The sequence below is a fragment of the Rhizobium aureum genome (genome assembly GCF_030182495.1).
Taxonomy (GTDB): Bacteria; Pseudomonadota; Alphaproteobacteria; order Rhizobiales; family Rhizobiaceae; genus Rhizobium; species Rhizobium tropici_C.
Window position 1 is genome coordinate 1 of record NZ_JAQJCI010000017.1, and the last position, 56,394, is coordinate 56,394.

The following is a 56,394-nucleotide window of genomic DNA, read 5'->3' on the forward strand; positions in this document are numbered from 1 at the left end:
GGTCGGGCATCAGATGACCCTCCTCGATCTGGCAGCCTTTCTGCTGTGCCAGCCGACGCAAGAGTTCTCCCAACTCACGCCGCACGTCCCCGTAAAGTCTTTTCGTGCGGTATTTGCTGCCAAAAACAATGTGATACTTGCAGTCCCACGTCGCATGCGAGAGCGTTTGCTCATCCATAAAACCTCCTTGTTCGAAGTCTGGGCCACCCCAGCGGTTCAAGCAGGAGGTCTCTCAACTACCGTGTAGAACTCGTCCAGTCCTCCACCGTAGGTGGAGGTTTATTTATCGATATAAGAAAAAGGGCGGCCTCGACGGGCCGCCCTTTGCGTATTTCCTGATCGAACCGAAGCTCAGATCTGGGCAGTGCGTGCCTTTGAGGTCGCATCGAGCGCCTTCAGCGTTGCCGCGTCGCGATCGTAGACATCGTTGAAATACTGGATGACACCGTCCTTGTTCGGCCAGGCGGTGAAGTAGGCGATGTAGATCGGGAATTTCTGCGGCACGGGAACGGCCTTGTTCTGGCCGGTCGCGATCTGCTTGGCAACGTCATCGACCGTGGTGTTCAGCACGGCCGCTGCCATCGCGCGCGGGTCGGCAAGGCGGACACAGCCATGACTGAGTGCACGCATATCCTTCTTGAAGAAGCTCTTCTGCGGCGTATCGTGCATATAGATCGCATGCGAATTCGGGAAAAGGATCTTCAGCTCGCCCAGCGCGTTGTCGCTGCTCGGCGGCTGGCGAACCGAGATGCTCTTGGTCGAACCGTACCAGTCGACGCTCGATGACGCGACGGCGCGGCCGCCGACTTCGACTTGATAGCCCATACGATCGAGATAGTTCGGATCGGAACGCAGCTTCGGCAGCATCTCGTTGATGATGATCGACTGCGGAACACCCCAGAAAGGATTGAACTCGACCGTCTGCACCTGATTTTCGAAGAAGAAGGTCTGGTGCTGCTTGCTGCCGACGACGACGCGCATCGACAGCTGTTCCTGGTTATTGTTGTGGTAATAGACCATGAACGCCGGCTGGTTGATGAAGACGTAGCGCGGTCCGAGTTCGGCCGGCAGCCAACGCAGCTGCTCCATGGCAACGACCAGCTTCTGGATCTTCGTATCGTTGTTCTCTCCAACCATCGCCCGGACGGAGGATGGACCGATCACGCCGTCAGCTGTCAGCCCTTTTTCCCTCTGAAAGTCTTCAACCAGCGACACGAGCTCTGGCGTGTAATCAGGCGTACCCAGATAGGCGGCGAAAAGATCGGCATGGGCAGTCTTCAGTGACTCCGATCCGCGATGCTCGATCGCCTTGACGATATTGGCCATTTCCGGCGAATTGCCGCCCGGCTTCAGGATACCAGTCAGGGAAATGGAAATGTGGCTGCCGTCCGCTCCCGATTCGGCGCGCAGCTTTGCAAGCTCCGTCTTCAACAACTGGAACTGCTGGTTGGACGGGCTACGGCTGTTGAGATAGGCGGCAGCATCGGGGCTGGCGCGCAATACATCGAGCATAGCCGCCAGGTTGACGTCCTTGCGCTTGAAGTCGTGATAGCCGGAGATCTTGTTCGGGTCGAGACGACCGCGAACCGTATCCTGGACGAACATCAGCACCTTGCTGGAGAGCGTGAGCTCGAACTGCATGAGAGCCCGATCACGCAGCACCGGATCGGCATTCGCGGCATTGTCGCCGGGCAGCGTCACCGCATAGTCGGCGGGATCAAGGCCGACGGAACCGGCGTCGGCAAGAACCGCCATCGCGGCCTTCGCCTTGTCGCTGACACCGTGATCAGCAACCCAGAGAAGCGGTTTGCTCTGATCGGCATAATAGGATTCGATCGCCTTGGCGATATCATTCGTCGCCATGACGCGCGCATCGGAAAGATACCGACGCTGCGAAATCTCGGTATCGACCGCTGCCGGCGTCGGGGAGGCATCGGCGACCGCGCCCGTTACCATCGGGTCGGCAAAATGCGTGGTCGAAACCAGACGCATCGCATCTGCCTTGTAGGTATAGTATTTCGGCCCATCGACCGTCGGCAACGGCTGTTTTACCCGCGGAGGCTGATCGGGATCCAGCGTCTGCATCGGATTGACGGGAACCGGCGCCGAAACCTGCGTGCTCTGCTGGCGCCCCTGGCCGCCACGGATGAAATCCATGAGGGTCATCGCGTTCGCGGAGGTTACGCCGATGGAGGAAAGGCAACAGGAAAGAGCCAGGACGGATGCTGTGGCTTTGGTGGCAAGTTTCATTCTCTAATCGGGTCCCTGTATCGTGCGGTAACTTCGAGCCTGGCGGGCTGTTTTCAACTCGGCCGCGATGTCTAAAGACATCGTATACCCACTAGAATGAAAACGGCGAGACCCGCCTTTCGTTCAATGCCTCAACTTCGCTTTACGAAGCAGCGGCGTTTTCCGTGGTTCAGTTCACACAAAATTATGAAATTATTGGTTAATCTTTTATTGAAATTTCCCGGGCTTTTTAAGCGTCGGAAAATGCAATCCTGCGAATATATGGAGAGCGTGTTAAAAAGGGCACGCCGGCGCACGAGAAAAACATGACTAAACAGGTCATGAAATAGTGCTTTGATATTTTCATAGGCGCCGTTCGGGCCTATATGGCTGCTATCTGTCTCAATGGAAAGCAGGACCAGTAACATGACGTCCACCCGCACAGAAACCGATACCTTCGGCCCGATCGAGGTTGCCAGCGACCGCTATTGGGGCGCGCAGGCGCAGCGCTCACTCGGTAATTTCAAGATCGGCTGGGAAAAGCAGCCGCTGTCGGTCGTCCGCGCGCTCGGCATCGTCAAGCAGGCGGCGGCGCGCGCCAACATGGAACTCGGCCAGCTCGATCCGACGCTCGGCAAGACCATTGTCGCCGCCGCGCAGGAAGTCATCGACGGCAAGCTCAACGATCATTTTCCACTGGTCGTCTGGCAGACCGGGTCGGGCACGCAGTCGAACATGAATGCCAATGAGGTGATTTCAAACCGTGCGATCGAAATGCTCGGCGGCGTCATGGGCTCGAAGAAGCCGGTGCATCCGAACGATCACGTCAATATGAGCCAGTCGTCCAACGACACCTATCCGACGGCCATGCACATCGCCTGCGCCGAGCAGATCGTCCATCACCTGCTGCCGGCGCTCAGACACCTGCATGAGGCCCTGGAAAAGAAGGTCGCCGACTTCGCCCATATCATCAAGATCGGCCGCACCCACACGCAGGATGCAACGCCGCTGACGCTCGGCCAGGAGTTTTCCGGCTATGCCGCGCAGGTCGCCTCCTCCATCAAGCGCATCGAGCTGACACTGCCGGGTCTTTGCGAACTCGCCCAGGGCGGCACGGCGGTGGGAACCGGCCTCAATGCGCCGATCGGCTTTGCCGAGAAGGTTGCTGACGAGATCGCCAAAATCACCGGCCTGCCCTTCGTTACCGCTCCGAACAAGTTCGAGGCGCTGGCAGCCCATGATTCGATGGTCTTCAGCCACGGCGCTATCAATGCGGCGGCAGCCGCGCTCTTCAAGATCGCCAACGACATCCGCCTGCTTGGCTCCGGCCCGCGCTCCGGTCTCGGCGAACTGGCGCTGCCGGAAAACGAGCCAGGTTCGTCGATCATGCCGGGCAAGGTCAACCCGACCCAGTGCGAGGCGCTGACGCAGGTTTGCATCCACATCTTCGGCAACAACGCCGCCCTCACCTTTGCCGGCAGCCAGGGCCATTTCGAGCTCAACGTCTATAATCCGATGATGGCCTACAACTTCCTGCAGTCAGTGCAGTTGCTCGGCGACGCAGCCGTCTCCTTCACCGACAATTGCGTCGTCGGCATCGAGGCGCGCGAGGACAACATCAAGGCCGGTCTCGAACGTTCGCTGATGCTGGTAACGGCGCTCGCCCCGAAGATCGGCTACGATAACGCAGCCAAGATCGCCAAGACGGCGCATAAGAACGGCACGACCCTGAAGGAAGAGGCGCTGGCAAGCGGACTGGTTTCCTCGGAAGAGTACGACGCTATCGTCCAGCCAGAGACGATGATCGGGCCAAAGTGATATCACTGGACGGTGATCGTCCGGGCATGTTCTCCAATGTTGCAGCCGTGTGCATGGCCCCTCACCCCGCATCGCGGGGAGAGGGAGTTGATCATGCGACATCAGCAGCCTTATTAATAGGTGCCGCAAACACAGAATAGGTCCCCTCTCCCCGCGATGCGGGGAGAGGACTAGGGTGAGGGGCCGGGCACACGGCTTGGCCATCGGAAGACCCACCTGACCTGAGTATGTCCAATCAACGAACCCCACTTTGAAGTTTCGACTTATCAGCCAAACAATTGCTTTTGCCTCAAGCGGGATTTAGATCGTTTCCAAACATCTTCCCCGCCCACCCGGCTTGAAAGGTTTCCTACATGGCTGACGATCTGTTTCCCCTCGGTGACGACACGACCCCCTATCGCAAGATTTCCGGCGATTATGTTTCCGTCGACACCTTCAAAGGCCAGGAAGTCCTGACCGTCGACCCCGAGGGCATCCGCTTGCTGGCTGAAACCGCTTTTGCCGACATCAACCACCTGTTGCGCCCCGGCCACCTGAAGCAGCTCGCCTCGATCCTCGAAGATCCCGAGGCTACCGATAACGACCGCTTCGTCGCTTATGATCTGCTGAAGAATGCCAATATTGCCGCCGGCGGCGTGCTTCCGATGTGCCAGGACACGGGCACCGCCATCATCATGGGCAAGAAAGGCCGCCGCGTCTGGACCGAGGGCGGCGACAGCGCAGCGCTCGCCAAGGGCGTGCTCGATGCCTACGAGAAGAAGAACCTGCGCTATTCGCAGCTCGCGCCGATCAAGATGTTCGAGGAAAAGAACACCAAGAACAATCTGCCGGCGCAAATCGATATCTATGAGGAAGGCACCGACGCCTACGAATTCCTCTTCGTCGCAAAAGGCGGCGGTTCGGCCAACAAGACCTTCCTCTATCAGGGCACGCCGTCGCTGCTCACCCATGACCGCATGCTGGATTTCCTGAAAGAGAAGATCCTGACGCTCGGCACGGCAGCCTGCCCGCCCTACCATCTCGCCATCGTCATCGGCGGCACCTCGGCCGAGATGAACCTGAAGACGGTCAAGCTCGCCTCGACGCGATATCTCGACTGTCTTCCCACGGAAGGCTCCGAAAGCGGACACGCCTTCCGGGATATCGAAATGGAAAAGGAAATCCATAAGCTGACGCAGAGCCTCGGCGTCGGCGCCCAGTTCGGCGGCAAGTATTTCTGCCATGATGTCCGCGTCATCCGCCTGCCCCGCCATGGCGCCTCGTTGCCGATCGGCCTTGGCGTTTCCTGCTCCGCCGACCGCCAGGCCAAGGGCAAGATCACGCGCGACGGCATCTTCATCGAGCAACTCGAGACCGATCCCTCCAAATACATGCCTGAGATCGACGAGGCGAAGCTTTCCGAATCGGTGGTCCGCGTCGACCTCAACCGGCCGATGGCGGATATTCTGGCCGAACTGTCGCAGCATCCTGTCAAAACGCGCCTCTCGCTCACCGGCACGATCATCGTGGCGCGCGACCTGGCGCATGCCAATATCCGCGAGCGCCTGGAAAAGGGCCAGGGCATGCCGGACTACCTCAAGAACCACCCGGTCTATTACGCCGGCCCGGCCAAGACGCCCGCCGGCTACGCCTCCGGTTCCTTCGGCCCGACGACGGCCGGTCGCATGGACAGCTATGTCGACCAGTTCCAGTCCTTCGGCGGCTCCATGGTGATGCTCGCCAAGGGCAACCGCTCGCGCGCCGTACGCGAAGCCTGCAAGACGCATGGCGGTTTCTATCTCGGCTCGATCGGCGGTCCGGCCGCCCGCCTCGCTCAGGATTGCATCAAAAAGGTCGAAGTTCTGGAGTATCCCGAACTTGGCATGGAAGCCGTCTGGAAGATCGAGGTGGAGGATTTCCCGGCCTTCATCGTCATCGACGACAAGGGCAACGACTTCTTCCAGGAACTCAACCTGGGGTAAATATTCCGGCTCATTATTGCCCGACTCGGACGAAGGCGCTGACAGCGCCTTCGTATGTAAAAACATACTTTAATTGTAATACTTTTGAATAAAACTTTACGGGCCGACAATTTCTCATTATCAAGACCTTAATATTTTTTCAAAGATTCTTTGTATAAGTAAAAAAGGGATTTAACCAATACATGTTACGGAGCTCACGATGAGTACGGCGATTGCGCCAAAGGCGCATAATCCCGACGTGGCGGGGCAGATTACCTATGCCATGCGATCCATGGGCATCGCACCTATTCCGCGTAATTACGAGCTTTTCTATGAAGCCTATATCGGCTCCAATCCCGCTCTCACGCGTGCATTGGCGGCACTCGGCAGCAGCGCCACCCAGGAGGAACTGGATGCGATCGGAGCCAAGTATTTTCCGCATCACGCGAGCCGTGTTTTCGATGACGCACATGCCCGCCTGACCATCGGGCTCGATACGGTCCTGCGCGCATTGCGGCAGGAGCAGGCTACGCTTCAGAGCTACAACCGCCTGCTCGGCGAAACCTATGACAACATAAGCTCGAGAAGCCACAACAGCGCCGAACTGCTGCGGGGCGCTATCGACATGCTGACGGCTGCGACCGGCGATACCATGGCGCAGGGCGAAAAAACGGTGGAGAACGTCGTCCAGCGCAGCCAGGAAATGGATCAGGTTCGCAAGGAGCTGGATGAATACAAGCGCATTGCCAATACCGATGCACTGACCCGCCTTGCCAATCGGCGCGCTTTCGAGGATCGCCTGGCCTCCATCTTCGACAATCGACTGACAAGGCCCACCACGGCGCTGGTGCTGGCCGATATCGATCATTTCAAGCGGATCAACGATACGTTCGGCCACCCGGTCGGTGACAAGATCCTTGCGACCGTCGCATCTGTCATCCGCGCCAGGGCCCGGCGTGACATTTTCGTGGCCCGCGTCGGCGGCGAGGAATTCGCCCTCATTCTGGAAGCCACCACTATCGAGGAAGTCGCCACGGTCTGCGAACGGATCCGCCATACTCTCGAGACGACGCCGTTCAAAAATTCACGAACACGCGTCGATTACGGTCCGATTACGCTATCGCTCGGCGCCTGCATGGCCTCTGAAGCTGTCGATTCCGGTGAACTATACAACAAGGCCGATCTGGCGCTCTATTGTGCCAAGAATGGCGGCCGCAACTGCTGCAGCATCTATCAGGAAGGCATGCAGAAGGACTTCACCAAAAGTTGGCTCATCTACAAGAATTAGAAGCGCAGCCAACCGACCGCCGGCCCTGCCTTCCCATACAGGCCGGCGGCTTTGCTTACCAAGGGCGTCTTGGGCTCACAAGAGCGTCTTGTTACCAGAGTGTCTTGGCAGCCCTCGCCGGCGCTTCGCGATCATAGGTTTCCTGATCGAAATCGTCTTTCGCCGCCTTGAGCATCATGCCCGGGCTCGGCAGGCTGGATGGATCGGCGAACCGCTCCGCATTCCACAGCTCGGCCCGCATCACCGCTCGCGCGCACTGGAAATACACTTCCTCGATCGCGATCACGACGACGCAGCGCGGATGCTTGCCGTCCATCTCGAAGCTGTCCAGCAGGGCCGGCTCGACGGAGACCACCGCTCGGCCGTTGAGGCGCATCGTCGTATTCGATCCTGGAACCAGAAACATCAACGCGATGCGCGGGTCGCGCACGATATTCGCAAGTGAATCGACGCGATTGTTGCCGCGCCAATCCGGCAGATGCAGCGTCTTTTCGTCGACAACGCGAACGACGCCGCCCTGGTCACCGCGCGGTGAACAATCGAGCCCTTCCGGCCCCACCGTTGCCAGTGCCATGAAGGGAGAGGCTTCGATCATCTGGCGATAGAGCGGCGTCAGCACCTTCGTCACCTTGGTGATCGACGCCTCGCCCGCCTCACCATAGAGCTCCTTTAGTTCCTCGACTGACGTGACGATATGCATGCTGCCTCGCGTTTTTCCAGCGACTTGCCCAAAGTCCGCGCGACGCAAGTTCTGCTAGAAGGAGCGACGATGCGGGGTTCGGTAAAACGATAGCACCGTATCGTCTTCGTTTTCGAGCGGATTTTCCGTATTCGCGGTTTCCGACAAAAAAGCGTCGATCGCCTCAAACACCGGAGCGGCGGCGACAATACGGCGATGCCCAAAGCCGTTGGCCCATAACAGACGCACATGCGGCCCTTGTGCAGCATAGGCGCGTGCATGTTCGGCACTCACCTCCTTGTCGTCCTCGGCGTGAATGACGAGGACCGGCCGGCCTGGATCGAGCATGCCGCGCTTCTGGTCGTAGGAGGCAAGCGTCCTGCCCGTCACACGGCGAACTTCGTCCTCCAAGGCAGCTTGTGCCGCAGGCCCGAGCCTCATCAGGCGTCCGAAATCCTTGAATAGCCATCCCATGGCGCTCGGCGCGCCGATCAAGACCAATTTGCCGGGATCAACCGCGTCGACATCAGGCAGAAAGCCCGCGCAGGCCAGCGCTAGCGATGCGCCGCCGAAGGAGTGCCCAATGGCGGCGTCGAAGCCGCCGAAGCGGGCAAACGCTGCGGCAATGGCGGAAACGGCCAAACGCACGTTCAGGAACCGCCCGCCCGAGCGGCCGTGGCCTGGAAGATCGAGCGAGACGACTTCCGCTCCGCTTTCCGCAAGAAATACCGTCAGTTCAGACATATATTCGCTGCTGGAGCCCCAACCATGAACCACGAGATAGCGCTTTCGCGGGCCTTTCGCTCCGCCGTTGAAGCGATAGGCCATTGCGCGGCCACCTGGGAACGGCAGCATCACCTGCTCCGCCGTCAGAAGGCGTTCCCGGCCCTCCATATGGGTTGCCCTGGCCTTGGCGCCGCGCGGACGGCACGAGGGCGTCAGGCAGAAAAGCCGGAACGCGGCTTTGCCGGCAAGCTGCGGCGATAGCCTTCCGAGGCCGGACAGACCCGACCGGGTGACCTTGAGCGCAAAGGATGGCATAGTGGGAATCCGATAATGTTCAACTATGAACAATAAAGTACAGCGATGAACAAAAATCAACCCCTTCCCTGGGACCATCCGCGTTTTCGAAGCTGGGTCGCCGTGGCGCGCGCCTGCCAATTGATGCAGCAATCGCTCACACGAGCCCTGGCCCATCTCGACATCAAGCCGCCGCATCTGGACATCCTCGTCAACCTGTTTCGTTTCGAAGGGATTTCGCAGCAGGAACTTGCCCGCAAGCTGCTGGTCGGCCGCTCCAATATGAGCATGCTTCTGCCGCAGATGGAAAATCGCGGGCTGATCGAACGCCGGGGCGACAAGCACGACAAGCGCGTGCTGCGCCTCTATCTGACCGAGGAGGGGCGGCGCATCACGGAAGAAGCGATGACCATACAGACCGCCCTCATCGATCGGACGCTCTCAGACGCGCCGATCGAACAATGCGAGGCAATTGCGGTGCATATGGAGAGGATAATCGGCCTCCTGATGCAGGAGGAACGGCAACCGCTGGAGCTCGCCGGCGATCAATGATCGCCGGCCGATCGTGCCGAGGGCACAACCCGGTTCAGAGACGCAAATTCCCATATCGCCACGACGATAAGCACGGCCGTGGCGAGAATGCCAAGCTGGTAGACCACGACCATCGGCAGGGTGAAAAGCAGCAGCACCAATCCGACGATACCCGCTATATGCGACAGTGGCGGCCGGCCTGTGGTCGCCCCCTTGAACCATAGATTTCCGATCAGAAACACCGCCGGGCCGCCGAGGATGGCGGCCGCAACATGCATATCGGCCTGTTCATGCGGATGCGCGAACAGGAATTCGTCGCCGACGACGCTGAGGATGATGCCGCCAAGGATGAGAATATGCGCATAGGTAAAGGCCTCGCGCGCCAGCCTGCCCGGCGCATCGTCATGCTCGATACGGTGGGACGCCCGTTCATGCCCGAATTGGAAGTAGATCCACCATAGGGCAACGGTGCCGACGAAAGCAGTGATGAACACCGCCACGATCAGGGGCGTGACCGGCTGCTCGGCAAAGGTCTTGCCGGCCTGCAGCACCGCCTCACCGAGGCAGATGATGATGAACAGCGCGCAACGCTCCGCCAGATGCGCGCCAGATACGTCCCAATCCTCGGTCGTCGACTTGCCGAGACCGGGTACCCGAAATCCGAGCGCAGGCGCTGAATACTCGATAATGAGGGCAACCAGCCAAAATATGACCCGTGGTTCGCCTTCCAGCAGGGCGCCTGATATCCAGAAGATGCCGGACAGGACGAGCCAGCTGGTGATGCGCAGGAAATTGCGATGATTGGCCTGGCTGACATTCTTCAGAGCATAAGCGGTGAACAATGACCGGCCGACCTGCATGAAGACATAGGCGCCGGCAAAATAGATGGCCTTTTCGCCGAAAGCCTCGGGGATCGCAGCCGAGAGGATAAGCCCAGCAAACATCAGCGTGAACAGCATGATACGCACCGGCATCCGATCGGGATCCAGCCAGTTCGTCACCCATGCCGTGAAAACCCAGACCCACCAGACTGCGAAGATCAGCATGATCGCTTCCAGCGCGCCGAGCGGAGTGAAATGCTCCGCCAGCGAATGTGCAAGCTGCGAAATCGAGAAAACGAACACCAGATCGAAAAACAGCTCGACGAAGGAGACCTTGCTCTCGTTCTTGCTGCCCTTGGCGCGAAGCCAATTTTCCCTACCCCCAAGGATCATGCCTACGCCCCCTCTCCGGTCTATGAGGCCAATATCAATGCGGTCTTCCCGCCGCATCGCGGCTGAGACCCTTTTCCTTCAATTCGGCCTCATAAGCCGCGAAAAGCTCATGTCCCTTCTCGCCGAGCTCGCGCAGATAGGTCCAGGTGAAGATGCCTGTGTCGTGCATATCGTCGAAGCCGATACGCACGGCATAGTTGCCCGTAGGCGTCATGGACATGATGCCCACATTGCGCTTGCCGGGCACGGTGACTTTCTGCCCCGGCCCATGCCCCTGCACCTCGGCGGAAGGCGACAGCACCCGCAGCATTTCCGCCGGAAGATCGAAGCTCGTGCCATCGTCGAATGTCACTTTGAGGTGATGCCGGTCCTTCGAGACCCGCAATTCGGTCGGCCAAACGTCGCTCATCGGTTTTTCCATGCCTTTCAGTATCTTTTCGAGAATTAGGCCGCCGCTCGTTCACGCGCAAGTGTAATCGAGAAGCATTTTCCTTGACGCAACAATCGCCTATGCCCACATTAGACGTCTAATGGAGGCATGAGTGAACAGCATCGTCGGCAGCATAGGCAACGCATCACCGCTTCAGGCGGACACAGTCCCCATGATCGACCCTTTCGGGCGCGCCGTCACCTATTTGCGCGTTTCGGTCACGGATCGCTGCGATTTCCGCTGCACCTATTGCATGGCCGAGAACATGACCTTCCTGCCCAAGAAGGATCTGCTGACGCTCGAAGAACTCGATCGGCTCTGTTCCGCCTTCATTTCCCGGGGCGTGCGCAAGATCAGGCTCACCGGCGGCGAGCCGCTGGTGCGCAAGAACATCATGTTCCTGGTGCGCGAACTCGGCAAGCACGTCCAAAACGGCGCGCTCGACGAACTGACCCTGACGACCAACGGATCGCAGCTCGCGCGCCACGCAGACGAACTCTACGACTGTGGTGTCCGGCGCATCAATGTTTCCCTCGATACGCTCGACCCTGACAAATTCCGAACCATCACGCGCTGGGGAGACTTCTCCAAGGTGATGGAGGGGATCGACGCGGCGCAAAGAGCCGGTCTGAAAATCAAGCTGAATGCCGTTGCGCTCAAGGATTTCAACGAAGAGGAAATTCTGGAACTGCTGCGGTTCGCTCATGGTCGCGGCATGGACCTGACCGTCATCGAGACCATGCCCATGGGCGAGATCGACGAGGATCGCACCGACCAGTATCTGCCGCTTTCACAGCTGCGCGCCGATCTGGAACGTCAGTTCACGCTAACCGATATTCCCTACAAGACGGGCGGCCCGGCCCGCTATGTCGACGTCACGGAGACCGGTGGCCGCCTCGGCTTCATCACACCGATGACCCATAATTTCTGTGAGAGCTGCAATCGCGTGCGGCTCACCTGCACGGGCACGCTTTACATGTGCCTCGGTCAGAACGACGCGGCCGACCTGCGCACGGCGCTGCGCGCAAGCGAGAGCGACGCGCTCCTCCATGCCGCGATCGACGAGGCGATTACCCGCAAGCCGAAAGGTCACGATTTCATCATCGACCGTACGCACAACCGACCGGCGGTCGCACGCCACATGAGCGTCACCGGCGGCTGAACGCTCCATTCCGTCCGATGATTTGATTGACCGCAGGAGGATGCACGCCTGCAGCCTAGCGCGATGCGAAACGCTTCCTCGCCTCATCGGTCGCAGGCATATACAGCGAAACTGCCGTTCCCTCAGGGTCGCGGAACTGGAAGGTCTTGTTGCCCCAGGGCATCATCTTCAGTTCGTGGACGAGAGAGACCTTGTCCTTCAGACGCTCATATTCCACATCGATGTCCTTCACCTGGAATTCGAGGCAGGCGGTGCGATTGGAACCGGGCTCGGCGCTACCCTCTTTCCAAAGCACGACAGTCTCGACGGAACCGATCGCCAAGGTTGCCGCCGGGGTCTCGATCTCGGCAAAGACCGGGGCAAGCCATTGGGCCTGGAACCCGGTTACCATCTCATAAAAGGCAACCATGGCCTTGATATCGCCTGCGATAAGGCGGGTGGAAGCCAACTTCATAACTGATCCTTTCGACTGACTGCAGAACCTTCGCGGTCACGCAGAGCCTCTTGTCGCACGCTCCTGCTGCCAGCATACTGTCAGCAGGAGTAAGTATGCCATGCGCCGTGCCGACCGACTGTTTCAGATCATCCAGATTTTGCGCCGATCGACCCGGCCTGTGACGGCGAGCGCGCTGGCGGCGGAACTGGAGGTCTCGAAGCGCACCGTCTATCGTGACGTGGCGGACCTCATTGGTCAGAGAGTCCCGATCGAGGGTGAGGCTGGCTTGGGCTACCTGCTTGCTGCCGGCTACGATATGCCGCCTTTGATGCTGGCGCCTGATGAGCTGGAGGCGGTGGTGTTGGGGGCGCAATGGGTCTCCGCCCATTCGGACAAGGCGCTCGCCAATGCGGCGCGCGATGTCGTAGCAAAGATCGCCGCCGTCGTCCCCGAGCGCCTCCGCCTTTTCGTCATCGAGCCGAGCGTGGGCGCAAAGCCGACAAGTGGCAAGCCTGAGGAACGTGTCGATGCATCCCTGCTCAGATCGGCAATCCGCAACGGCATGAAATTGCGGCTACGCTACAACTCGGAGGCAAGCGAGGAAACCGAACGGACGGTCTGGCCGGTAATCCTCGGTTATGCCGAAACGAGCAGCCTGCTGGTTGCCTGGTGCGAGCTGCGACAGGGCTTCCGCCATTTCCGCACCGACCGCATCGCCGCTGCTGAAATACTCGATGAACCCATCGGCTTGCGGTCGGGCGAATTGCGCCGCCGCTGGCAGCGCTGGCGCGAAGAACAGGTTCGTCTATCTCCACACCTGTCATGATCGATAAAAAACGCCGGCACGTTGGCCGGCGCTTTCAATAGATTATAGGTTTTTGCTAATATGTTGATTTAGGCAGCGCGATACCGTGTTTCGGCGTCGCTATAGCCTTGGTAATCCACTTCGCCCTCGCCGGTCCGGAAACGGTCGATCTTCTCTGACAGCATGTCAACGCGTTGGCGCAGGCCATGGATCTCGGCATTGTTCTCCTCGACCATGGCAGCATTCCGCTGCGTGATAAGCTCCACCTCGGACACCGCGCGGGTGACTTCCTCGATACCGGTCGATTGCTCGGTGGTCGCCGACGAAATATCGGCAACCAGCCTTTGGACGCCGGTAACGTGACTGATGATCTCCGACAGCGCGGCACCGGTCTGCTCGACCAGATGAACGCCGTTCTGGACCTGGGCGGAGCTTGCGGAAATCAGACCCTTGATCTCCTTCGCCGCATTGGCGCAGCGCTGCGCCAGCTCGCGCACTTCCTGCGCCACCACGGCAAAGCCGCGGCCCGCTTCACCGGCACGGGCAGCCTCGACTCCGGCATTCAGCGCCAGCAGATTGGTCTGGAAGGCGATCTCGTCAATGACGCCGATGATCGTGGCGATCTTCTCCGACGATCGATTGATCTCGCTCATGGCACCGACGGCCTTGGCGACCACTTCGCCGGATTGGGTCGCATAGGCTTGGGTTTCGTTGACGGAGGTCGCCGTCTGCCGCGCGCGCTCGGCCGTCGAGCGCACCACGTCGCTGAGACGATGCAGGGCGCGCGAGCTTTCCTCGAGAGCGGCCGCCTGCTGTTCGGTGCGCCGAGCCAGATCGTCGGCCGACATGGCGAGGTTGCCGGTGCCACCCTTGATTTCCTCGGCGGTGTAGCGCACGTCCGTCAGGGTCTCGCGCAACGCTTCGACCGCATGATTGTAGGTAAAGGCCATTTCCACGAAATCAGCGGAGAGATCTTCGCGCATACCCTCTTCCAGATTGCCGTCGGCAAGCTTGGCAAGGACATCCGCCAGCGCATTGAGTGCCTGCTTCTGCTCGGCCTCGATGCGGGCACGCTCAGCGGCGCGGCGGGACGATTCCTCGGCGGAAAGCGCGCGCGCGCTCTCCGCTTCTCGCTCAAGCCGGACATTCTCAAGCGCGGCATCGCGGAACACGCTGACGGAGCGCACCATGTCGCCGATCTCGTCGCCACGATTGCGTCCGTCGATCGCTACGTCCAGATCGCCGCTCGCAAGGCGCGTCATGATCTCGGTAATGCGCTTCAGCGGACCGCGCAGGGTTTCCACCAGCATCAGGCCGCCGACGATCGCAAGCAGCGTGCCGACGATCATGGCAATGACCGAGACATTGGCCGAGCGTTCGCTGTCTTCCTTGCCGAGTTCCTGTGCCTGGGCGACGAAGCCGCGCAACGAGGTCATGGCATCGGCGAGCAGACCGTTCGACTGAACGCGCGTCGTTTTCCAATCGGTTGCGGTCTGCAGCAAATCGGCCGATCCATTGGTGAGGCTGTCGATCAGCGGCTTCATGTGGGCGGAAAAATCGCGCATCGTGGCATTGGTCTGGCCAAGTTCCGAGATCCGGGCCGCAACGGCTTGCAGGTCCTTGAGGTCGGCAAGCACTGGTTCGCGCGAGGCGCCATCCCGGACGTTTTCCATGCGCGACGCATGAAGCGCCAGGCGATCGACGATGCCGAGCGCCTGGTCGACATGGTCCAGAAGTTCTTTCTGGCCGTCGATGATCTTGTCCAGGCTGACAAAGCGATCGGCTGCGGTGTCGCTGTTCTTTGCCGACTGCAGGGTCATGTCGCCTTCGATTTTCACGAAGCTCTGCAACACCGGTCCCATCGCCTCGACCTTCTGGTCCGGCGTGTCCGAACCCTTCAAGACGGCATCAAGCTTGTCGGCGGCATCGGAAGCGTTGGCGACGAGAGCGGCACCGCGCCTGGATACGAGAGCCTTTGAAACCTTTACCTGCTTCAGGATCGCATCGGCATAGGTGCGCGCATCCGAGATTTCTTCCGTGGAATCGGCAGCCATCTGCACCTGGATGCGCAGATTGCTCATCTTTTCCGACAGCCCCTTATAGGCGGCGGCATCGTAAAGCAGTTCCTTGGCGAAAGTTTCCTTGTCGCTGAAATCCTTGCGGATGATGTCGATCTGTTTGCCGGCAGCCTTGGCCGTCGCCTCGATGTTTTGCACCGCCTTCTGAATGGCGCTGACATCGCTGTCCTGCTTCTGCCTGATAGTCCAGAGCGTGGCCTGCTGCGTCCGCATCTTGGCGGCAAGCTCGCTGACTGGAACGATCTTGGCGCGCTGATCGTCGCTCAGCAATCCGCTCAGCCGATGGACGCCCTGTTCCTGGGCATCGATCTTCGCCGCGAGCGCCTGGCGCGTGTCCTCCGAAGGCGAAGCGGTGAACTCCTGCAAGGCAGCCTGCAGGTTTTCGAAGTCGCTGATATTTTCAATCGTCGCGCGCGTCACGGTCATATGGCCGTTGAGAATATTGGCCGTGTGATAGCCGACGAGACCGACACCGGCGATAAGGACCACCAGAGGCACCACGAAAATGAGGACTTTGGTGACAATCCGACGGCCTTGCAAAAGACGATCAATGAAAAACATGCGGCGCCTCAACTGGATTATAAAAATATCCGGCGAAGGCGGGATCGTCATTCCTGCTGCGCTGCGGTAAGTGCTTCTGCCTCATGCAAAACCGCAGCGAGCGTCGGAAAATAAGATTGAATAAGAATTAATTGCCCACCTAAAAGCCGTTGTATCGGCGAAAAATTTGCAACCGCTGTGTCATTCCGCGACCATGGGCCGAGGAAGCTGCATTCCCTGGGCAACAATTCTACCGCAACGCACAATCGATTTCGGCCGTCGCAGCCGGACAATCGATTCCAATTTGCGGAAAACGGCGCTAATCGAGAGTAGATATCGGGGACTCATCTTTCTCATGCGACTGACCAAGAATACCCAGGGCGCGCTCTTCATGGCGGCATCCATGGCTGCTTTCTGCTGTGGCGATGCGCTGTCCAAAACAGTTATCGCCGCGATGAATGCCGGCGAGATCATCTTCATCCGCGGCCTTTTCACCAGCTTTTTCGTCTATCTGCTGGCTCGCCGGATGGGCTCGCTGCGCTCCTGGAAGGTCATATTGCAGCCGATGATCGCGCTGCGCATCGCCTGCGAGGCAATCGCCGCCGCGACCTATATCACCGCTCTCGGGATGATGCCCATCGCCAATGCCGCCGCCATCCAGCAGGCCGTGCCGCTGGCGGTCACGCTTGGCGCGATGATCTTTCTCAAGGAACCCGTGGGATGGAGGCGATGGACGGCGATAGGGATCGGCTTCACGGGCGTGCTGATCATCATCCGGCCCGGTCCGGACGGTTTCACCACGGCTGCGTTGCTTGTCATCGCCTGCATGTTTGCGACCGCCGCCCGCGATCTGGCGACGCGCTGCATCGACAAGGAAGTGCCGTCGCTGATGATCACCCTCTGCACCGCAATTTCCATATCCGTCTTCGGCGCCTTGTGCATCGTTCCGTTCGGCGGGTGGCAGCCGGTGAGCACAACGTCGCTGATGCAGATCCTGTTGGCCTCCGTTCTCGTGCTGATCGGCTATCAGGCGGTGATCCTCGCGATGCGCACAGGCGAAATCTCCTTCGTTGCACCGTTCCGCTATCTGAGCCTCATCTGGTCTGCCTTGCTCGGTTTGATTATCTTCGACGAAGTGCCGGACGGCTGGTCCATTTTCGGGGCGGCGATTGTCATCGCTTCTGGCATCTATACCTTCTATCGGGAAAGCAAACGGCGCGGTGTCGATCCGGTCGCGCAGGAATCAGAACCGCGTGTCCCGGCCTGAGGTCCCGAACATGTCCAGCTTCATCGCAAACGCAGAGGATATTCCGGTCGTCCTTCTTGCCGGGGGCCGGTCGAGCCGCATGGGTGCGAACAAAGCCTTCGCTCTGCTTGGTGGCGAAAGCCTGATCAGCCGCATCTCTTCGCGGATCGCTCAGCGCCAAAACAAGCCGATCGCCTTGAATGCGGACATCGATTGGCCCGACAGCATGGGGATGCGGCTAGTTCCGGATAAAATTGGTGGCAAACTCGGCCCTCTGGCCGGCGTGCTTGCCGCGATGCGGGATACGGCACGCAACTATCCAGGGGCTTCGCATGTCGCCACGATCCCGATAGACAGCCCTTTTTTCCCACACGACCTCGTCGCACGGCTCGCCCATGCCGTCGAACGTCCCGATGAGATTGCGATTGCCGCATCCCTCGGGCAGGACCATCCGGTTTTCGGCCTCTGGCCGGTTTCTGCTGCAACGAATCTGGAGACCTGGATCGTTTCGGACGACAAACGGCGCGTCAGGGATTTTCTCGCGCGCCACAAGGTCCAGCGGGTGAAATTTCCCGCGATCGAAACGCGGATCGGTCCGCTCGACCCTTTCTTTAACATCAATACGCCCGCGGAACTGCTCGAAGCGGAGACATGGCTGGCAGCATTGGAAGGCACATCATGACCAAACCCCGACCGAAGATTTTCGGCATTGCCGGCTGGAAGAACTCTGGCAAGACCGGCCTTGCCGTGCGTCTGGTGACGGAATTCACCCGGCGAGGCTATCGGATTTCGACGATCAAACATGCGCATCATGATTTCGATATCGACAAGGTCGGCGCCGACAGTTTTCGCCACCGCGAAGCGGGCGCGCACGAAGTCACCATCGTTTCCGGTACGCGCTATGCCATCATGCATGAATTGCGCGGCGACCCCGAGCCGAGTTTTGAAGAAATACTGGCGCGCCTCGCCCCTTGTGATCTCGTGTTGATCGAGGGGTACAAGCGAGAGCCCATCCCGAAGATCGAAGCCCGCCGCCTGGAAGCTGCCAAGCGCGAACCGCTTGCCCCGCAGGATCCCCATATCGTCGCCATCGCCGCCGATCATTCGGTGGAAGACGCCGGCTTGCTCTCCGTTTTCGATCTCGACGATACTCTCGCGATCGCCGATTTCATCGCCGCCGCCGTCGGCCTCGGCAAACCGGCAAAATAAAGGGCCGCCGGTTTCCCAGCGGCCCCTCGGCAAAATGTAGGCTAATGCTTACCGATTGGAGGCAACCGGGCGTACCAGCGGCGTGATGCGGCGGATGGTGACGCGGCGGTTCTCCTGCGACGGTCCAAGCGTATTCACCTTGAGATATTGCTCGCCATACCCTTGGGTGACCAGGTTCGCGGCCGGAATGCCATAGACATCCGTCAGAACATTGGCGACCGATTCCGCGCGACGGTCGGAGAGGATCAGGTTGCTCTCCGCCGAACCTACGGCATCCGTATGGCCCTCGATCAGGAAGGTTTCGGTCGGATCGCGCTTGACGATCTTCGATATGCCGTCGGCCACACCGCGCAGCGTGCTCGCCTGGCTCATCGGAATATCGGAACTGCCCGTCGCGAAGGTGATCGTATCGAGGTCGATGCGGCGGATCTTGTCGCGGATACGGGCCGAATAACGGACCTCGTTGACCGAGTAGATTCGCTCGACCGGCTCGACCGGCGGTTCGCGCAGGAAGTCGTAATAGTCCGCATCGCGGTTCGACGCCGTATCGATGATGTACTGACTCAAGGGGATGAGCAGGCGCATCGGCGGCAGATCGTCGCCCGGATCACGGAAATAATCGTCATTGTCGGGACGATCTTCCAGTTCCGGCGAGTAGAACAGCACATATTCGCGACCGCTAGCATCGATGCGTGAACGCTGGATGATATCGCCATAGCGATTGCGGATCGTCACGACGCGATCGCCGTCAGGCTGATCGATCGTTTCGCGATAGCGGTCCCGCTGCAACTGTTCATAGATCGGCCGTTCGCCGCCACGAACGAAACGCTCGGTATCGTCATGCCGGACGACATAGGTGTTGTCGACATTCACCACCGTGCGATTGTCTTGATTGATGATGGTCTGGACCGTCGTTCCCTGCGGCGGGGCAAAATCCGGCCGGCGATCGATCCGACGGCCCTGTTCGCTGGTGACGGCCTCCATCTTGATCGGCGGCTGCGGCTGACCGCCTGCCGCTGCGCGTTGCGCCTCGGCGTCGGAGGTCGGCGGCTTGGTATAAGCCGGTGGCGGCTGCTGGGCCGGAGCACTCTGCGCCTGCCCGCTCTGCTGGCTCTGACCGGCCTGTACGCCGCCGCTCTGGGCACCGGGATTCTGGCCTCTGTTCAGATGCTCTCCCCGACGAACCGCGTCCTTCTGGCTATCCAGAACCGCACTGCCGTTTTCAACGGGCAGGATGACGGGCCCATTGGCGGAAGCCGGGTTTTCCGCAATCTTCTTGCGGCGCTCCAGCTCCTGTGGCGAGACCTGCTCGGCCGGTGGCAGCTGGATTTCGCCGGCCTGCTGGCTGTTGCCATTGGCAGGTGCGGTTGCTGCATTGCCTTGAGCCGGCACCTCGGCGCCGTTCGTCGGCTGCTGCTTACCGGGCTGCGGCGCTGCCTGGTTACCGGTCTGTGCTGGCTGTCCCTGCGGCTCGCCCTTCTGGGCCGGCTGTTGCGGGTTGGCGCCAGGCTGTTCACCCTGCTGCTGGTTTTGCGGCTGCTTGCCGTGGGTCTTGTCGCCACCCTGCTTCTGCCCCTGCTGGGTGCCTGGCGTGACCACCGTTCCGGGCTGTGTTTCAGGCTGGACCTGCGTCCCGGGCTGCGCCTCTGTCCCCGATTGAGCCTTGTGACCTTGCGAGGGCTCGCTCGCGGGCGCCGGCTGCTGTTCGGTTGGCTGCTTCGCCGGATTTCCGGCCTGGCCCTGCTGCTTGGGATGAGCGTTTTGCTCCGGCTGCGCCTGCTTTCCGGGCTGGGCTTCCTGGCTCTGCGGCGGCTGCGCGGCGGGAGCTTCCTTCTGGACCGGCGCGGGCTGCTCCGTCGGCTCAGGCTTGGCTTTCGGCTGCACTTCCTCGGCAGGCTGCTGCTTGATCTTCGGCTGCGGAGCCTCGGCCGGCTGCTCTGCCGCGGGCTGCTTCGCCTTCGGCTTGGGCTGCTTGGTTTCCGGCTCTACTTCAGGAGCTGCAGCCTTCGGCTGCGGCTTGGCTTCGGGTTGAGCCTGAGGCTCCTCCGCCGGCTGCTGGCGCTGCTTCTTCGGCTCCGGCTGGGCCTCTGCAGCCGGCTGGCGCTGAGGCTTCGGCTGCTCCTGCTCGGCGGGCTGCTGACGCTCCGCCTTTGGCGGCTGAGCTTCCGGCTGCACCTTCGGCGCCTTCTGCTGCGGCTCGGCCTCCGGGGCGGCCTGCTTCATCTGATGCTGCTGCTGTCCACCGCCCTGCTCTGCCGGTTCGCCGCGACGTTTTTGGCCCTGCGGCTCACCTTCACCACCCTCGGCGGGCTTCTTGCGCTTGAGCTGCGGCTCTTCTTCTGGCTGGGCGGACGGAGCCTCCTGCTGCGCAACTTCGAAACTGGCGTTGGGGGCAGCCGCGATACCGGTGTTTAACGGCGCGATGGGCTGTTCGCGAAACGCCGCCGCCGCTGCCGGCTCGAATGCGAGCGATAACGAGAGCAGCGGAAACGCGGCGCTGGCAAATAGTCTGGATCGCTTTCCCATATGGGGTCTCCTCTTATGTTCTTTGTCCGCCGAATTGCGAATCTCAGCAGGCATGCCGATGCCTCAAGATCCCGGCCGATTTTCGGTTCTGATGAGGCTGAATCGCGGCAGGCGGCTATATGTTCCCGAACTATTAGGTGGCCGTAATTAACCCTGGCTGAATGCGCCGGACGGCTTACGTTCAGAATTCTCGCCAGGGCATGATGCCGAAAAGTCGGAACGGTCTTCAGACGACATCATGCGCTAGCCATTTGTTTCTACCGCGGATTCAGATTTAGGTCGTTTCGACATAAAACCGTCCGGCGCCAGCGCATTCGTATTGCCGCGCGATCGGGCTGCAATCATCACCCTCGTAATTCCAGTTGCATTTTTCGGAAAAAAAGTACGAATATCGCCGCAAGGCGGGCCACCGGCCCGCTCCACTTGAGCCGTCTGCCAAAAACAATAATGGGCTGCCGGCCGCCAACAGAGAGGGTCAATATGCGCATCTCCACTCGTCTTTTTGCCGCTGCGTCTTTCGCCGTGATGTCGCTTGTCGCCGGTGCGGCGCTTGCCGACGGCGACACGATCGTCTTCGGCACGGACGCGACCTACCCGCCTTTCGAATCGCTTGACGCCGGCGGCAAGTTCACCGGCTTCGATATCGATATAACCAATGCGCTTTGCGATCACATGAAGGTCAAGTGCACCTTCGTGAACCAGGATTTCGACGGCATCATCCCCGCCCTGCAGGCCAAGAAGTTCGACGCGATCATCTCGTCCATGTCGATCACGCCCGAGCGCGAGAAGATCGTCGATTTCACCAACAAGATTTACAACACGCCGCCGGCAATCGCCATTCCGAAGGACTCCACTCTCAAGGAAGCGACCGACGAAGCCCTGAAGGGCAAGACCATCGGCGCACAGTCCTCCACGACGCATGCCAACTACGCGTCCGCCCACCTGAAGGACGCCGAGCTCAAGCTCTATCCGTCGGCTGACGAATACAAGCTCGACCTCAGCAATGGCCGCATCGATGCCGCCATCGACGACGTCGTCGTGCTGTCCGAATGGGTGAAGTCCGATGCAGGCAACTGCTGCAAGATGCTCGGCACGCTGAAAAGCGACCCGGTCATCAACGGTGTCGGTGCGGGTATCGCTATCCGCAAGGGCGATACGGCCCTCAAGGACAAGCTGAACGCCGCGATCGCTGCGATCCGTGCTGACGGCACCTACAAGAAGATCCAGGACAAGTATTTCGATTTCGACGTCTACGGCGACTGATCGCCCGTCGATTCCCTGGGAAAAGACGACGGCGGAAGCTTGCCCTTCCGCCGTTTTTGTTTGACAACGAGAAGAATATAAGCAGAAACGCGGCAAAAGCCGCTAGGGGAAATATGGCATGAGCGGATTGTTTTCCGCCCTTGGTTCCTTGTGGACCTGGTTGAGTACGATTTTTGACCCGTTGTGTGGTCCAGCCGGACTGTTCACTCTGTTCGGCCAAAATACGATGCTCGCCTGTGGTGACACGGGATGGGGCGACGAGCTTGCCGGCGGGTTGAAGATTACCATCACCGTCTCGGTCCTGACGCTGCCGCTCGGCATCGTCATCGGCTTCTTCGTCGCGCTCGCGCAGCAATCGGAAGAGAAATCGCTGAGGCTCGCCGCCGGTGTCTTCACGACGATTTTCCGTGGCCTGCCGGAGCTGCTGACGCTCTTCATCATCTACTATGGCATGCAGATCCTCTTGCAGTCCGTGCTCGCGAAATTCGGTTATGACGGACCCGTTGAGATCAACGCCTTCGCGGCCGGCATGGTGGCGTTGGCAATCGTCTTTTCCGCCTATTGCTCGGAAGTCCTCCTCTCTGCCTTCAAAGCCATTCCCAAAGGTCAGTATGAGGCAGGTGATGCACTTGGATTTCATCGGGCGCGAACCATGCGGCTGATCATCGTGCCGCAGCTCGTCCGCATTTCCCTGCCGAATCTCGGAAACCTCTGGATGAACCTGCTGAAGGATACGTCTTACGTGTCCATCATCGGCCTTGCCGACATCATCAGGCAGACGGGGATCGCCGTCCGCGCCACCAAGGCGCCCTTCACCTTCTATTCCATCGCCTGCCTGTTTTATCTTACATTGGCCGTCATCTCTTCCGTCGGCCTCTTCTATCTCGATCGATGGGCTAAACGTGCGGAGGTCCATCGATGAGCCATGCCGAAGTTCTGATCGCCGCGCAACCGGCACCGCCGAAGACGGTCACGAAGCTGTCCAAGGCCCGTATCGCCGGTTATTTCTTTCTGACCCTATGGGCCATTCTCGGTATTTCGCTGCTGGCAATGATTATAAACGGGTGGGATGTCGATAAGCTCGAAACCTATGGGCCGCGGCTGCTTCACGGTCTCTGGATCACGGTCAAGTTGGTCGCCACATCCTTTATCCTGGGTGCGATTCTCTCGATACCGCTGGCCTTTGCCCGTATGTCGAGCAACAAGATCCTGAGCACGCTGACCTATTGCTATGTCTATCTGTTCCGCGGCACGCCGCTGCTGGCACAGATTTTCATGGTCTATTACGGTTTCCCGAGCTTTCGCTGGTTCTTCGAGGATATCGGCCTCTGGTGGTTCTTCAAGGACCCCTTCTACTGCGGCGTCTTCGCCATGACGCTGAACACGGCGGCCTATCAGACGGAAATCGTCCGCGGCGCCATTCAGAGCGTACCGAAGGGCCAGCGGGAAGCGGCCAGCGCCCTTGGTATCCATACCTGGATCGCTTTCCGCAAGATCATCATTCCCCAGGCGCTCATCGTGGCGCTGCGTCCCTACGGCAACGAGATCATCTTGCTGATCAAGAGTTCGGCAACCGTCTCCATTATTACGGTCTTCGACCTGATGGGCGAAACACGCTACGCCTTCTCGCGAACCTACGATTATCAGATCTATCTCTGGGCTGCGATCTTCTATCTCGTGATCGTCGAACTCATGCGAAACGGCTGGGCGCGGATGGAAGGCGGGCTGACGCGGCACCTCAAGCGCTGATCCCGTCAAGGCTGCACCTAGCCGCAGCCTTGGCAGCACTCCCATGCAGTCGCTGCTAATGCATTGATTTCTGTGAATAAATTTCCATCATGACATTTTTGTAAAGCTTGAGTTTACCATCTGTTGTTTCCATATTTGAGTGACCATGAGTCACGAACAAGAATGGGAACGGAAAGAGAAAGCTCATGCATAACGACATGCAAAAGCAGTTGCAGGGTTATGGGTTGACGACGGCGCAGATCTTCTACCGCCTGCCCGATCATCCGCAATTCCTGCAGACCTATATTTGGCAGGATTATGATCTCGCCCCGAACTTCCCGGAAATGCGCGGCTTCCTGAAATTCTGGCAGGAAACGCTGGATGGGCCGTTGCACTCCGTGCGCTATGTCCATCGCAAGCTGATTTCGGCAACCGAATGGCGTGCGATGAAAGGAGAATTCATCCTGCACTAAGGCAGCCGGATTGCGTGGGCGGCCTCGCGATCGACCGTACTGCCATCAGACATGCGCCTCGCCATGGATGAAATCTCCGTCATGCGAGCCGCGATGGAGCGTGCCGTAAAGGACGAAGGCATAAAAGACCGCGACGAGGATGAGGACGATCCAGCCAGGGATCGGTCCGAGCGCCGCATTGTCGGTGATATAGCTCCATGAATGCGGCTGCTCCTGCGCCAGGCCCTCCGTCTGTAGCCTGGGCGTCGAAATCTTCAGGATCCACGCCAGGAGCAGGATCGCATACATCCAGCAGTAATTGCGCTGCAAGCGCCGCTGCGCTGCCTCGACATAGCTGAGCAGCAGCCGCGGCGAACGCAGGCTGGCGGCGACCGACAGCGCCCAATCGGGATTGAGCTCCGTTTGTGGCGCCAGAATTTGCGCGAAGTAGTGCCGCTCCAATTGCCGCACACGCGAGCGATAGACATCGAAGAACCGATATCGCCGCGCCTCGATCAGCAACAGCAGCGTGATCAGCATCATTCCGAACAGCAAAACGCCATGATGCGACGTCGGCGTCGAAAGCGATACGGACAGTAATGCCGCAACCACCGTGATCGCCCAATTCGATGTCCGGTCGATGCGATCGCGCCAGCTTGTCATCCTCCCCAATTCACCCCGGTAATAGTGGGTCACCGTGTTGGTGACTTCGGCCGATGTCGACGGCATGGAGGGACAGCCGCGTCCCGCCGGGCTGCTCGTCGGGTTTGGTGTGGTGAGTTCATTATCCATGATTTTCCTCCCTTGTTCTTCTGTTCGGATAGCGTCCCCCCAAGTCGCCTTCGCCGAAGGTCATATTCTGCGCCTGCGCGGCAAGCATTGCAAAAGCCGATCAAGCGCCTTAATGCCTGCCTGACAAAAGGAAGGGCCGGCAATCATGGCAAAGAAGAAGATCGACGAAGATGCGCTGGCGGAAGCCTATAACCAGGCCTTGGCGCTGGAAAAGGCGGGCGATATCGACGCTGCCGTAAAGGCCTATGAGAAAGTGCTGGCGCTCGACCCGGAAGATCACGGCGGCGCGGCGGTGCGCATTGCATCCATGGGGCGCGGCGAGACGCCGGTGAAGGCCCCGGACGCCTATGTCGAGACCCTATTCGACCAGCATGCGGAAGTCTTCGAAGACGTGCTGGTGGAACAGCTCGGCTATCACGTGCCGGTCCTCGTTCGCCAGCGCCTGCAGGCGCTCGGCCTGGGCCCCTTCAAGCGCATGCTCGACCTTGGCTGCGGCACGGGTCTTACGGGCGGCACGCTGCGCGATATCGTCGAGGATATTACCGGCATCGACATTTCCGAGAACATGGTCGAAGTCGCCCATGAAAAGGATATCTACGAAACGCTCTTCGTCGCCGAGGTCGAGGATTTCCTTGATGATAATGATGAAGACGCCTTCGATCTGATCACGGCAACGGATGTACTGCCCTATCTCGGCGCACTGGAGCCTCTCTTCTTCGGTGCCGCGGAAAACATGACGCCAGGCGGTCTCTTCATCTTCTCCTCCGAGACCCTGGCGGAAGCGACCATGGCCGGACGCCCCTATATGGTCGGCCCACACCAGCGTTTCGCCCATTCCGAAGCCTATGTGCGCGAACGGTTGGCCGCGACCGGCTTCGAACTCGTCGAAATCACCGATATCAATGTCCGCATGGAAGACGGGCAGCCGACACCGGGCCATCTGGTTATCGCACGCCTGATTGCCGATTGAGGCGAGCGACGCAGAATAGTTATCCATTTGGGTAACTATTCTGTTGCTTCGCGCCCGCTGAGCTGATACTTATCCATTTAGATAAGTATCGGCTTTGATCTCGGAAGGCTCGTTGCATGTCCCTTATTCTCTACCAGCATCCCCTCGCCTCATTCTGCCACAAGGTGCTGATGGCGCTCTATGAAAACGGAACGCCCTTCGAAAGCCGCATCATCGATCTAGGCAATGAGGAATCCCGCGCCTCACTGGTGCGTCTCTGGCCGCTCGCAAAATTTCCGGTGCTTCGCGACGAAGCCCTCGACAGCACAGTACCCGAAACCAGCATCATCATCGAATATCTGGATCGGCATTATCCTGGGCCAACCCCGCTCCTGCCGGCGGATCCGTCGGATGCCTTGTGCGTCCGGCTTTGGGATCGTTTCTTCGATCTCTATGTTCAGGACCCGATGCAGAGGATCGTCGCGGACGTGCGCCGCACTGAGAAGGACCGGAGCCCGCAGGGCGTGTCCGAAGCCCAGGCACTGCTACGCACTGCCTACGGAATGATCGAGAAGCAGCTCGATGGGAAGATCTGGATCAGCGGCGACAGCCTCACCATGGCCGATTGCGCCGCTGCCCCGGCTTTGTTCTACGCCGAAACCGTCGTTCCCTTCGCCGAAGAGCATAGCCGGCTGAAGGCGTATTATCGACGTCTCCTCGAGCGACCGTCCTTCGCCCGCGTCCTCCAGGAAGCCATGCCCTACTTCCATTTCTATCCCTACAGCGAGAAATTGCCGGTACAATTCCGGCCGGAAAAGCCGAATGCTTGAGGAACCGCAGGCACTCGACCGCATGTTCCAGGCTCTTTCCGATCCAAGCCGGCGCGGCATGATCGACCGGCTCGGACATGGATCTGCATCCGTCACGGAACTGGCGCAACCTCTGGGCATGGCGCTGCCGACCGTGATGAAACATTTGCAGGTACTGGAAGCAAGCGGCCTGGTGCTATCGGAAAAAGCTGGCCGGGTGCGCACTTATCATCTTCGCAAGGAGGCGCTTGCCTCCATCGAACGATGGATTGCCGAACGCAAGGCATCCTGGAACAAGGCTTTCGATCGACTCGACATATTTCTCGCACACACATCGACGGAGACGACGGACGAATGAGCGAACGATCGACAGAGCATACGACCATCACCATAGAGCGCCACTTCAAGGCGCCGCTGTCGCGTGTCTTCAACGCCTGGGCAATACCGGAGCAGAAGAAACAATGGTTTGCCTGTCACGGCGAGTGGAAGCAGCTGGAATTCCAGCTCGATTTCCGCACCGGCGGCAGCGAAAGCAATCGGACCGCCTCGACGGATGGCGTCGTGCATGCCTATCAAGCGCGCTATATCGACGTCGTCCACAACGAGCGCTTCATCTATGCCTTCGACATGATGCTCGACGACGTCAGAATTTCCGTTTCGCTGGCAACGGTCAACTTTGCCCCGGAACCCGGCGGCACGAAGGTGACCTTTACCGAACAGGTCGTGTTCCTCGACGGTTACAGCGACAACGGCTCGCGGCTGATGGGCACGGAAATCGGCTTCGACAATCTCAGGCTTTATGTCGAGGGAGACGATAACAGGCCGAACTAGAGCAATTCCAGAAAAAGCGGAAAAGCTCTAACCCCGTGCGTCGCCGAGGATCGCCGCCAGCAGCTGCCCTTCGAGCTCTGCCAGGGCCGGATTGCCGTGGCGGCGCGGATGCGGATAGGGAACGGCGAGATCGAGCACGATCCTGCCCTCGTCCAGGACGACGACGCGGTCGGCCAGATGCACCGCCTCGCTGACGTCATGCGTCACGAGCACCGCGGTAAAGCCGAGTTCGCGCCACACGCGATTCAGCAATTCCTGCATGCTGATGCGGGTCAGGGCATCCAGCGCGCCGAGCGGCTCGTCGAGCGCAAGCACGCCGGGTTTGCTGACGAGCGCGCGGGCAAGTGCCACGCGCTGCTTCTGTCCGCCGGAAAGGCTGGACGGCCATTCGCCGGCCTTCTCGGCAAGCTGGACCTCGGAGAGAACCGAAGCCGTTTCCTTCTTCGATACGTCTTGCGGCACGCCCTCCCCCAGGCCGACGGCAACATTGTCAGCGACGGAAAACCAGGGCAGCAGGCGCGGCTCCTGAAAGACGATGCGCGTATTCGGTTGCGCGTCGATGCCGTCGGCGGCCTCGAAGCGCATATGGCCGGCACTCGGCTCTTCCAGACCCATCAGGATGCGCAGCAGCGTGCTCTTGCCGCAGCCGCTCTTGCCGATGACAGCGACGAACTGCCCAGCCGGAATATCGAGATCGATGCCGCGCAGAACACGGTTGTTGCCGAAACTCTTCTCCAATCCTTTGATATGAATGGCCGCAGCTCCCGCAGCCTGCGAAGCCACATTTTTGATTTCCGCCTGTGGGCGATCGAGTGTGTTGACGCTCATGGCAGGCTCCTCAATTCTGATAGGCCGGATTCCAGCGCAAAGCCCTGCGCTCGATCGCCCGCGCAACGACATCGGCGAGCTTGCCGAGGATGGCGTAGATCACCAGCGTCAGAACGACGACATCGGTCATGCCGAACTCGCGGGCATTGTTGGCCATGTAGCCGATGCCCGATGATGCCGCGATCGATTCAGCCACAATCAACGTCAGCCACATGATGCCGAGGGCAAAGCGCAGACCGACGAGAATGGACGGAAGCGCGCCTGGGAAGATGACCTTCCGGAACAACGTCCAGCTGCTCATACCATAGACCCGTCCCATCTCGATCAGCCCGCGATCGACATTGCGCACGCCGTGATAGGTGTTGAGGTAGATCGGGAACAGCACGCCGAGCGCCGTCAGGAAAAGCTTCGATTCCTCGCCGATCCCGAACCAGAGGATGACGAGGGGCACCATGGCGAGATGCGGGATGGTGCGCAGCATCTGCAGCGTCGTATCGGTCAATTGCTCCGAGTGCCGCGATACGCCGTTGGCAATGCCGAGCAGAAAGCCGATCGACCCGCCGACCAATAGGCCGGCGAAAGCGCGGCCGGCGCTGACGAGAATGTTGTTCGGTAATTCCCCGGAGATCGTGGTCTGCCAGAAGGCGACCACGACTGCCGCCGGCGACGGCATGATGCGGGTGGAGATCCATCCAAGCGACGAGCCGAGCTGCCAGGCCGCGATCACGACGACCGGCAACAGGAAGGGCAGAAATCTCTGGATCGAGATTGATTGCCGCGCGGCCTTGGCCGGGCGCGTGCGGCGTTCCGAGCCTACGCGTACGAAGGATGTGTCGAATGCCGACATGGGAATCTCCCTTCAAAGGTGGCGTTACGAGCCGGAAACAACCTTCAGATTGCCACCGTGGCTGCCGCCCGCGAAGATCTGCTTGGCACCGAATTCGTTGCGGAATCCGGCGCGCTGCTGTTCCTGATTCAGGCCAAGCTCCGGGAACAGAAGCTCCGCCACACGATAGGCTTCTTCCAGATGCGGATAGCCGGAGCCGATCACGGTTTCGATGCCGAGCTCCTGATATTCCCGCAGCCTTGCAGCCACAGTCTTCGGCGACCCAACAAGTGCCGTACCGGCACCGGCGCGCACCAGGCCGACGCCGGCCCAGAGGTTCGGCGACACTTCGAGCTTGTCGCGCCGGCCGCCATGCAGGGCCGCCATGCGCTTCTGCCCGACGGAGTCGGATTGCGTGACGAACTGCTCCTGCGCCTCGCGGATCGTCTCGTCGTCCAGCTTGGAAATCAGCTTATCGGCCGCAGCCCATGCCTCCTCATCCGTTTCGCGGACGATGAAGTGAAGGCGGATACCGAAGCTCACCTCGCGCCCGCGCTTGGCGGCGGCGGCCCGCACCTTCTCGATCTTTTCGGCCACCTGCGCCGGCGGTTCGCCCCAGGTCAGGTACTTGTCGACGCGGCCGACGGAGAATTCGATGCCGGCATCCGAGGAACCGCCGAAATAAAGTGGCGGCCGCGGCGATTGCACGGGCGGCAGGCCGAGACGTGCGTTGGTCGCCTTGATATATTTGCCCTCGAAGGTGGACGACCCGGTTTCCAGAAGCTCCTCCCAGACATGGAAGAATTCATCGGCATGGGCGTAGCGCTCGTCATGTTCCAGGTGGATGCCGTCACCGGCGAGCTCCGCCGGGCTGCCGCCAACGACGATGTTGAGCAGCACGCGGCCGTTGGAGACGCGATCGAGCGTCGAGGCAAGGCGTGCATAATAGGCAGGAGATGCCGTACCGGGACGGATCGCAACCAGGAACTTCAGCTTCTGCGTATGCGCCGAAAGCGCCGCGGCCGTCACGAAGGACTCTTCGCAGGAGACCCCCGTCGGCAGCAATACGCCGGTATAGCCAAGCCTGTCGACAGCCTGTGCGATCTGCTGGAGATAGCCGATCTCCGGTCCGCGGTTGAGATCGGCCGTGCCGAGATAGGTGCCGTCGCCGGAGGTCGGAATGAACCAGAGGAAATCGATGGGTTTTGCAGTCGCGGTCATGAGATTTTCCTGCCTTCTGGGTGCGCGCGGTCGGGAGCCACTTCCCGATGTCCAGCATGGATAGTGACATACGCCATCGATTATATCGACAATATGGATTTTCTAATCGCTGGTATTTGACGAAAAATTTTTGCCGGCAGAGCCCGCGCCCGTAGTGTTTGGAGGCGCAGGCGATATCTGCAAGCGGTTATCAGCCTCAGCTTGCCTTCGGCCGCCAGACGATGTCGGTCACGTTGAGCTTCTTGGGAACGATCCCAAGATTATAGAACTCGTCAGCCAGCCCCTGCTGATAGGCGATCGCCGCGTCCGTAATGGTCGAGGCACTCCCCAGATTTGCACCCGGACGCGTCAGCGTCACCCGCGTCACCCCGGCAGGAACGCCGGTGATTTCGGAGAGGGCTTTAACGGTGCCGTCCAGATTCGATTGCGCCGCCGCCCCCACCTTGGCCAGTTCATCGATGACATCGACGATGACCTGCGGATTGCTCTTGGTGAAATCGCCATTCGCCAGGAAATAGCTGAAGGAATCGACAATCCCACGCGCCGTCGTCAGGATGCGTGTATCCGGATCGGCCTCTGCAATTGCGAGATAGGGATCCCAGATGGACCATGCATCGATGGCGCCGGTCTTGAAGGCGGCGGACGCATCCGGAGGCGCGAGATCGAGCGGCTGGATATCTTTGATCGTCAGACCACCCTTGCGCAAAGCCTTGACGGTGACATTGTGAGCGCTGGAGCCACGCTTGAAGGCAACCTTCTTTCCCTTGAGATCGGCAAGCGTCTGGATCGGCGAATCCTTGCGCACGAGAATGGCGGAGCCTTCGGGGCTGCCGGTATAAAGGCCGACATAGAGCAAATTGCCGTTGGCCGCCTGTGCGAAGAGCGGCGGCACATCGCCCGTGGCGCCGAAATCGAGAGCGCCTGCGCCAAGCGCTTCAAGCAAAGGCGGACCGGACGTGAACTCCGACCATTCGACGGATATGCCGCGATCGGAAAGGCGCTTTTCCAACGCCCCTTGACGCTTTGCCAAGGCCAACACGCCATTCTTCTGCCAGCCGATGCGAAGCGTCCTCGCGGCGGCCGCCCTTGCCGGGCGGAGAGAAGGCAATGCCAAGGCTGCTGCCGTGGCGCCGAGAAGGCCGAGTGTCTGTCTGCGCGAAATCATCGAAGATCCCTTTTCATAAGGCCCCGGCGCTTCCGCAGCCATCGGCTCGTTGTCGATGGCTTAAAGATCGCAAATCCATAGATTATATCGACAAAGGATATTATGAAGATTCCCACCAAAGACGAAATTGTATTCCAATAAACGAAAAAACTAGAAATCAGATTTCAAATCATATGCCATGGTGACAAGTTACCCGAGAAATCGGTCTTCCGTCCTCCTGGCCTTTCCGCTAAGCCTTCGAAACAAATTCGGTCAGGGAGTTATGAAATGGCAAAGGTCTCGTTCATCGGCATGGGCGTCATGGGCTATCCCATGGCCGGGCATTTGAAGGTCAAGGGCGGGCATGACGTCACCGTCTATAACCGGACCGTTGCCAAGGCCGAGGCATGGGCCAGACAATTTGAGGGCAAGTTTGCCCCTACTCCGGCTGAAGCCGCCGAAGGCGCTGACTTCGTCTTCACCTGTGTCGGCAATGACGACGACCTGCGCTCGGTGACGACGGGTGAAAACGGTGTCATTTCCACCATGAAAGCCGGTTCCGTCCTCATCGACAATACCACGGCAAGCGCCGAAGTCGCTCGCGAGCTTTACGCGGCCGCCAAGGAAAAGGGCGTCGACTTCATCGATGCTCCCGTCTCCGGCGGCCAGGCCGGCGCCGAGAATGGTGTTTTGACCGTCATGTGCGGCGGTGACGAAGCCGTCTTCGAAAAGGCTCGTCCCGTCATCGGTGCCTATGCCCGCATGGTCGGTCTCATGGGGCCTGTCGGCGCAGGTCAGTTGACCAAGATGATCAATCAGATCTGCATCGCGGGCATCGTTCAGGGCCTGGCCGAAGGCATCCATTTCGGCAAGCAGGCCGGGCTCGATATCGAAAAGGTGGTGGAGGTCATTTCCAAGGGCGCCGCCGGTTCGTGGCAGATGGAGAACCGCCACAAGACCATGACTTCAGGCAAATATGATTTCGGCTTTGCGGTTGACTGGATGCGCAAGGATCTCGGCATCGTGCTCGAGGAGGCCCGCCGCAATAAGGCCAAACTGCCGCTTACGGCCCTCGTCGACCAGTTTTATGGTGATGTCCAGACAATGGGAGGCAATCGCTGGGATACCTCGTCGCTGCTCGCGCGCCTGGATCGGAATTAAAAACAAAAAGCGCTCAGCCGAAATCGATTTCGGCTGAGCGCCCTGCAAAAAATGCTGCTCAGTCCTCGTTGGACTTTGCATTCTCCAGCAGCATGTAATCCAACGGCAATTCCGTCGAATACTTGATCTGTTCCATCGCAAAGGCGGAGGAGACGTCGCGGATTTCGATCTTGGCGATCATGCGCTTGTAGAAGGCGTCATAGGCGGCGATGTCAGGCACGACGACGCGCAGCAGATAGTCGACATCGCCGCTCATACGATAGAATTCCACCACTTCCGGAAAATCGGCGATCACTTCGGAAAAGCGCTTCAGCCATTCGATGGAGTGGCTGTTGGTGCGGATGGACACGAAAACCGTGACCTTCGTGTTGACCTTTTCGGGATCGAGCAGCGCAACGCGGCGGCGAATAACGCCATCCTCTTCCATCTTCTGGATACGGCGCCAGCATGGCGTCGTCGACAGCCCGACCTTCTTTGCGAGGTCGGCCACGGCCAGAGTGGAATCCTCCTGCAGCAGGCGCAGGATTTTGCGGTCAAGACGGTCCATTTAAGCATCCCTTCGAATTATATTCTCTCTATAGCTTATTTTTAGCGGGAGAAAAGAAACTTTTTCTCAAGGAAGCAGGCTTTTCACACGTTGTTGTAATACCGGAAGCAACTCGGTCTCGAACCACGGATTCCGTTTCAGCCAGCCGCTGTTGCGCCAGCTCGGATGTGGCAACGGCAGGACAGACGGCGACCGGTTGTTGAGAAGGTAACGCCGCCACTGCGCGACCGTCTCGGTCATCGAACCCATGCGCTCCGTGCCGAGATGCCAAGCCTGCGCATATTGACCGATGGTCAGGATCAATTCGATCTGCGGCATCGCATCCATCGCCCGCTGCCGCCACAAAGGCGCGCACTCCTTGCGCGGCGGCAGATCGCTTCCCGCCTTGTCATAGCCCGGAAAGCAGAAGCCCATGCCCATTATGGCGAAATGGTCCGGATTGTAGAAACTCTCGCGATCCACAGCGAGCCACTGACGCAAACGGTCACCCGAAGCATCGTTGAAGGGTAGACCGCTCTCGTGGACGCGCAATCCTGGCGCCTGCCCTGCGATGAGTATCCGTGCTGTGGACGATAGTGTCGCAACCGGACGCGGCTCATGCGGCAGGCGATCCGCCTCGCCCCTGGCCGGTGCGTCCCGACAGAGACGGCAGGCCGCAATCGCTGAACGCAGGATCTGCAATTCGCTCTCCTGTTTCACGGCGCGCTCCATCCGACAAGTCGGTGCAAATAGCTGAACAATCCCGCAATCGGATCATAGTCATTGCCATCAGCCATACGCTCCTCGCGCCGATAGTCGCCAGGTTTCTCGAATTCACCGGCCCAAAGTCCGGCTTTCGCCTGCCGTGCGATCCGTTCCTCGCTCGCATAGGCACCATAGGAAACCGCCATGCCGTTGCGCACCATCGCGGCATTGATATCGAGATCGCCGGCGACGCATGTCACCAGCAGGCGACCATAGCGATCCCTCTCCCGCCCCCGGCATTCGGGCGCTCCCGTTTTAATCATTGTGGCGAGCGCCTCGCGTGCTTCCTCGCCGCAGGCCCAATCCGCTCCGTTGCGTTGGCAGCGCTGCCGATATTCGGGAGCATCGATACCTTTCAGCCTCAAACGCTCGCCGTTGGCGGAAAGCGTGTCGCCATCGATGACATAAAAGCTGCCGTTTTGAACGATTTCCGGTCGATTGTTCATTTTCAACGCGAGCAACGCAATGATGGCGAGCAGAGCGAAAGTGGCCACGCCGTCACGAAACAGGCGGCCTGACCGCATCACGTTCTTGCCTCCTTTAACAACAAATCCTTGGCGAAGATGGCAAACAAATCATTTCAGCGCAGTATCTTCTTAAGGATTGGACGCTAGTCTGTAGTCTCAGGCAGGCCAAGTTTCAATGTAACCATGAGCACCGGCGTCAGCACATCGACAGATAAGAATATCGTCGACCGATCGCGCAGTCACCGCAACCGGGCTGTGTCGAAGGCCGTGCGGCAGACGCGCGAGCGCCTGCAGAACGGCCACAGCCGCAATTTCGACCGCGAAATGATGCTCATGCATATCGACACGCTGCTGCAGGGCGCCGCGGTCGTTCCGATTTTTGCCGTCATCGTTGCCGTGCTTGGCGTCTACCTGACGCGGGACGCGCAGATCTTCTTCTGGACTATCCCGATCCTGACGGCACATGCCATCAACATGCTGCTTGGCCGCAAGGCACGGAAGCAGGAAATCTCGGCGGAAGGCGCCAGGAAATGGCGGCAGATCTTTCTGCTCGGACAATTGCTGACGGGTCTCTGCTGGGCGATCTTTGCCTTGCAGGGCTGTTCCACCTGCGGCGGCGACAGTTTCGCACTCTATAAGGGCACTACCCTGCTGGTCGCGATCGGCATCACGGCGATGTCCAGTTTCATGCTGCCGCGTGCTGTGCCCTTTTCCTTTGCGCCGGTCACCGTCGCGCTGGTCGTGACCGCCATCCTTACACGAAGGCCATCGGACATCGCGCTGACCGCCGTCATCTCCGTGGCCGTCGTATTCTTCACCTTCATCACCATCCGCATGTATCAGTCAAACCTCAAGATCCTTTCCTTCCAGTCGGAGAAGGACGACCTGATCGCAGAGCTGGAAGTCGCAAAATCCATGTCGGACGAGGCTCGCCGGCGTGCCGAGGAAGCAAATCTTGCCAAATCGCGCTTCCTCGCCTCCATGTCGCACGAGCTCAGAACGCCCCTGAACGCCATCCTCGGCTTTTCCGAAGTCATGTCAGCGGAAGTCATGGGGCCATTGAACAACCCGACCTATCGCGAATACACGACCGACATCCATCGCTCGGGACAGCATCTGCTCAATCTGATCAATGAAATCCTCGACCTCTCGCGCATCGAGGCCGGCAAATACGAATTGAACGAGGAAGCGATTTCGCTCCTCGATATTGCCGAGGATTGCATTGGCATGGTGCAGTTGCGCGCACGCGCCAAGAACATTTCGATCTCGTCGCAATTCGAAGCGCTGCTACCCTCGGTCTGGGCCGATGAGAAATCGTTGCGCCAGGTGATCCTCAATCTGCTGTCGAACGCAGTGAAATTCACGCCGCAGGGCGGCGAGATTGCCGTCAAGGTCGGCTGGACGGCCGGCGGCGGGGAATATGTGGCGATCAAGGACAACGGACCGGGCATTCCCGAAGAAGAGATACCCGTCGTGCTTTCCGCCTTCGGGCAGGGCTCGATCGCCATCAAGAGCGCCGAGCAGGGCACGGGCCTCGGTCTGCCGATCGTGCAAGCCATTCTTGCCAAGCATGATGGTCAGTTCGTGCTGAAATCCAAGCTGCGGGAAGGCACCGAAGTCATCGCCATCCTGCCAGCCAAGCGCGTGCTGCAAAGCCTACCGGCAATCGAAGACGCCCCGCTTGTCGAGCGGCGCAAGAAGAGCTTTGCTTAAACGAAGCTCGGGTGCTGATCTCTAGCGGAAAAGCAGGTGGCCGCCGATGATATAAAGCAGGTAGATACCGGAAGCGACCAGCATGCACAGAACCGCAAACGAGCCGAGATCCTTGGCATGCTTGCCGACATTGGAAATCTCCGGCGATATCCGGTCGATGACCTCTTCCACCGCCGTATTCATGGCCTCGATCGCGAAAACCCCCAAAAAGAGTACCATGGCGATGACGATTTCGCCGATGGTCGCACCGACGGCGATCAACAGGATCAAGGAAACAGCCGCAAAAAGGAGTTCCTGCCGGAAGGCCGATTCCTGCAGCAGCCGCTGAAAACCACCCCAGGAATAGCCGGCAGCGGCGAAAAAGTGCCGAATCCCGGTCTCCTTGTTGACCGCTGATTTTGAAAACTCAGCCATTCGCGCTCCGCCCGTATTGTCCCGGTTGCATCTGGATGCTTTGCGAATACCGCCTCACCGTGAGCGAAGCAAGGCAGCGCGTTCCGCCCACCCAAAATTCATTACAGATTTATGACGAAAACAGATCGTCTACAGGAAATTTAGCGGCGAAACGTCTATTTCAACGCCTCGCCGCCGCGATTCTCAGTGCTTGTTCGTCACGCCGGCACTCTCGAATGTCGCCATGCCCGAATGGCAGGCGGCCGCGGCCTTGACGATGCCGGCGGCCAGCGCCGCCCCCGTGCCTTCGCCGAGCCGCATGCCGAGCGCCAGAAGCGGCGTCTTTCCAAGCTTCTCGATGGAGCGCAGATGTCCCGGCTCCGCCGAGACGTGACCGATCAGGCAGTGATCGAGCGCAGAGGGATTGGCGGCCTTGAGAATGGAAGCGGCAGCCGTCGCGACATAACCGTCGATGATGACGGGGATACGTTCCATGCGTGCGGCGAGAATGGCGCCGGCCATCGCAGCGATCTCGCGGCCGCCAAGGCGGCGCAGAATTTCCAGCGGATCGTTGAGATGATCGCGATGCAGCGCCACCGCCTTTTCGACGGCAGCGATCTTGCGCTTCAGCATCTCACCTTCCGAGCCGGTGCCCGGGCCAACCCAGTCCTCCGCCTTGCCGCCATAGAGCGCGTAATGAATGGCCGCGGCGATCGTGGTATTGCCGATGCCCATTTCGCCGATACAGAGCAGATCCGTACCGCCGGCAATCGCTTCCATGCCGAAGGCCATGGTCGCGGCACAGTCGCGCTCGCTCAATGCCGGTTCTTCGGTGATGTCGCCCGTCGGGAAATCGAGGGCTAGGTCGAACACCTTGAGGCCGAGATCGTAGGCAACGCAGATCTGGTTGATCGCGGCTCCGCCGGCTGCGAAATTTTCCACCATCTGCTGGGTTACGGAAGGCGGAAACGGCGTAATTCCCTGCTTGGTGACGCCGTGATTACCGGCAAAGATCGCCACCAGCGGCCGGGTCACGGCCGGCGCACGACCGGTCCAGGCGGCCAGCCAGAAGGCGATTTCCTCCAGTCTTCCAAGCGCGCCCGGCGGCTTGGTGAGTTGCGCATCACGCTCGCGCGCTGCCACGAGTGCCCGGGCATCCGGCCCCGGAAGGTCGCGCAGCAATGCGCGGAAATCGTCGAATGGGAGGCCGCTGACGCTCATGAATGCGTTCCTTGTCTTTTGGTCTCAAATCGGGTTCTTTGCGTGCAACTCTATTAGTCTTCGGAATCGGCGCGAACAACTCCAAAAGCGCCCGATGCTGTCGCGCGCATGGCGAGGAGAGGAAGAAATGCGGGAATATATGCGCGATATCGCGCGCGCGGTCGCTTTCTTGAGCCGTATTCCCGTGCCGGCGTCGTTCTTCGAAGGCCATGACGGCAGGCTTGCGCGCGTTTCCCGCACGTTCCCCGTTGCCGGTCTGCTGGTCGTCCTGCCTGCAGCCTTGACCTTCGCGACACTGCTTGCCGTCAATGCCGATCCGTTGATGGCGGCTCTGCTGGCGCTCACCGTGCAGACGATTACGACAGGCGCTCTTCATGAGGACGGGCTCAGCGATACCGCCGACGGAGTTGGAGGCGGCAAGGACCGCGAACGCGCACTCGAGATCATGAAGGACAGCCGCATCGGCACCTATGGCGCGGCGGCGCTGATCCTGTCCTTCGGACTGCGCGCTGCGGCTCTTGCCGCTCTCGCCCGCCATCTTCCACCTTCGGAATCCGCTATCGCCTTACTCGCAAGCGCCGCCTTGAGCCGCAGTGCGATGGTATGGCACTGGTATGCCCTGCCGCCCGCCAAACCGGATGGAATAGCGGCTTCGGCGGGCAAGCCGGATGGCGATGCCATGCAGCTGGCATTGATTGCCGCACTTAGCCTCGCGGTGCTCCTCATCGGACCTGCGCTTGGTGTTCCCGCGCTCGTTGCCTGCCTTCTTGCGACCTGCGCAACAACATTTTTCACCACCGGATACATGCGGCAAAGACTGTCAGGTCACACCGGCGACACGATCGGCGCAACGCAGCAGATTTGCGAGATCGTCTCCCTCTGTACCCTTGCCATGTGCGTTTGAAGCCTCGATATATGATCTCATGCTGACACCTTGCATCCTTGTCTGCTCCATCGATCAAACGACCGGCTATTGCTTCGGTTGCGGCCGCACATCGGCCGAAATCGGCGCCTGGATGAACTATAGCGACGACGAACGCCGTGAGATCATGGAAGCGCTTCCGGAACGCCTGACGCAGATCGAGCGCAAGCCGCGCAGGGAAACCCGCCGCCAAAGGATGGCACGGGAGCGCAGTGCCGTATGAACCGCCTGAACATCGTTCTCGCCATTCTCGGCATCGGCCTTGCTCTGCTCGTCTTCAACAGCAATACCGGCACCACTTTCGGCATGCGCAATGACGATTTCGCTCGCATCGTCTATCTTCTGCCGATTGCCCTGATGATGAGCGCCGCCGTCTGGGCAAGCCGCCATACCGTCAGCCAGTCTGTCCGCAATCTCCTGATCTGGCTGGTCATCATCATGGCGCTCGCGACCGCCTATATCTATCGCCGCGATGCGGAACAGGTCGGAAATCGTGTCTTCGCCGGTCTGATGCCCGGCCATGCCGTTGTCGTCACGACAAGCGAAGGCGGCCAGGAGGTCATTCTTCACAAGCGTTCGAACGGACATTTCGAGGCCCAGGTCTTGATCAATGGCCAGCCGATCGACATGCTGATCGACACCGGTGCCAGCACGATTGCGCTGTCACAGGAAGACGCCGAGCGTGTCGGCATCATCCCGGAAAACCTCACCTATTCCATGAGCGTGCTGACGGCCAACGGTCGCGCCATGGCAGCCCCAGTTGAGCTCGGCTCCGTCGCCATCGGGCCGATCAAGCGCAAAGATGTCGAAGCGAGCGTGGCCGAAGCGGGCAAGCTGGACCAGAGCCTGCTCGGCATGAGCTTTCTCGAAACCCTGGGATCGATGCAGATGCAGACCGACGAACTTCGGCTTCGCGACTGAGGCAGACGAACCATCGGCTCAATAGTTCGGCGTGGACCGAAGCATTCCTCGTTCTTTTCGCTCTAAAGACGGTCACATCCGAACCGCATAAAGAGTGACAAATCATGGCGTCTGCAAAAACCAATATAACGACGGAACTTCTGCTTCTGCTTGCTCTCGCGACCTGCTGGGGCGCCTCCTATACCTTCATCCGCGTCGGAGTAGCAACCATTCCGCCGATCACGCTGATCGCGGCCCGCACCTTGATCGCCGGCCTTGTCCTGCTTGCAATCATTCGTTGGCGTGGTCTGAACCTGCCGCGTGACGCCGCCACCTGGAAGCGCTTCCTCATTCAATCCTGCCTCAACAGCGCCATCCCCTTCACGTTAATTGCCTGGGCGGAACAGACCGTCGATGCCGGCCTTGCGACCATATTGAATTCCACGACACCGATTTTCGCCTTCCTGATTGCCGCTTTCCTGCTGCGCAGCGAACCGCTGACGGGCCGCAAGCTGTTCGGCGTGATTGCTGGCATGGCTGGTATCTGCCTGATCATCGGCCTCGATGCGCTGCATGGTATGGGCCGCCAATTGCTGCCGCAGCTTTCCGTTGTCGCTGCATCCATCTGCTATGCCTGTGCCGCATTGTTCGGCCGTAATTTCAAGGGGCTCGACCCGATGATGCCGGCCGCCGGCTCGCTGCTATGCGGCGCGGCCCTTCTTATTCCCGCCAGCCTGATTGTCGAACATCCCTGGCAAATTGCGCCGTCGACAGCCTCGATCCTGGCACTGCTCGGCCTGTCGGTCGTCTCTACCGCGCTTGCCTTCAGCATCTATTTCCGGCTCATCCAGACCCTCGGTTCGGTCGGCACGACGGCGCAAGCCTATCTGCGCGTCCCGATCGGCGTCGGGATTGGCGTCATCTTCCTTGGCGAACCTCTATCTCCGACCGCAGCCATAGGTCTTGTCTGTGTCGTAGCAGGCGTCATGGCGATGACCTTCGCGCCACGCAAGAGGGTCGCAGCCGGGTAAATCGCCGTTCATCGGCTTGCATGGGATAATCAGATCAGAACGGACAGGTCGTCCCACGCGAAAATGAAATTGTCGGAGCGCCAGACCGGACCCGGATCCGTGTACCGGCCGATCAATTGCCCTCCGAGCGCACGATAGAAGGCGATCGCCGGTTCATTGCCGACGACGACGCCAAGCGCAGCGCCCGAATAGCCCATGGATAAAAATTCTCGCGCCAATTCTCGCATCAGACGGCGGCCAAGTCCCTGGCGTTTGATGGAAGCATCGATATAGAGCGACTTAATCTCGCCTCGCCCCTCGAACACGGCATCGGACGGCGCGTTGATCGCGCCGATGCCGACAAGCCGCCCGTCTTGCTCAGCCAGAAGTACGCGCTGATCCGTACGGGGATTTGCGAGTATATCCGCCCATCGCAGACGACGGAAATCCTCGTCGAGAGCCTCATAGATTTCTGCAGACACCAGATTGCGATAGGTGTCGCACCAGATCGCGCGATGCAGCCTCGCCATCTCGGTGACATCGTCGGCAAGAGCAGGCCTGATCGTAATTTCCATCGTCACCCTACACTCCCTGGACAGTGCCGCGCAGAGCGCCGACAAGATAGAGCGAGCCCGTCACCAGGATCCAGCCGCCCCTCTCCGCAGCTTTCGCGACTGCATGATGAAGCGCTTTCTGCGGGTTGGGCTCGGCTTCGCAGGCCATACCCATCGAGATCGCCAATGCCTCCAGCTCCGTCGCCGCATGGGCTCGACCCGATCCGGACGCCTCCGTAAAGACGGCATGGGCCACATATCGCGAGAGCACATTCAAGAAGCCGCGAGCATCCTTGTCGGATGCAAGTGCGACGACGGCAACGCAATCGCCGCTGACGCTGGACGAGCGCGTGATATCGCGAAGGACAGCCTCGATGTTGAACGGCACATGCGCACCATCCATGATGACGGGCAAGCTCTGTCGTCCGCTGCGCAGCGTGGATGGTAGGGCAAGGTCGAAACGCTCCATCCGCCCCGGCAGCCGCGCCTTGTCGATAACGGCCGGTTCGAGCAGCCACGCGCCGACCGGCTGCACCTTTTCGCTCGCCGTCTGCACGCTCTCGCCTTGTCGTCCCAGATGATCGAACACAAGTCCGACCAGCGAGATATTCGTCTCAGCAATCGTCGCATCTTCGGGAAGATCGGTTCGCAGGACCTGGCAGCCAAGCTCATCGGCACGCTGCTGCAAGACCTTTCCCGCGGCATCGTCGATAGCAAGCGTGGTGGCAAGCGTCGCGCCCGGTTTCAATATGCCGACCTTCTCGCCCGCGATCGCCTCGCGCGTGATCCCAAGGATTTCCGTGTGCTCGAGCCCGATATTGGTAACGATGGCAACTTCGCCGAAAACCACATTCGTCGAATCCAGCCTGCCACCAAGGCCGACCTCGACAACGACCCAGTTCAAGCCCGCATCTCTGAACACGACGAAGGCGGCGGCCGTTATCACATCGAACCAGGTGGCATCTTCGCCAGCTGTCGCTGCCTGCTTCGCGCTTTCATAGCCATCGAGAACGCGCATGATCGCGCTGGCCAGGACATCATCTCCGACCTCCTGGCCCAGAACACTGATGCGCTCGTTCACCCGGTCGACATGCGGTGATGCGTAGCGACCGACGCGCCAGCCGGCCCGCAGCAATCCCGCTTCGAGGAGCGCCGAGACCGACCCCTTGCCCTTGGTGCCTGCGACATGGATGGCGCGAAAGCTCCGATGGGGATTGCCCAGCCGCTGCATCAGATCGAGCATGGGCTCAAGACCGACGCGCATCTCCCCACGCGGCTTGCGCTCCCAATTGGTCAGTTGGTCGAGCCGGGAGAGTGCTTGGGATAGCGCGGGGCTCGGATCGGATTGCGGCATTGGATACCTTCGGAAGATTTCAGACTGACGCCAGGAAGCAGCATGAGAACCTCTCACCACTATGGACACCCGGCCGCCTGGCTCCGTCAAGTCACGACCAGTGGAGCCCAAGCGGCCACGCGCGCGGCAAAACTAGAAGGCTCCGCCCTCAGTTCCGCAGCCGGTAGCCCGTCCGGAAAATCCATCCGAGGATCACCAGACAGATGACGAGGAAGAGCGTGATCATTGCGAGGCTCAGGATCGGATTGACATCGGCGATGCCGTAGAAGCTCCAGCGGAAGCCGCTGACGAGATAGAGAACCGGATTGAGATGGCTGGCCGCCTGCCAGAAAGGCGGCAGCATGTTGATCGAATAGAAGCTGCCGCCGAGAAAGGTCAGCGGCGGCACGACCAGCATCGGAATGAGGTTCAGTTGCTCGAAATTTCCGGCCCAGATGCCGATCATGAAGCCGAACAGGCTGAAGGTGACCGCCGTCAGCACGAAGAACAGGATCATCATAAGGGGATGCTCGATCCTGATCTCGACGAAGAAGCTCGCCGTGGCGAGGATGATCAGGCCGATCAGCATGCCCTTGGTCGCCGCCGCGCCGACATATCCGAGAACGATCTCGGCCATGGCGACGGGCGCCGATAGCACCTCATAGATCGTGCCCGTGAATTTCGGGAAATAAATGCCGAAGGAGCCGTTGCTGATGCACTGGCCGAGCAGGGTCAGCATGATCAGGCCGGGGGTGATGAACGCCCCATAGGACACGCCCTCGACGAGATTGATGCGCGATCCGATCGCCGCACCGAAGACGATGAAATAGAGTGAGGTGGAAATGACCGGCGAGACGACGCTCTGCAACAGCGTGCGGCGCGTGCGGGCCATTTCGAAAGCGTAGATGGACTTGATCGCTTCGAAGTTCATTTGCCTGCTCCCACCAGCGAGACGAAAATATCCTCGAGCGAACTTTGGCGCGTCGAGAGGTCCTTGAAATGAATTCCCTCGGCCGCGAGCTTCGACAGCAGCGCCGCGATACTGGACTGTTCGTGCTGCGCATCAAAGTCATAGACCAGCGTCAGGCCATTCGGCCCAAGCGAAAGCCCGTTGCCGTCAAGACGATCGGGAACGGCGCCCAGCGGTTCGTTGAGATCGAGGATCAGCTGCTTGCGGCCAAGCTTGGCCATGAGCGCCTTCTTCTCCTCCACCAGCAGCAGCTCGCCGCCGTTGATGACGCCGACGCGATCCGCCGCCTCTTCGGCCTCTTCGATGTAATGCGTCGTCAGAATGATCGTAACGCCGGAAGCACGCAGGCGCTCGACCACATGCCACATATCCTTGCGCAGCGTCACGTCGACGCCGGCCGTCGGCTCGTCGAGAAAAAGAATCTTCGGTTCGTGCGAAAGCGCCTTGGCGATCAGCACGCGCCGCTTCATGCCGCCCGAAAGCTGCCGAAGCGTGTTGTCCTTCTTCTCCCACAGCGAAAGATCGCGCAATATCTTCTCAATATATTCCGGGTTCGGCTTCTTGCCGTGGAGCCCGCGCGAAAAGCTCACCGTATTCCAGACGGTTTCGAACTGATCGGTCGTCAGTTCCTGCGGCACGAGGCCGATCATGCTGCGCGTGGCGCGGAAATCGCGCACGACGTCATAACCGCCGACCGTCACCGTACCGCCGCTCGGATTGGCGATCCCACAGACGATCGAAATCAGCGTCGTCTTGCCTGCACCGTTCGGCCCGAGCAGGGCCAGGATTTCACCTTGCTCGATATCGAGATCGACGCCTTTCAGCGCCTGGAACCCGTTAGAGTATATTTTGGTGAGATTACGGATGGAAATGATCGGAGCCATGGTGAGGCAGAGTCCGGCTTTTGTGATGAATTTCGCGGCGTTTGCCCGCTATATAGCCGGTCCCGGGCTTTTACCACCCCACGGAGGTGAAACACAGCGTTCGCCTAAGCCAAATAAGCTGTCATCAAATCGTGACCTTCGTCGGGCATATAGCTCCTTAGGTGAGCAACGTTTGTCGCAACTCCGCCCAATGCCTCTTGGCGACACGTCAGCGCCTGTCGTACTGGCCGATTTATTGCCCTCGTATCCATATTGCATGCATCATTGCAACATGAAGGTCTTTTCTGGAGCAGGCAAGGATCCCCCGTCGTTGCCATGCACCGCTCAAGCCGGCATCAGCCGGCTTTTTTCTTTTTCGCCGGCTTACGATCGATGTAGCGCTACCAGTTGCCGTTGACGCCGCAGCCAGCCGGCGGCAGCGTCCTGTGCTCGAAGCGAGCCCTGAGCATTTCGCAACCCTTGTCACGGATGGGAGCGGGCATCATCGAGTTGAGGTCGATACCGACCTCGTCGAACGGATCGTCGGCATAGGCGACATAGGCGTACCAACGGCCGCCAATAACGATGACGATGGCGATCAATGCGGCAAGGAGCGCCCTTCCCAGGCTTCTCTTTCGTCTTGGTGCTTCTTCCATGAAACCTTCTCCTGCCCTCGGCCCACACGAGTAAACGCAATTTCCTCGATAGGTAAATCAGCTTCCCCGCTCGGCAAGTGTGGATGCTGCCCCGGCGAAACGCCTATCAGAGGCTGCAATAGCGTCGGCCGCCTTTCCGGTCCCGGAGATCGAAGTGGAAATGGTTCCAATGTTCCGGATTGCTGCCCGGGCCGAGCACCGTATCGAAGTAGCGGCAGCTGTCGCTGCGCACGGCTTTCAGCAGCCGCCCTTCCCGGAAGGAGAAGAGCCCCTTCTTGCGCACGTCGATCACATGGCCATTCTTCAACACGAAGGTGCCGACATCGATGGCATTGCCATGGGCATGTTCCGACATCGGATTGTAGCGCTGCCGGCTATTGTTCATCCTGCGGCAGGAATAGCCGCCGAGCGGCACGATCGTGCCGATGCCGGACCAGTAGCGTGTGCGCGCAGCCGGAGCCAGCTCGTTCTTCACCCATTTGGCAAAGGCGAGCGTCACCTGGCAATTCAATGTGACGGCTGGACTGACGGCGATGTTGCCCGAGAGACCGCTGAGCGAAACCGGATAGGGAACCTGGCAGGAGGGACCGTTAGAAATCGCCGGCTTATCCGTATAGATGACGCCCATGCGCCTGAGTTCCTGACGGCAGGCAACTTCCGACGGCGGCATCATGCCGGGTGTCGATTGTGGCGCTTCGAATTCCTGATCGAGGCGCGGCACGGGATTTTCGATACGCGGCAGCATGGCGACCTGCGTTCCCGGTTGCTGCCTCGGTATCCGCGACTGGCCGAGTTCAGCCTGCGCGGCAGGCCGCTGAAGGACGGAGCGGTTGGTCTGGACCGGCGCGTCGGTGCCGATGCCATCGACAACAGGCTGATCGGACTCGCCTTCGGCAATATTCTGCTGCTCTTCCTGCGCCAGCCCGACCACCGATGGAGACTGCGCCTCCTCGCTCGGCCCGACGCCGAGTTCGGCATCCATGTTGACGCCCTGCGGCGGAACATTCGATTGCTGCGCCAGACCGACTTCGACATCGGACGTGGTCGCCGCCTCGCCGGTTCCGGTGGAACGGAGAGGACCACCATTCCTATAGTTGTTCGAGGTGGAAACGACCGGATCCTGGACGCCTGGATAGGCGAACTGCCGCTGCGGCACGCTTCTATGCGGCTTGATGGAGCCGACGCGCGAGGAACTGTCGATGCCGGAAGGGGGCACGAGGCTGTCTGCCGTGCAGGCAACAAGCGCCGACGACAATAGCAATGGCAGCGCGACCCGCCGTAGATTGGGTAAAATGGTCATACTCCTGATCCGCTGCCCCAGCCACGGTCGGTAACGATTACAAATCCTAAATGGGAAGGGTGAACGAATGCTTACCGTCGCCACTCGGGATGTTTCAGCCTGGCGCTGCAAAGTGACGAAACCGCACGGAACATGCCCTCCGGCCCGTAGAGGTTCAAAGCAGAAAACTCAACATTGTCTTTTCCATCGCGCCTGGATTGCATAGGCTGAAAAGGGGAATCGAGCCGAGAAACAGGAGCAGATGAATGAACGACAGCGTCAAACCCAGAGGCGAGCTGACATTGCGCACGCTTGCCATGCCCGCCGACGCCAATCCTGCCGGCGATATCTTCGGCGGCTGGGTCATGGCGCAAATGGACTTGGCAAGCGGCATCCGCGCGGCCGAACGCGCCCGTGGCCGCGTTGTCACGGCGGCTGTGAAAGAGATGGCTTTCGAGCTGCCGGTCAAGATCGGCGACACGCTGAGCGTCTTCACCGACATCGACCGCGTCGGACGCACCTCGATCACGCTGAATGTCGAAGCCTGGGCGCACCGGGCGCGCTTCAATGCGTTGGAAAAAGTCACCGCTGCAACATTCATCATGGTCGCGCTTGACGAGAATGGAGCGCCGAAGGCCGTACCGGAGGAGAGCTGACGTGATGGGCCCGGCACATACGCCAGAAGTCTACGTCTATATCCGGACGGTCATGAGCATGGTGATCGGCCTCTCGCTCGCCCAGCTTCTGACGAGGCTCGCCGGGTTCGTGCAGTCGCCAGGCAAGAACAAGATCTACCTCGTCCATATCGGCTGGGTATTGTCGATGTTCCTGTTCATCATCCATTTCTGGTGGTGGGAATATCGGCTACAATCCGTCGCGCAGATCAATTTCGGCGTCTACCTCTTTCTCATCTGCTTCTGCTGCCTCTTCTATTTCCTGTGCGTATTGCTGAATCCGCATTCGGTCGAGGATTACGGCGGTTTCGAGGAATATTTCATCTCCCGTCGCCGCTGGTTTTTCGGCCTGCTTGCGGTGACCTATGCCGTCGATCTGATCGATACATTGCTGAAGGGCGAGGCCTATTTCCAGTCCCTCGGCTGGGAATATCCGATACGCAACGTCGTCTATGTCGTCCTGTGCATCATTGCCGCGATCACCGCCAACCGGCGCTTCCAGGCAGCATTCGTAATCGTCGGGCTGATCTACCAGATCACGTGGATCTTTCGCCTCTACGACGTGCTTCCGGGATAAGGTTCGCATTTCCGCCTGGCGGAAAACCACCGCCATTTCGATGCTCCACAATCCTTGACCAAGACATCGCCATATTGTTCAGATCGATTGTCGTCTGGGACATCGGCGGGGGACTCAAGCCTTGAAGACAAAGAGCTATGCATTGGGATTGGCGCTCGCTCTTTCGATGCCTTGGCTTGCCCATGCCGAAGACCCCGCTCCGGGGCCGGCCAATACTACGATCGATCTGAAATACTGGGTGGAATTCGCCAACCAGGGCAATCCGGCCGCGCAGTACGGTCTCGGCTATCGCTATGCCAACGGCCAGGGCGTGGAGCGGGATGATGCCCGGGCGGTCGATTGGTATCGGAAATCGGCCGACCAGGGCAATGCACAGGCGCAGTATGCGCTGGCCTATATGTATGCCAGCGGCCGCGGCGTCGATGCCGACCTGAAACAGGCGAACGACTGGTATCTGAGGGCGGCACAGCGGGGCAATGCCGATGCCCAATATGCCATCGGCTACTCCTACGCCAATGGGCGGGCATGGATGTCGATAGAGGAAATGCCCTCGCCTGGTATCGGAAATCCGCCGACCAGGATCAGGCGCAGGCCCAATATGCCGTCGGCTACTCCTATGCCAATGGCAGGGGTGTCGAGCGGGATGATGCCGAAGCCTATTCCTGGTACCTGAAAGCCGCCGAAGGGGGCCGCGCCGATGCGCAATATGCCGTCGGCTATAGCCTGGCGAACGGAACGGGTGTCGCCCGGGACTACAGGCAGGCACTCCAATGGTATCGCAAGGCGGCCGATCAGGGCCGCCCCGACGCTCAATATGCCATCGGCTATCTCTATGCCAACGGTCAGGGCGTGAAGGCCGATGAAGAGAGTGCGGCGAGGTGGTATCGCAAGGCCGCCGAGCAGGGCGACGCGCAAGGCGAATACGCCCTTGCCTACATGTATGCGGGCGGGCGCGGCGTCGCAAAGGACAATACCAAGGCGTTCGAATGGTATGGGAAGGCCGCCGCCCAGGGACATGCGGATGCGCAATACGCCCTGGGCTACATGTGCGACAACGGCCAAGGGACAAAGCCGGACAAAGCAGCGGCGGCAGACTGGTATCGCAAGGCCGCCGACCAGAACAATGCACGGGGCCAGTATGCCCTCGCCTATCTTTATTATCAGGGCGCCGGCGTAACCAAGGACTATGGCCAGGCTGCCGACTTGTTTCGCAAGGCCGCCGGTCAGGGCGACGCCCGCGCGCAATATGGCCTTGGATATATGTATTATAACGGCTATGGCGTGCCGAAGGACTCCACAATTGCCGCAGATTGGTTCAACAAGGCGGCGGCGAAAGGATTGCCGGAAGCGCAGCACGGCCTCGGCTACATGGAAGCCAATAGCGAGGGTCCGATCAAGGATCTCGGGCCATTGGGACAGGGAGCCGCCGGAAAGAAGGGCGCCGGCGACATGACGGGCTAGATCATATTTCACTTGCTGATGGCGCTCTTGCCCTGAGGGTCGCGAAGAGCTTGTCATCTCGAAAGAACGAATTTTCGACTGCGGGGTAGATCGTGAATTGGAAAATGGGGGCAGCAGCTTTGCTCTTCGCGCTGGTGCCGATGGGGACGGCGCATGCCGATGTCGGGCGCAACAGCTATGATCGTGAAGATCTCAAGACAGGCGCGGACTACTGGCGCCCCTTGGCAAACAGGGGCAACGTCGCGGCCCAGCTGAAACTCGGGCAAATGTACGAGCAAGGTAGCGGCGTCGAGAAAGACTACGCACTGGCGCTCAGCTGGTACAAGAAGGCCGCCGAGCAGGGCAATGCCGAAGCGCAGTTCAACGTCGGCACCATGTACGATCAGGGTGAAGGCGTCACCGCCGACAAGAGCCAGGCCGTTCTCTGGTACAAGAAGGCGGCTGCGCAGGGATACCTCAACGCACAATACAATCTGGGCGTCGTCTACGACACGGGCGAAGGCGTTCTCAAGGATAAGCCGCAGGCTTTTGCCTGGTACAGCAAGGCCGCCCAGCAGGGCGATATGGATGCGCAGTTCAATGTCGGCTCCATGTACGACCAGGGCGAAGGCACTGACAAGGACAAGCGCAAGGCCGCAATGTGGTATCTCAAGGCCGCCGAGCAGGGTAAGATCGAGGCGCAGTACAATCTCGGCATCATGTATCGTGACGGCGAGGGTGTCGCCAAGGATGGCGCGACAGCCCTTTCCTTGTTCAAAAAAGCGGCCGACCAGGGCGATCCCAGCGCACAGTTCAATGTCGGCGCGATGTATGCCGATGGTGAAGGGGTGAAACAGGACGATGGCCAGGCAATCGCATGGTTCCTCAAAGCCGCAGCGCAGAACGATGTCGAAGCCGAATATAATCTCGGCGTCATGTTCCGCGATGGCGAAGGTGCCGCCAAGAACGGTCCTCAGGCGATCTACTGGTTCGAACGGGCGGCGGCGCATCGCTATGCCGATGCGGCCTACAATCTCGGCATGATGTATCGCGACGGTGACGGCGTTGCGTCGGATTCCGCCAAGGCGCTGGAATGGTTCCGCAAGGCAAAGCGCTTGGGCTATGAGGGCGACTCCGACAAGGATGATCGCTCGAACGAACAAGGCATCCCGATCTGATCCGGTTGGGAGATCGATCACCGCTCAATCTTCGTTCCCCAGCGAATCGCAGCAAAGCGTGCTAACTCCTGCAACTTGAAGTGCCTAAAGCTTATGCCTGACTGCCGCAAAGCGCATTGAACCGGGGGAATTTATGAGTTTTGCCGCATCCGACCACCAGAAGCCTCCCTTCCGCCTCGCCATTTCTGGCGGCGGTTCAGTGCTTATGCGATCGACATCGTCATCTTCCAGATCGCTTTCGTACTCCTGTTTCTCGCACTATCGGCGGTGATGCCGTGGGACCTGACCTTGCCGTTTCTTCGCGAGCAGCAATGCCAGGAGACCACGGTAGGGCCGCTCATTCCGAAGATAGAAGCTGAGTGGCCTCTGCAGCCCGGCGAGACGAGAAGCAATCAGCTTTGCCGCATATCCTGGCTGGGCAGCAAGGGATACACCGTTTTCGTTTCAGCCGCTGTTTCGCAGCGGGGACCGACCACGGTAAAGCATGCTTTTTCCGTGCCGGTCGACAGCAACGGCAATCCGATCGATCCGACTATAACGGTGAGACCGAGTTCCAGCATCATGCTGTTGCTCCTTCCGTTCGCCTTCGCCTATTGCTCGACCCGCGGCCGGCGGACGCCAGGCAAGCGGGTAACATCGCTGCGGGTAATGACGATTGAAAACGGCGCCCTGCCCTTCGAACTTGCCGCCAAGCGCGAGGTGCTCAAGTTTCTACCATTGATGCTGCTGGCAACCTTCGATCTGGCCAGCCTGTTCCTGTCGCGCCTGTATCTTCCTCCGATCGAAGAGATGATCCAGCAGGCGCGAGATATAAATCCTCTCAGCGCCAGCGATTTCCTGGCCGTTACCGGGGCGTTGACGCCGCTTCTGTTGGTGTTCGCGCTCATCTGGTGGCTCTTCCCATTGATCATATGGCGTGGGCAGACCTTCTATGACCGCTTCTGCGACACGATGGTCGTGAAGAATTGATCGTCGGTCCAAAGCCGTGGAGTTTATCGCCATAGCGTTGGGGATTGCCTTGGCGCAGGAAGAGATGGAAGAGTAGCGCCATGCCGGGCCTCAATTGCTGCTCCTTCTCCTGCGAGGATAGATCGCCGTGAACCTGAAATATCTCATGTCCCCCCGCTTGCCCCTGCCGTCGCTTCGCATGGCTTTGCTTGCCGCGGCGGTCGTCCTGCCGCTGTCGCCGCTGCCGCTGACGGCAACGTCGGCGAAAGCCGCGCCCGGCTCATGCTGGTCGCTGCTGCAGAGCAAGTTCGGCCCGGAGATCGAGAAATCGGTGAATGAAGCCGATCCGTGCAAGAAGCTGCCGGGTGTCGATCACAAGGACAAGTTCGAGGTGAAGTCGCTCGATATCTGCGACGCTCCAAATGGAGGCGTTCAGATCAACGCCCGTGCCGAAATGGCCTGCAAGTCGCATGGGGTCCTCAAGACGACGATCAAGGGCGAGCTGGACGCTTCGATGACAGTCGATGTCGGCGCCTGCCACATTACCGACCTGCACGTCGGTATCAACGGCCCCATTGGTGAGCTGATATCCTCCGTCGGTGGCCTGCAGGATCTGGCGCGCGGCTTTGCCCAGGCCAAGATCTCGGAAATCTGCGGAAAGTGAAAAAGGGCCGGTAAAGATCGCCGGCCCTTCGAGCATTCCAGTTGGTGGCGGTTTTCCGTCCGGAATTGCGAGAAAACCCGGAATTACGAGAAAGCATAGAGATTGAGCGGTTTAGAGCTTTCGCGAAGAGCTAAACCGCTCGGGTCTATATGATGACAAACCGGTTCAGGTCTGCATGACGCTATCGGGTTGTCCGGCGTCCTTGCCGCCAAACCGAACTCCCTTTTTCTCGAACCCGAAGCCGGCGAACAACGCCACGACGACGGCGACGATGCAGGCGACGATCAACAGCGCCAGCGCATAGTCGCCGTTCCACTGCTTCGCCAATCCCGCCTGGATTGAGGCATTGCCCGACGCCAGCAGATTGCCGAGCTGATAGGCAAATCCTGGGAACGTGCCGCGCACCTCGTCCGGCGACAATTCGTTGAGATGTACGGGGACGATGCCCCAGGCGCCCTGGACGAAAAGCTGCATCAGGAAGGCGCCGATCGCGAGCATCACAGGCCCCTGACCCCAGACCCAGAGCGGGGCGACGGGAATAGCCAGCAGTGCCGCGATGACGATCGTCCGTCGCCTGCCCCAGCGCTGCGACAGGGAACCGAAGGTCAGGCCGCCGATGATCGCGCCGATATTGTAGACGATGGCGATAGCGCCGACCGTATAGGAATCATATTGCCGTTGGGTTTCCAGGAATGTCGGATAGAGGTCCTGGGTGCCATGGCTGAAGAAGTTGAACGCCGTCATCAGAAGCACGGCCCAGATGAAGAGCGGAATATTCTCCCGCAGTACGGTCAGGAAAGGCCGCTGCGGTTTGGATTGCCGCTGCAGGAACGCCGGCGATTCCTGTACGTTGCGTCTGATGTAAAGCACCAGCAGCGCCGGCAGCGCGCCGACGATGAACATGCCGCGCCAGCCGATGATCGGAAACAGCAGGAAGAACACGATCGAGGCGAGCAGATAGCCTGAAGGATAGCCAGCCTGCAGGATGCCGGACACGAGGCCGCGCGATTCCTCCGGGATGGTCTCCATCGTGAGCGAAGCACCGACACCCCATTCGCCGCCCATGGCCACGCCGAAAAGCGCGCGCAAAACCAGGAACATCGTCAATCCGGTCGAAAAACCGGTCAGAAACTCGAAAATGGAATAAAGCAGCACGTCGACCATCAACGTCGTGCGCCGGCCGAAGCGATCCGCCGCAAGGCCGAAGATCAGCGCGCCGAGCGGCCGCATGGCAAGGGTGAGAAAGATCGCCACGGCAACCGCCGGAACATCCGTGTGAAATTCTTCGGCTATATGCTTGAGGACGAAAACCAGAATGAAGAAATCGAAAGCATCCAGCGTCCAGCCCAGATAGGCTGCGATCACGGTGTTTCGTTGCTGGGGGGACAAGGAGCGTAAGCTATCCAATGCGGTCATCATGATCCTCCGACCGGATGGCGGCGGCGAGGCGGGCAATACCGGATGCCGTCGAAGCTGGGGGAACCCGGCGCTGGCCGGGCATGTCGACGTTGCGGCTGGTTCCTCCCTTGGCGCCTGCGAGGATCGCGCTATGCGGACTTTGGATCAGCGATAACGCATTGGCCGCCCTTGGGTTGTAACATATCTGACATCTCCGGCGAATGGAAAAATCCGCTATTCTGTTTCCCTTTTGTACCCTTTACCCCTTCACATCTGCGCGATCTGTCGCCATATTCGCCCCATGGCCAAATCATCGAAAAAATCCCCCGCTCCGACCGGTTTCGAAGAGGCGCCGCAGGCGCCGTTCGACGGTGCGCCGCTCAGCGGCAGCGTTGCCGATTGGGTGAAGCAGCTCGAAGCGGATGCAGAGGCATCGAGCGTCGAAACCCAGCGTGAGATCGCTTCGAAGGCCGGCAAGCACCGCAAGAAGGTGGAAATCACCGCCGGCAAGACCGCGCGTGGCGTCTCCATGGGTGGGTCGACCGACCCCAAAACGCGTGCCGCCGCCGGTCTCAATCCAGTCTCCGGCCTCGATATCGCTCTTGAGGATGCCGACAAGATTTCGACCGGCGGCGTAACGGCAACGGTAGAAGCCCTGTCGAAGCTGATCGAGAGCGGCAACCCGCTGCATAAGAACGGCAAGATCTGGACGCCGCACCGCCCTGCCCGGCCGGAAAAGTCCGAAGGCGGCATCGAGATCCGCATGGCCTCGGAATACAAGCCGGCCGGCGACCAGCCGACGGCAATCCGCGACCTCGTCGAAGGGCTGCAAAACGGCGACCGTAACCAGGTGCTGCTCGGCGTCACCGGCTCCGGCAAGACCTTCACCATGGCCAAGGTGATCGAGGCGACGCAGCGCCCGGCCGTCATCCTCGCGCCGAACAAGACACTGGCGGCACAGCTTTACTCCGAATTCAAGAATTTCTTCCCGGATAACGCGGTCGAGTATTTCGTCTCCTACTACGACTACTACCAGCCGGAAGCCTATGTGCCGCGCTCGGACACCTATATCGAGAAGGAGAGCTCGATCAACGAGCAGATCGATCGCATGCGCCACTCGGCGACGCGTTCGCTGCTGGAACGCGATGATTGTATCATCGTCGCCTCGGTCTCGTGCATCTACGGTATCGGCTCGGTCGAGACCTACACCGCCATGACCTTCCAGATGAATGTCGGCGACCGGCTCGATCAGCGGCAGTTGCTGGCCGACCTCGTGGCGCAGCAATACAAGCGCCGCGATATAGATTTCACGCGCGGCTCCTTCAGGGTTCGCGGCGACACGATCGAAATCTTCCCGGCCCACTTGGAGGATGCCGCCTGGCGCATCTCCATGTTCGGCGACGAAATAGACGCCATCACCGAATTCGATCCCCTCACCGGCCAGAAGACCGGCGACCTGAAATCGGTGAAGATCTACGCCAATTCGCACTATGTCACGCCGCGCCCGACGCTGAACGGCGCCATCAAGGCGATCAAGGAAGAGCTGAAACTCCGCCTTGCCGAGCTGGAAAAGGCCGGCCGCCTGCTGGAGGCTCAGCGCCTGGAACAGCGCACCCGCTATGACATCGAGATGCTCGAGGCCACCGGCTCCTGCCAGGGCATCGAAAACTATTCACGCTATCTGACCGGCCGCAATCCCGGCGAGCCCCCGCCGACGCTATTCGAATATATTCCCGATAACGCCATCATCTTCATCGACGAGAGCCACGTCACCGTGCCTCAGATCGGCGGCATGTATCGCGGCGACTTCCGCCGCAAGGCGACGCTGGCCGAATACGGCTTCCGCCTGCCGTCCTGCATGGACAACCGTCCCCTGCGCTTCGAGGAATGGGACGCCATGCGCCCGGACACGATCGCGGTATCGGCAACGCCCGGCGGCTGGGAAATGGAGCAATCCGGCGGCGTCTTCGCGGAACAGGTCATCCGCCCGACCGGCCTCATCGATCCGCCGGTCGAGGTCCGTTCGGCCCGCACCCAGGTCGATGACGTCCTTGGCGAAATCCGCGAGACCGCCGCCAAGGGTTATCGCACGCTCTGCACGGTGCTCACCAAGCGCATGGCCGAGGACCTGACGGAATATCTGCATGAACAGGGCGTGCGCGTGCGCTACATGCACTCCGACATCGACACGCTGGAGCGCATCGAGATCATCCGCGATCTTCGCCTCGGCGCTTTCGACGTGCTCGTCGGCATCAACCTGCTGCGCGAGGGCCTCGACATTCCCGAATGCGGCTTCGTCGCCATTCTCGATGCCGACAAGGAAGGCTTCCTGCGTTCTGAGACGTCGCTGATCCAGACCATCGGCCGCGCCGCCCGTAACGTCGACGGCAAGGTCATCCTTTACGCCGATAATATCACCGGCTCGATGCGGCGGGCGATGGACGAGACCAATCGCCGCCGCGAAAAGCAGATGGCCTACAACAAGGAACACGGCATCACGCCGGAATCGGTCAAGGCGAAGATTTCCGACATTCTCGACAGCGTCTATGAGAAGGACCATGTCCGCGCCGATATCGGCGGCGCCTCGGGCAAGGGCTTTGCCGATGGTGGCCATCTCGTCGGTAACAATCTGCAGGCCCATCTCAACGCGCTGGAAAAATCCATGCGCGATGCCGCCGCCGACCTGGATTTCGAAAAGGCGGCACGGCTGCGCGACGAGATCAAGCGCCTCAAGGCCGTCGAACTCGCCGCCATGGACGACCCGCTCGCCCGCGAGGAGGCGAAGAGC

56 protein-coding genes and 1 pseudogene (1 of these 57 only partly in view) are annotated in these 56,394 nt (G+C 59.9%); 31 read left to right on the top strand and 26 right to left on the bottom strand.

Features of this window, described 5'->3' with window-relative positions; all coding sequences use genetic code 11:
* Together PH552_RS26810 and PH552_RS26815 are read right to left on the bottom strand one after the other, a co-directional pair.
* On the bottom strand, positions 1-178 hold a 178-nt coding region (locus PH552_RS26810; RefSeq protein WP_285166423.1), incomplete at its 3' end, for a transposase.
* A 173-nt stretch (positions 179-351) separates the two neighbouring features.
* Positions 352-2,250 (bottom strand): L,D-transpeptidase family protein, encoded by a 1,899-nt coding sequence (locus PH552_RS26815; protein WP_285166411.1) that lies wholly within the window; start codon positions 2,248-2,250, stop codon positions 352-354.
* A gap of 405 nt (positions 2,251-2,655) precedes the next feature.
* On the opposite strand from PH552_RS26815, the gene fumC reads away from it, so the two are divergent.
* The 3 genes from fumC to PH552_RS26830 all read left to right on the top strand — a co-directional run bounded on the left by fumC (position 2,656) and on the right by PH552_RS26830 (position 7,275).
* Positions 2,656-4,047, top strand: coding sequence for a class II fumarate hydratase (gene fumC, locus PH552_RS26820; RefSeq protein ID WP_112344052.1), 1,392 nt, complete (start codon positions 2,656-2,658; stop codon positions 4,045-4,047).
* Between the two features lie 353 nt (positions 4,048-4,400).
* The gene (locus PH552_RS26825) at positions 4,401-6,008 is read left to right on the top strand and encodes a fumarate hydratase (protein WP_285166412.1); all 1,608 of its coding nucleotides are present in this window, start codon (positions 4,401-4,403) and stop codon (positions 6,006-6,008) included.
* A 199-nt stretch (positions 6,009-6,207) separates the two neighbouring features.
* On the top strand, positions 6,208-7,275 hold the full coding sequence (locus tag PH552_RS26830; RefSeq protein WP_285166413.1) for a GGDEF domain-containing protein: 1,068 nt from the start codon (positions 6,208-6,210) through the stop codon (positions 7,273-7,275).
* Positions 7,276-7,366: 91 nt separating this feature from the next.
* Here PH552_RS26830 and PH552_RS26835 read toward each other — a convergent pair whose 3' ends face one another.
* Both PH552_RS26835 and PH552_RS26840 read right to left on the bottom strand, forming a co-directional pair.
* Positions 7,367-7,975, bottom strand: a complete 609-nt coding sequence (locus PH552_RS26835) for a pyridoxamine 5'-phosphate oxidase family protein (RefSeq protein WP_112344049.1) — start codon at positions 7,973-7,975, stop codon at positions 7,367-7,369.
* 54 nt (positions 7,976-8,029) lie between these two features.
* Positions 8,030-8,995: an alpha/beta hydrolase gene (locus PH552_RS26840; protein WP_285166414.1), complete on the bottom strand. Its 966-nt coding sequence runs from the start codon at positions 8,993-8,995 to the stop codon at positions 8,030-8,032.
* Positions 8,996-9,040: 45 nt separating this feature from the next.
* Here PH552_RS26840 and PH552_RS26845 point away from each other — a divergent pair, with 45 nt between their 5' ends.
* The gene (locus PH552_RS26845) at positions 9,041-9,526 is read left to right on the top strand and encodes a MarR family winged helix-turn-helix transcriptional regulator (protein WP_113249249.1); all 486 of its coding nucleotides are present in this window, start codon (positions 9,041-9,043) and stop codon (positions 9,524-9,526) included.
* Here the strand turns inward: PH552_RS26845 and PH552_RS26850 are convergent.
* Positions 9,520-10,719, bottom strand: a complete 1,200-nt coding sequence (locus tag PH552_RS26850; protein WP_112344046.1) for a low temperature requirement protein A — start codon at positions 10,717-10,719, stop codon at positions 9,520-9,522. The two genes, PH552_RS26845 and PH552_RS26850, sit on opposite strands and share 7 nt — an antisense overlap.
* Before the next feature lie 34 nt (positions 10,720-10,753).
* Positions 10,754-11,128 carry a gamma-butyrobetaine hydroxylase family protein gene (locus tag PH552_RS26855; protein ID WP_112344045.1) on the bottom strand — a complete coding sequence of 125 codons (375 nt, stop codon included), beginning with the start codon at positions 11,126-11,128 and terminating at the stop codon, positions 10,754-10,756.
* A 193-nt stretch (positions 11,129-11,321) separates the two neighbouring features.
* Between PH552_RS26855 and moaA the strand changes: the two genes are divergently transcribed.
* Positions 11,322-12,311, top strand: coding sequence for a GTP 3',8-cyclase MoaA (gene moaA / locus PH552_RS26860; protein ID WP_432422023.1), 990 nt, complete (start codon positions 11,322-11,324; stop codon positions 12,309-12,311).
* Between the two features lie 55 nt (positions 12,312-12,366).
* Here the strand turns inward: moaA and PH552_RS26865 are convergent, their stop codons facing one another.
* A complete protein-coding gene (locus PH552_RS26865) occupies positions 12,367-12,765 on the bottom strand; it encodes a VOC family protein (RefSeq protein WP_112344043.1) in 399 nt (132 codons plus the stop codon).
* A gap of 100 nt (positions 12,766-12,865) precedes the next feature.
* On the opposite strand from PH552_RS26865, the gene PH552_RS26870 reads away from it, so the two are divergent.
* Complete coding sequence (locus PH552_RS26870) at positions 12,866-13,573, top strand: helix-turn-helix transcriptional regulator (RefSeq protein ID WP_112344042.1); 708 nt, start codon at positions 12,866-12,868, stop codon at positions 13,571-13,573.
* A gap of 68 nt (positions 13,574-13,641) precedes the next feature.
* Here PH552_RS26870 and PH552_RS26875 read toward each other — a convergent pair whose 3' ends face one another.
* A complete protein-coding gene (locus PH552_RS26875) occupies positions 13,642-16,191 on the bottom strand; it encodes a methyl-accepting chemotaxis protein (protein WP_112344041.1) in 2,550 nt (849 codons plus the stop codon).
* A gap of 334 nt (positions 16,192-16,525) precedes the next feature.
* Here PH552_RS26875 and PH552_RS26880 point away from each other — a divergent pair, with 334 nt between their 5' ends.
* Genes PH552_RS26880 through mobB form a run of 3 tightly spaced genes read left to right on the top strand, consistent with a single transcriptional unit; the run spans position 16,526 to position 18,625 of the window.
* Positions 16,526-17,437 carry a DMT family transporter gene (locus PH552_RS26880; protein WP_112344040.1) on the top strand — a complete coding sequence of 304 codons (912 nt, stop codon included), beginning with the start codon at positions 16,526-16,528 and terminating at the stop codon, positions 17,435-17,437.
* A gap of 10 nt (positions 17,438-17,447) precedes the next feature.
* On the top strand, positions 17,448-18,098 hold the full coding sequence (gene mobA / locus PH552_RS26885) for a molybdenum cofactor guanylyltransferase MobA (protein WP_112344039.1): 651 nt from the start codon (positions 17,448-17,450) through the stop codon (positions 18,096-18,098).
* Positions 18,095-18,625: a molybdopterin-guanine dinucleotide biosynthesis protein B gene (gene mobB / locus PH552_RS26890; RefSeq protein ID WP_112344038.1), complete on the top strand. Its 531-nt coding sequence runs from the start codon at positions 18,095-18,097 to the stop codon at positions 18,623-18,625. The genes mobA and mobB overlap by 4 nt, the downstream gene beginning before the upstream one ends.
* A 48-nt stretch (positions 18,626-18,673) precedes the next feature.
* Here mobB and PH552_RS26895 read toward each other — a convergent pair whose 3' ends face one another.
* Entirely contained in the window at positions 18,674-21,151 is a 2,478-nt protein-coding gene (locus PH552_RS26895) for an OmpA family protein (RefSeq protein WP_112344037.1), read from the bottom strand.
* Between the two features lie 480 nt (positions 21,152-21,631).
* On the opposite strand from PH552_RS26895, the gene PH552_RS26900 reads away from it, so the two are divergent.
* The 4 genes from PH552_RS26900 (at position 21,632) to PH552_RS26915 (ending at position 24,615) form a co-directional block, all read left to right on the top strand.
* Positions 21,632-22,414 carry a lysine/arginine/ornithine ABC transporter substrate-binding protein gene (locus PH552_RS26900; RefSeq protein WP_112344036.1) on the top strand — a complete coding sequence of 261 codons (783 nt, stop codon included), beginning with the start codon at positions 21,632-21,634 and terminating at the stop codon, positions 22,412-22,414.
* A 118-nt stretch (positions 22,415-22,532) separates the two neighbouring features.
* The gene (locus tag PH552_RS26905) at positions 22,533-23,336 is read left to right on the top strand and encodes an ABC transporter permease (RefSeq protein ID WP_095435085.1); all 804 of its coding nucleotides are present in this window, start codon (positions 22,533-22,535) and stop codon (positions 23,334-23,336) included.
* The gene (locus PH552_RS26910) at positions 23,333-24,163 is read left to right on the top strand and encodes an ABC transporter permease (RefSeq protein ID WP_112344035.1); all 831 of its coding nucleotides are present in this window, start codon (positions 23,333-23,335) and stop codon (positions 24,161-24,163) included. The genes PH552_RS26905 and PH552_RS26910 overlap by 4 nt, the downstream gene beginning before the upstream one ends.
* 185 nt (positions 24,164-24,348) lie before the next feature.
* Entirely contained in the window at positions 24,349-24,615 is a 267-nt protein-coding gene (locus tag PH552_RS26915; RefSeq protein WP_112344034.1) for an usg protein, read from the top strand.
* Between the two features lie 45 nt (positions 24,616-24,660).
* On the opposite strand, the gene PH552_RS26920 is transcribed toward PH552_RS26915, so the two are convergent.
* Complete coding sequence (locus PH552_RS26920) at positions 24,661-25,386, bottom strand: DUF2270 domain-containing protein (RefSeq protein ID WP_112344033.1); 726 nt, start codon at positions 25,384-25,386, stop codon at positions 24,661-24,663.
* A gap of 145 nt (positions 25,387-25,531) precedes the next feature.
* Here PH552_RS26920 and PH552_RS26925 point away from each other — a divergent pair, with 145 nt between their 5' ends.
* The 4 genes from PH552_RS26925 to PH552_RS26940 all read left to right on the top strand — a co-directional run bounded on the left by PH552_RS26925 (position 25,532) and on the right by PH552_RS26940 (position 27,975).
* Complete coding sequence (locus PH552_RS26925; RefSeq protein ID WP_112344032.1) at positions 25,532-26,356, top strand: methyltransferase domain-containing protein; 825 nt, start codon at positions 25,532-25,534, stop codon at positions 26,354-26,356.
* 116 nt (positions 26,357-26,472) lie between these two features.
* A complete protein-coding gene (locus PH552_RS26930) occupies positions 26,473-27,165 on the top strand; it encodes a glutathione S-transferase family protein (RefSeq protein ID WP_112344031.1) in 693 nt (230 codons plus the stop codon).
* Positions 27,158-27,502 (top strand): ArsR/SmtB family transcription factor, encoded by a 345-nt coding sequence (locus PH552_RS26935; RefSeq protein ID WP_112344030.1) that lies wholly within the window; start codon positions 27,158-27,160, stop codon positions 27,500-27,502. Before PH552_RS26930 ends, PH552_RS26935 begins: the two co-directional genes overlap by 8 nt.
* Positions 27,499-27,975: an SRPBCC family protein gene (locus tag PH552_RS26940; protein WP_112344029.1), complete on the top strand. Its 477-nt coding sequence runs from the start codon at positions 27,499-27,501 to the stop codon at positions 27,973-27,975. Before PH552_RS26935 ends, PH552_RS26940 begins: the two co-directional genes overlap by 4 nt.
* 27 nt (positions 27,976-28,002) lie before the next feature.
* Here the strand turns inward: PH552_RS26940 and PH552_RS26945 are convergent, their stop codons facing one another.
* From PH552_RS26945 to PH552_RS26960, 4 genes are all read right to left on the bottom strand, one after another.
* Positions 28,003-28,803 carry an ATP-binding cassette domain-containing protein gene (locus tag PH552_RS26945; protein ID WP_112344028.1) on the bottom strand — a complete coding sequence of 267 codons (801 nt, stop codon included), beginning with the start codon at positions 28,801-28,803 and terminating at the stop codon, positions 28,003-28,005.
* Between the two features lie 10 nt (positions 28,804-28,813).
* Entirely contained in the window at positions 28,814-29,650 is an 837-nt protein-coding gene (gene ssuC / locus PH552_RS26950; protein WP_112344027.1) for an aliphatic sulfonate ABC transporter permease SsuC, read from the bottom strand.
* Between the two features lie 24 nt (positions 29,651-29,674).
* On the bottom strand, positions 29,675-30,850 hold the full coding sequence (gene ssuD / locus PH552_RS26955) for an FMNH2-dependent alkanesulfonate monooxygenase (protein WP_112344026.1): 1,176 nt from the start codon (positions 30,848-30,850) through the stop codon (positions 29,675-29,677).
* Between the two features lie 196 nt (positions 30,851-31,046).
* A complete protein-coding gene (locus PH552_RS26960) occupies positions 31,047-32,015 on the bottom strand; it encodes a sulfonate ABC transporter substrate-binding protein (RefSeq protein ID WP_112344025.1) in 969 nt (322 codons plus the stop codon).
* 246 nt (positions 32,016-32,261) lie between these two features.
* On the opposite strand from PH552_RS26960, the gene PH552_RS26965 reads away from it, so the two are divergent.
* The gene (locus tag PH552_RS26965; protein ID WP_348628025.1) at positions 32,262-33,155 is read left to right on the top strand and encodes an NAD(P)-dependent oxidoreductase; all 894 of its coding nucleotides are present in this window, start codon (positions 32,262-32,264) and stop codon (positions 33,153-33,155) included.
* Between the two features lie 58 nt (positions 33,156-33,213).
* Here PH552_RS26965 and PH552_RS26970 read toward each other — a convergent pair whose 3' ends face one another.
* The 3 genes from PH552_RS26970 to PH552_RS26980 all read right to left on the bottom strand — a co-directional run bounded on the left by PH552_RS26970 (position 33,214) and on the right by PH552_RS26980 (position 34,973).
* Complete coding sequence (locus tag PH552_RS26970) at positions 33,214-33,702, bottom strand: Lrp/AsnC family transcriptional regulator (RefSeq protein ID WP_069613098.1); 489 nt, start codon at positions 33,700-33,702, stop codon at positions 33,214-33,216.
* Positions 33,703-33,768: 66 nt separating this feature from the next.
* Entirely contained in the window at positions 33,769-34,401 is a 633-nt protein-coding gene (locus PH552_RS26975) for a uracil-DNA glycosylase family protein (protein ID WP_112344068.1), read from the bottom strand.
* Positions 34,398-34,973: a thermonuclease family protein gene (locus tag PH552_RS26980; protein ID WP_112344023.1), complete on the bottom strand. Its 576-nt coding sequence runs from the start codon at positions 34,971-34,973 to the stop codon at positions 34,398-34,400. The genes PH552_RS26975 and PH552_RS26980 overlap by 4 nt, the downstream gene beginning before the upstream one ends.
* Before the next feature lie 123 nt (positions 34,974-35,096).
* Between PH552_RS26980 and PH552_RS26985 the strand changes: the two genes are divergently transcribed.
* Entirely contained in the window at positions 35,097-36,626 is a 1,530-nt protein-coding gene (locus tag PH552_RS26985; protein WP_285166415.1) for a sensor histidine kinase, read from the top strand.
* Between the two features lie 21 nt (positions 36,627-36,647).
* Here PH552_RS26985 and PH552_RS26990 read toward each other — a convergent pair whose 3' ends face one another.
* The gene (locus PH552_RS26990; protein ID WP_112344021.1) at positions 36,648-37,040 is read right to left on the bottom strand and encodes a diacylglycerol kinase; all 393 of its coding nucleotides are present in this window, start codon (positions 37,038-37,040) and stop codon (positions 36,648-36,650) included.
* A 183-nt stretch (positions 37,041-37,223) separates the two neighbouring features.
* Positions 37,224-38,240: a nicotinate-nucleotide--dimethylbenzimidazole phosphoribosyltransferase gene (cobT, locus tag PH552_RS26995; protein ID WP_095435100.1), complete on the bottom strand. Its 1,017-nt coding sequence runs from the start codon at positions 38,238-38,240 to the stop codon at positions 37,224-37,226.
* Positions 38,241-38,367: 127 nt separating this feature from the next.
* On the opposite strand from cobT, the gene PH552_RS27000 reads away from it, so the two are divergent.
* From PH552_RS27000 to PH552_RS27015, 4 genes are all read left to right on the top strand, one after another.
* Positions 38,368-39,144, top strand: a complete 777-nt coding sequence (locus PH552_RS27000; RefSeq protein ID WP_112344020.1) for an adenosylcobinamide-GDP ribazoletransferase — start codon at positions 38,368-38,370, stop codon at positions 39,142-39,144.
* A 19-nt stretch (positions 39,145-39,163) separates the two neighbouring features.
* A complete protein-coding gene (locus PH552_RS27005; protein WP_112344019.1) occupies positions 39,164-39,385 on the top strand; it encodes a DUF1289 domain-containing protein in 222 nt (73 codons plus the stop codon).
* Positions 39,382-40,083: a retropepsin-like aspartic protease family protein gene (locus PH552_RS27010; RefSeq protein ID WP_112344018.1), complete on the top strand. Its 702-nt coding sequence runs from the start codon at positions 39,382-39,384 to the stop codon at positions 40,081-40,083. The genes PH552_RS27005 and PH552_RS27010 overlap by 4 nt, the downstream gene beginning before the upstream one ends.
* 104 nt (positions 40,084-40,187) lie before the next feature.
* Positions 40,188-41,093 (top strand): DMT family transporter, encoded by a 906-nt coding sequence (locus tag PH552_RS27015; protein ID WP_112344017.1) that lies wholly within the window; start codon positions 40,188-40,190, stop codon positions 41,091-41,093.
* Positions 41,094-41,122: 29 nt separating this feature from the next.
* On the opposite strand, the gene PH552_RS27020 is transcribed toward PH552_RS27015, so the two are convergent.
* From PH552_RS27020 to PH552_RS27045, 6 genes are all read right to left on the bottom strand, one after another.
* Positions 41,123-41,647: a GNAT family N-acetyltransferase gene (locus tag PH552_RS27020; protein ID WP_112344067.1), complete on the bottom strand. Its 525-nt coding sequence runs from the start codon at positions 41,645-41,647 to the stop codon at positions 41,123-41,125.
* Positions 41,648-41,654: 7 nt separating this feature from the next.
* Entirely contained in the window at positions 41,655-42,980 is a 1,326-nt protein-coding gene (locus tag PH552_RS27025) for a bifunctional folylpolyglutamate synthase/dihydrofolate synthase (RefSeq protein WP_112344016.1), read from the bottom strand.
* A gap of 148 nt (positions 42,981-43,128) precedes the next feature.
* Positions 43,129-43,890 (bottom strand): ABC transporter permease, encoded by a 762-nt coding sequence (locus PH552_RS27030; RefSeq protein WP_112344015.1) that lies wholly within the window; start codon positions 43,888-43,890, stop codon positions 43,129-43,131.
* Complete coding sequence (locus PH552_RS27035; protein WP_112344014.1) at positions 43,887-44,813, bottom strand: ABC transporter ATP-binding protein; 927 nt, start codon at positions 44,811-44,813, stop codon at positions 43,887-43,889. The genes PH552_RS27030 and PH552_RS27035 overlap by 4 nt, the downstream gene beginning before the upstream one ends.
* 380 nt (positions 44,814-45,193) lie before the next feature.
* Positions 45,194-45,448: a hypothetical protein gene (locus tag PH552_RS27040; RefSeq protein WP_112344013.1), complete on the bottom strand. Its 255-nt coding sequence runs from the start codon at positions 45,446-45,448 to the stop codon at positions 45,194-45,196.
* 106 nt (positions 45,449-45,554) lie between these two features.
* The gene (locus PH552_RS27045; protein ID WP_145644370.1) at positions 45,555-46,748 is read right to left on the bottom strand and encodes an extensin-like domain-containing protein; all 1,194 of its coding nucleotides are present in this window, start codon (positions 46,746-46,748) and stop codon (positions 45,555-45,557) included.
* Positions 46,749-46,993: 245 nt separating this feature from the next.
* Here PH552_RS27045 and PH552_RS27050 point away from each other — a divergent pair, with 245 nt between their 5' ends.
* From PH552_RS27050 to PH552_RS27080, 7 genes and pseudogenes are all read left to right on the top strand, one after another.
* Entirely contained in the window at positions 46,994-47,383 is a 390-nt protein-coding gene (locus tag PH552_RS27050) for an acyl-CoA thioesterase (protein WP_112344011.1), read from the top strand.
* 4 nt (positions 47,384-47,387) lie between these two features.
* Entirely contained in the window at positions 47,388-47,978 is a 591-nt protein-coding gene (locus PH552_RS27055) for a hypothetical protein (protein WP_112344010.1), read from the top strand.
* A 166-nt stretch (positions 47,979-48,144) separates the two neighbouring features.
* Positions 48,145-48,405 (top strand): annotated as a pseudogene (locus tag PH552_RS27060) (tetratricopeptide repeat protein); the annotation flags it as partial.
* Between the two features lie 98 nt (positions 48,406-48,503).
* Complete coding sequence (locus PH552_RS27065) at positions 48,504-49,439, top strand: tetratricopeptide repeat protein (RefSeq protein WP_245430430.1); 936 nt, start codon at positions 48,504-48,506, stop codon at positions 49,437-49,439.
* 92 nt (positions 49,440-49,531) lie between these two features.
* On the top strand, positions 49,532-50,596 hold the full coding sequence (locus PH552_RS27070; RefSeq protein ID WP_285166416.1) for an SEL1-like repeat protein: 1,065 nt from the start codon (positions 49,532-49,534) through the stop codon (positions 50,594-50,596).
* A 147-nt stretch (positions 50,597-50,743) separates the two neighbouring features.
* Positions 50,744-51,565 carry an RDD family protein gene (locus tag PH552_RS27075; RefSeq protein ID WP_281024043.1) on the top strand — a complete coding sequence of 274 codons (822 nt, stop codon included), beginning with the start codon at positions 50,744-50,746 and terminating at the stop codon, positions 51,563-51,565.
* 145 nt (positions 51,566-51,710) lie between these two features.
* Positions 51,711-52,208 carry a hypothetical protein gene (locus tag PH552_RS27080; RefSeq protein WP_245430429.1) on the top strand — a complete coding sequence of 166 codons (498 nt, stop codon included), beginning with the start codon at positions 51,711-51,713 and terminating at the stop codon, positions 52,206-52,208.
* 165 nt (positions 52,209-52,373) lie between these two features.
* Here PH552_RS27080 and PH552_RS27085 read toward each other — a convergent pair whose 3' ends face one another.
* Complete coding sequence (locus PH552_RS27085; RefSeq protein ID WP_112344006.1) at positions 52,374-53,624, bottom strand: MFS transporter; 1,251 nt, start codon at positions 53,622-53,624, stop codon at positions 52,374-52,376.
* A 283-nt stretch (positions 53,625-53,907) separates the two neighbouring features.
* Between PH552_RS27085 and uvrB the strand changes: the two genes are divergently transcribed.
* On the top strand, positions 53,908-56,394 hold the 5' portion of the coding sequence (uvrB, locus tag PH552_RS27090; RefSeq protein ID WP_112344005.1) for an excinuclease ABC subunit UvrB. The gene runs 300 nt beyond the window's last position; 2,487 of the gene's 2,787 nt are visible here — the first part of the coding sequence; the start codon lies at positions 53,908-53,910; its stop codon lies off the right edge, out of view.

Bases quoted from the DNA above. Each gene is read 5' to 3' on its own strand.
- PH552_RS26815 (WP_285166411.1), bottom strand. From the start codon at position 2,250: ATGAAACTTGCCACCAAAGCCACAGCATCCGTCCTGGCTCTTTCCTGT.
- fumC (WP_112344052.1), top strand. From the start codon at position 2,656: ATGACGTCCACCCGCACAGAAACCGATACCTTCGGCCCGATCGAGGTT.
- PH552_RS26825 (WP_285166412.1), top strand. From the start codon at position 4,401: ATGGCTGACGATCTGTTTCCCCTCGGTGACGACACGACCCCCTATCGC.
- PH552_RS26830 (WP_285166413.1), top strand. From the start codon at position 6,208: ATGAGTACGGCGATTGCGCCAAAGGCGCATAATCCCGACGTGGCGGGG.
- PH552_RS26835 (WP_112344049.1), bottom strand. From the start codon at position 7,975: ATGCATATCGTCACGTCAGTCGAGGAACTAAAGGAGCTCTATGGTGAG.
- PH552_RS26840 (WP_285166414.1), bottom strand. From the start codon at position 8,995: ATGCCATCCTTTGCGCTCAAGGTCACCCGGTCGGGTCTGTCCGGCCTC.
- PH552_RS26845 (WP_113249249.1), top strand. From the start codon at position 9,041: ATGAACAAAAATCAACCCCTTCCCTGGGACCATCCGCGTTTTCGAAGC.
- PH552_RS26850 (WP_112344046.1), bottom strand. From the start codon at position 10,719: ATGATCCTTGGGGGTAGGGAAAATTGGCTTCGCGCCAAGGGCAGCAAG.
- PH552_RS26855 (WP_112344045.1), bottom strand. From the start codon at position 11,128: ATGAGCGACGTTTGGCCGACCGAATTGCGGGTCTCGAAGGACCGGCAT.
- moaA (WP_432422023.1), top strand. From the start codon at position 11,322: ATGATCGACCCTTTCGGGCGCGCCGTCACCTATTTGCGCGTTTCGGTC.
- PH552_RS26865 (WP_112344043.1), bottom strand. From the start codon at position 12,765: ATGAAGTTGGCTTCCACCCGCCTTATCGCAGGCGATATCAAGGCCATG.
- PH552_RS26870 (WP_112344042.1), top strand. From the start codon at position 12,866: ATGCGCCGTGCCGACCGACTGTTTCAGATCATCCAGATTTTGCGCCGA.
- PH552_RS26875 (WP_112344041.1), bottom strand. From the start codon at position 16,191: ATGTTTTTCATTGATCGTCTTTTGCAAGGCCGTCGGATTGTCACCAAA.
- PH552_RS26880 (WP_112344040.1), top strand. From the start codon at position 16,526: ATGCGACTGACCAAGAATACCCAGGGCGCGCTCTTCATGGCGGCATCC.
- mobA (WP_112344039.1), top strand. From the start codon at position 17,448: ATGTCCAGCTTCATCGCAAACGCAGAGGATATTCCGGTCGTCCTTCTT.
- mobB (WP_112344038.1), top strand. From the start codon at position 18,095: ATGACCAAACCCCGACCGAAGATTTTCGGCATTGCCGGCTGGAAGAAC.
- PH552_RS26895 (WP_112344037.1), bottom strand. From the start codon at position 21,151: ATGGGAAAGCGATCCAGACTATTTGCCAGCGCCGCGTTTCCGCTGCTC.
- PH552_RS26900 (WP_112344036.1), top strand. From the start codon at position 21,632: ATGCGCATCTCCACTCGTCTTTTTGCCGCTGCGTCTTTCGCCGTGATG.
- PH552_RS26905 (WP_095435085.1), top strand. From the start codon at position 22,533: ATGAGCGGATTGTTTTCCGCCCTTGGTTCCTTGTGGACCTGGTTGAGT.
- PH552_RS26910 (WP_112344035.1), top strand. From the start codon at position 23,333: ATGAGCCATGCCGAAGTTCTGATCGCCGCGCAACCGGCACCGCCGAAG.
- PH552_RS26915 (WP_112344034.1), top strand. From the start codon at position 24,349: ATGCATAACGACATGCAAAAGCAGTTGCAGGGTTATGGGTTGACGACG.
- PH552_RS26920 (WP_112344033.1), bottom strand. From the start codon at position 25,386: ATGGATAATGAACTCACCACACCAAACCCGACGAGCAGCCCGGCGGGA.
- PH552_RS26925 (WP_112344032.1), top strand. From the start codon at position 25,532: ATGGCAAAGAAGAAGATCGACGAAGATGCGCTGGCGGAAGCCTATAAC.
- PH552_RS26930 (WP_112344031.1), top strand. From the start codon at position 26,473: ATGTCCCTTATTCTCTACCAGCATCCCCTCGCCTCATTCTGCCACAAG.
- PH552_RS26935 (WP_112344030.1), top strand. From the start codon at position 27,158: ATGCTTGAGGAACCGCAGGCACTCGACCGCATGTTCCAGGCTCTTTCC.
- PH552_RS26940 (WP_112344029.1), top strand. From the start codon at position 27,499: ATGAGCGAACGATCGACAGAGCATACGACCATCACCATAGAGCGCCAC.
- PH552_RS26945 (WP_112344028.1), bottom strand. From the start codon at position 28,803: ATGAGCGTCAACACACTCGATCGCCCACAGGCGGAAATCAAAAATGTG.
- ssuC (WP_112344027.1), bottom strand. From the start codon at position 29,650: ATGTCGGCATTCGACACATCCTTCGTACGCGTAGGCTCGGAACGCCGC.
- ssuD (WP_112344026.1), bottom strand. From the start codon at position 30,850: ATGACCGCGACTGCAAAACCCATCGATTTCCTCTGGTTCATTCCGACC.
- PH552_RS26960 (WP_112344025.1), bottom strand. From the start codon at position 32,015: ATGATTTCGCGCAGACAGACACTCGGCCTTCTCGGCGCCACGGCAGCA.
- PH552_RS26970 (WP_069613098.1), bottom strand. From the start codon at position 33,702: ATGGACCGTCTTGACCGCAAAATCCTGCGCCTGCTGCAGGAGGATTCC.
- PH552_RS26985 (WP_285166415.1), top strand. From the start codon at position 35,097: ATGAGCACCGGCGTCAGCACATCGACAGATAAGAATATCGTCGACCGA.
- PH552_RS26990 (WP_112344021.1), bottom strand. From the start codon at position 37,040: ATGGCTGAGTTTTCAAAATCAGCGGTCAACAAGGAGACCGGGATTCGG.
- cobT (WP_095435100.1), bottom strand. From the start codon at position 38,240: ATGAGCGTCAGCGGCCTCCCATTCGACGATTTCCGCGCATTGCTGCGC.
- PH552_RS27000 (WP_112344020.1), top strand. From the start codon at position 38,368: ATGCGGGAATATATGCGCGATATCGCGCGCGCGGTCGCTTTCTTGAGC.
- PH552_RS27005 (WP_112344019.1), top strand. From the start codon at position 39,164: ATGCTGACACCTTGCATCCTTGTCTGCTCCATCGATCAAACGACCGGC.
- PH552_RS27010 (WP_112344018.1), top strand. From the start codon at position 39,382: ATGAACCGCCTGAACATCGTTCTCGCCATTCTCGGCATCGGCCTTGCT.
- PH552_RS27015 (WP_112344017.1), top strand. From the start codon at position 40,188: ATGGCGTCTGCAAAAACCAATATAACGACGGAACTTCTGCTTCTGCTT.
- PH552_RS27020 (WP_112344067.1), bottom strand. From the start codon at position 41,647: ATGGAAATTACGATCAGGCCTGCTCTTGCCGACGATGTCACCGAGATG.
- PH552_RS27025 (WP_112344016.1), bottom strand. From the start codon at position 42,980: ATGCCGCAATCCGATCCGAGCCCCGCGCTATCCCAAGCACTCTCCCGG.
- PH552_RS27030 (WP_112344015.1), bottom strand. From the start codon at position 43,890: ATGAACTTCGAAGCGATCAAGTCCATCTACGCTTTCGAAATGGCCCGC.
- PH552_RS27035 (WP_112344014.1), bottom strand. From the start codon at position 44,813: ATGGCTCCGATCATTTCCATCCGTAATCTCACCAAAATATACTCTAAC.
- PH552_RS27040 (WP_112344013.1), bottom strand. From the start codon at position 45,448: ATGGAAGAAGCACCAAGACGAAAGAGAAGCCTGGGAAGGGCGCTCCTT.
- PH552_RS27045 (WP_145644370.1), bottom strand. From the start codon at position 46,748: ATGACCATTTTACCCAATCTACGGCGGGTCGCGCTGCCATTGCTATTG.
- PH552_RS27050 (WP_112344011.1), top strand. From the start codon at position 46,994: ATGAACGACAGCGTCAAACCCAGAGGCGAGCTGACATTGCGCACGCTT.
- PH552_RS27055 (WP_112344010.1), top strand. From the start codon at position 47,388: ATGGGCCCGGCACATACGCCAGAAGTCTACGTCTATATCCGGACGGTC.
- PH552_RS27065 (WP_245430430.1), top strand. From the start codon at position 48,504: ATGGATGTCGATAGAGGAAATGCCCTCGCCTGGTATCGGAAATCCGCC.
- PH552_RS27080 (WP_245430429.1), top strand. From the start codon at position 51,711: ATGTCCCCCCGCTTGCCCCTGCCGTCGCTTCGCATGGCTTTGCTTGCC.
- PH552_RS27085 (WP_112344006.1), bottom strand. From the start codon at position 53,624: ATGACCGCATTGGATAGCTTACGCTCCTTGTCCCCCCAGCAACGAAAC.